The sequence below is a fragment of the Clostridium sp. DMHC 10 genome (assembly GCF_001270375.1).
Classification (GTDB): domain Bacteria; phylum Bacillota; class Clostridia; order Clostridiales; family Clostridiaceae; genus Clostridium_S; species Clostridium_S guangxiense.
In genome coordinates, this window is sequence record NZ_LGVB01000015.1 from 2,133,846 (window position 1) to 2,191,516 (window position 57,671).

Below are 57,671 nucleotides of genomic sequence, written 5' to 3' on the forward strand. Positions count from 1 at the left end.
CCTTCCTAATACTATTGTCATAGAGCCATGTTTTTCATAAAAGCTGTGTGCTTTCTTAAGGTATTCTTTATTTATATATTTCACATCTTCCTTGTCTAAAATCTTACTTCCGATTTTCTGACCTATATGATAATTAGCAGTATCACCAATTACAGCAGATAAATAAAATACAATAAATAATGGCAATATTTTAAGTGACCCAATGGAAGCAAGTGCTCCAGTTGCAAATAAAATAGAATCTCCTGGTAAAAATGGAGTTATAACTAATCCAGTTTCACAGAATATAATTAGAAATATAAGGACATATGTCCATATTCCATAATTTTGTATTATTACATTTAAATATTTATCAAGATGTAATATTACATTAATCAAAGTTCCTATAATGCTCATATTTTTCTCCCTTCGTTATTTAAATTTCTTATTAAATACATAATTAGACAAAACAAACTTAATTATCTTCAAAAAATGTGCTTTCATTATGTTATACATTATCTACACTTAAGATTAAAATTACATTAAAATAAACTTATATTTGTCTTAAGAAATGCTCTATATTGCAGAAGTAAAGAAATTAACCAAAAATAATAAGGTGAAAGATAATATTTCCTTCACCTTATATTTGTTCTAAACATTACAGTTCCATCTTCACAACATATACTTTCAAATTGTATTACGGTATGGTTTATATTAAAATTTTTTTCTAATATACTTTGAATATTATTACTAATATCTTTAGTCTTACTAACAAGCATATCTTCTAACTGTATATGACACTCCATAATGGTGTTTTTTTCATCCAACCTCCATACATGCATATGATGTACCTCCTTGACTTCCTTAACTTTTAGCATTATATCCCTTATGTGTTCTACATCCATGTTCAAAGGAGTTCCTTGCATAAGAATATTAATGCTTTCTTTTAGGACTTCATAACTTGATTTTAAAATTACTATATTTATAAATATAGTTAGTATTGGGTCTATCCAATATATTGATAAATACTTAATAATTATACCTGAAATAATTACAGCAATTGAAGACAAAGCATCGCTTAAAAGATGTAAGTACGATGACCTTATATTTATACTTTCTTTTGCACCTTTTTTTAATAACAGTACGCTAAATAGGTTTCCTAACAATCCAATTATAGCTACAATTATTACTATATTACCTTTAATTTCATTAGGATTATTAAACTTCCTTAGTGCTTCGACAACTAAAAATACTGCAATTCCTATTAACGTGGCAGAGTTTACAAATGCAGATAATATATTCGCTCTTTTATATCCATAAGTTTTTGTCTTACTTTTGGGTTTTTCTGATACCTTCAATGAAACAAAACTTAAAATTATTGATGCTGTATCACTTAAATTATGGATTGCATCAGATATTAAGGATAAACTTCCAGATATTATACCACCGATAACTTCAGCTAATGCTATAATAAAATTGAATATTATGACAAAAAATAGTCTACCTTTCCTAACTGATGAAATATCTTCATCGTGACTATGGTGATGACCTCTGTGTTCGTGGTGTTCATGTTCTGACATTATTTTTCCTCCTCACACAAAATTATTAATGCACTAATGCTTTTTATATTAATTGATAACCACTCATATTATTACCTTTTGTTATTATTATAATTATTGATAATTATTGCAAAAGAGTTCATTTATTATTTTACTGAGATTACTGGGCAATTATTGAATTATAAAGGTATGTGTGTGCATTTCTCACATACCCTTTTACAGTTATAAAATCTAATATAAGTTAATTAATATTTCTTAATGAAATGATACTTTTATTTTTTCATTTAAATTCTTATAACATTACTTTACTCTTTTATTTATCTAAATCTAACGTAACCGTTATCTTTGTATATTTACCTTCTTCACTTTCTACATCTATAGCTCCACGATGCATATCAGCAATCCACTTTGCTATAGATAAGCCAAGACCAGTTCCCCCTTTTTCTTTAGACCTGGATTTATCAACAGTGTAGAACCTATCAAATATCTTTTCAACTTCATCTTTAGGTATCCCAATCCCCCTATCGCTAACAGTTATTTTTACTTTATTTCCTTGAAGCTCTGAGCTTATATCTATTACGCTATTTTCTGGTGCAAATTTAATACTATTATCAACAAATACTCGGAGCATCTGCTTTAGCATTTTATAATCTGCAACAATACTAATAGTATCATTTTTATCACTTGATATTATATGATTTGGAGCTATTAATTTACTTTCTCTAATTACTTCAGTAATAAGTTCATTAAGCCAAAACTCTTTTTTTTCTATTCTTTGTGTTCCACTATCACCTCTGGCAATAAATAGTAATTTTTCAACTAAGTTAGCCATATTGTTAGTTTCTAATTTAATTGCATAAATTGACTTTTCCAAAGCTTTTCTATCATCTTTTCCCCATCTATCAAGTAAATTGGCATACCCTTGAATAACTGCAATCGGAGTTTTAAGTTCATGGGATGCATCTGATACAAACTGTACTTGCCTATCAAATGCTCCTTGAAGTCTATTTATCATATTATTAAAAGTATTACCAAGTCTTTTGAGTTCATCATCAGGGTCTTTTACTTCTATTCTTTCCTTCAAGTTATTAATGCTTATACTTTCAGCAGTTTTAGTTATATAATCAATAGGTTTCAACATTCTTTTACTTACTATATATCCTAATATGACCGAAGCAATAATCCCAATGAAGTCTGCTATAGCCATAATTACAAATAATATTTTCAAAAAATCATATTCGTTATCCATATCTTTAACTATTTGAAGATATGTAGCTCCATAATCTTTACTTTCAATTTTAACATTTTTAAATATTAAATGCTTTTCTCCTTCCTCCAGGTGTCCTATTCTATCATAAGGCTCATTTAATTTAATAATATAGTTAAATTCACTTGATTCATTTAATACTTTTCCATCTTCTTGAAGTATTCTTACTGATATATTTTGTTTAGTAGGAACATCAGAAACCAGCTCTTTATCAGATAAATCCACATGTTCCTTTTGTGATGTAACTTTATTTAATATTATTGTTTTAACATCCTCTATTTGCTTATTAGCCTGATTATACAAGTAATATTTTACACCATATAAAATTGAGGCATTTAAGATAAGTAATACTAAAGAGAACATAAATGCATACACTACAGTAAGTTTTATAGATATTTTTGCACTTTTAATAACCTTCCAGAAATAATTAATTGGCTTTAATAACATAACCTACACCTCTTATAGTAGTTATCAACTTATCTTCAAACCCGTCATCAATCTTACTGCGTAAATATCTTATAAACACATCTACTACATTGGTATCTCCTACATAATCATAGCCCCACACATTCTCAATTAATTGTTCCCTTGTAAGTACGATATTTTTATTGATTAGCAACATTTCAAGAATATCAAATTCTTTTTTGTAAGTTCTATTTCCTTACCAGCTCTCCATACCTGATGGGTTCTGTTATCCATAACTATATCCTTTACTTTAATTTCATCAAGCTTGTTTTTTAACACTTTCTCTCTTGTATATACCCGTATTCTTGCTAATAATTCTTCTATTGCAAAAGGCTTCGTTAAGTAATCATTAGCTCCAACATCAAGTCCTAAAACTTTATCTGGTATATCACTTTTAGCTGTCAACATTATAATAGGTACATATGAAAATTGTCTGATTCTTCTGCAGACCTCAATTCCATTTAGTCCTGGCAACATAACATCCAGGAGAATTAAATCATATTTTTTATTTTCTACATGTTTCAATCCTTCTCTTCCATCATACACTATATCAACTTTATAGCCTTCATGAGTAAGCTCCATTTCAATAAACATTGCCATTTGTCTTTCATCTTCTACCAAAAGTATTTCAAAACCATTCACATTACCACCTCCATAAGACAATAGTGAGCTATCAGCCCACTATATATGATATTAATATATACTATTTATTTAATCTTCTCCATTCCCACCTTTATCATTGCCATGACCTTCTTTATTTCCTTTTACAGAACTCTCATTGTTTATTCGTAATATCACTCCATTTTGAGAGTCTAACTTGACTATTTGAAGCATATTCTCTTTGTCTTTAATATTAAACTTATATTCAAACGTTGCTTCTTCAAAGTTCAATTCCTTTTCTACCTTTAATACCTGACCAGGTACTTTCCCTAAAGCAATTTGTTGAAGTTGTTCCTGACTGTATTTTATGTTCCCTTTTGCCTTTGAATATACTATTCCTCCTACTGCTCCTACCACAATTATTACGGTTAATAAACTAATTGATGAAACAGTTATTATTCTCTTTTTGTATGTTTTGCAGAATTCCTTTATATTGACAAAAATATTCTTCATTTTTTCTCCTCCACTTATTATGCAATTTTTTTTATACTTTTTTTCTAAACATTATAAATAAAGTACCTAAAACTAATAAAACAGGTTCTATATAAGATACCAGTAATACCATGTTCTTATCCACTTTTGTATTCCCCATAATCTCGATAGGAATTGAGTCACTTGATATAATTTGGTTATACTCCTTTGAAACTGCTGTAGTATACAGGTAATAATTACTTGTATATACAAATCGTATAGGTAACTCCACTATCTTTGTTTCATTTGGTTGAAGTGAGTTTACTGCAACAGGTTTATCGGCACTATAATCTTCTAAATTTACTGTCATGTTCTTTTTTATGTCTGCCATGGTAATGTAAACAAGTATATCCTTTATAGGTTTGTCTGTATTATTCTTAATTTGAGCCTTTACTGTTTCTTCTCTACCTGGATAGTCTTTAACTCCTGATGGTGAAAGTATAGATATACTCAGCTTATTAGTAGTAACATCTTTAGCATAGACACTTGTAAATGACGATATAGAAAGGACTATTAACATTATGAATATTACATATATCCTCTTCATTCTATTCCCCTCCTTTGAAAGCAATTTTCTTTGTTCCATAAACTAAAAACATATAGGATAATACTGAAAAAATTAATATTGGAATTATAAACTTTAACATTCCAGCAAACCCTTGTTTTTCTATTATTACTGCTTTCATAAGATTGAAAGTATTAGACAATGGACTAATTTTTTCTATTACAGCTCCAAACCCTGCCTTTTTAATTGAGGTAGACAAAAGGTTGGTAATCCTGTCAAGATAAAAATTATTATTGATGTTATTATTGCATTTTTAGATGAACCTAATAATATTGACAATGCAATAGAAATACTTGCATAAGAGAAAGCTACTATACTACCTATTAAAAGAATAAATATGACTGCCCTCATAACAAGTCCTGTTCCGTAACTTAATGTAATGATATATGGAAGAGATATAATAAATACCAATATACCCATTAAAAGAACACCAGTTAGCTTACCAATTGCTAACTGAATTTTAGGAATAGGAGTAAGTAGTAAACTTTCTAATGTACTCTCTTCTTTTTCATTTGAAAAACTTACAGAAGCAAGAACTATAGTAATGAGTAGACCTAATGCTACAATTAACTTACCCATAGTAACTATGACTTCCGTTTGTGCTAAAAGACTCAATTCCTTCACTGAAACAAAGCTATAAGACATTATGCTAAATATTATTGCTACAATGATTAGCCATACATTACCTTTCATTGCATAGAAGTTTTCTTTTATCTCCTTTTTAATTATTGATAGATTCACCTATATTACCCCCTTTTGCTTTGTTGTCAGTAAGTTTAAAGAATATATCTTCAATAGTTGTTTCTTCTTTACCAATTTCCAGTATATCAATAGAATTTATAAATAATTTCTCAACAACGTAATGCTTTGCCTCATTTATTAAGTTAGTGTCACTTGCTTTAGCCATATATAGATATAAATAATCATCTTTTATTTCCGTATTTAAAATCATTTTATTATCTTTGAAATACTCATTTGCTCTTTTGTTGTCTGATGTTTTAAGTTTTATTGTCTCATTTTCTGAATATTTTGTTTGAAGTTCCTTTATAGTTCCTTGTTCAATAAGCTTCCCATTTTGAACTATACACACCCTATTACAAAGAACTTCAATATCCTTTAATAAGTGAGATGTAATAAATACGGTTACATTCATAACCCTATTGATTTCAAATATAAGATTTTGAATATCCTTTTGTCCTATTGGGTCAAGTCCTAATGTCGGTTCATCTAAAAATATAATTTTAGGATTGTTAACTAAGGCTTTTGCAATACCAAGTCTTTGCTTCATTCCTCTGGAATAGTGTCCTATAAGTACCTTTTTCTTATCACTAAGTCCAACTTTCTCTAAGAGATACTCGATATGCTTTTTAGACTTGACCTTATCTTGATTGAAAAGCTCCGCAAAATAATTCAGGTATTCTTCTCCTGTCATCCAGTTATAATATCCATGTGATTCAGGTACTACCCCTATAATTTTTTTGATTTCATTTTCATTTGAAGCTACATCATAATTATTTATTAAAACAATTCCACTTGTTGGTTTTAATAAACCTGTGAGCATCCTAATAGTAGTTGTTTTACCTGCACCATTAGGTCCTAAAAATCCAAAAACATCTCCTTCTGATACATTTAAGTTTAGGTTCTTTTACTGCAGTAAATCCATTTTTATATGTCATTGTAAGCTTTTCTGTTTTAATCAAAATTTTATTCCTCCTCGTATAATATACTTAATAAATCTTTCATTTCTTAAATCTTATATAAAAGCTGAAATAGGATTTCTCCCTAGTTCAGAAGCTTTTTAAAAATATGTTATAATTATTGAGATTTAATTCTCGCATGATAGTGTGGTTATCTTATTCCTCCTTGAGAGCTAGTTCTCGTAATTAAGCCTGATACCACTGCTTTATGTGATTTTACTAATGAGCTGGATGTTGGGTAATATAGTTTATCTCTTCGCATGTCTAACGAGGTTGTAACACATAAAGACTAAGTTGAACCACTATCAAATCTTTGTATTGAGGTGTTGAAAAATGATTATTGTAGGTATTGATATAGCAAAAAACAACCATGAAGCAACTATTATAGATTCCTTAGGAAACATATTAACTAAATCTTTTAGATTCTCTAATAATCATAAAGGTTCTTCAACTCTAATAGCTAATATTAATAAAACCAATGAAGCTAATGAACCTGTTGTAATTGGCATGGAAGCTACAGGACATTATTGGTTGCCTTTATACTCAAGATTGCTTTCAGAAGGATTTGAGATAAAAGTTATTAATCCAATACAATCTGATATCTTTAGAAACCTATATATTCGTCAAACAAAGAATGATTCAAAGGATTCCTTCATAATAGCTGAAGTTATCCGTTTTGGTAGATTTTCTTCTACATGTCTTGCTGAAGAAGACATACTTTCTTTAAGAAATCTATCAAGATTTAGATTGTTCCAAGTTGACATGGTTTCTGATCTCAAAAGAAAAGTTATTTCTTTATTGGATCAAGTTTTTCCTGAGTATTCAAAGTTATTTGCTGATACCTTCGGTAAATCATCACTTGAAATACTAACTGAGTATTCAACACCAGAAGAATTTTTAAGCGTTGATACTAATGCTTTAGCAGAAACCCTTGCTATCGCAAGCAAAGGAAGACTTGGATTCTCTAAAGCTGAACAAATAAAAGATGCTGCGGCTAATTCCTTCGGAATAAAGCTCGCTACTGATACCTTCTCATTTCAAATAAAGCAGCTTATAGAGCAAATTAAATTTATTGAAGAACATATAGCAGAACTTGAACAAGAAATTTCAAATTTACTTAAAAAACTAAATACACCAATCGAAACTATCCCAGGGATAGGTCCGGTGTTAGGCGCCATAATTCTAAGTGAAATTGGTGATATAGCACGTTTTAAAGATGCTTCTAAACTAGTTGCTTTCGCTGGGATAGACCCTACTGTAAAGCAATCTGGCGAGTTTATGGGAACTAAAAACAAAATGTCTAAACGTGGTTCACCTTATCTTAGAAGAGCTATATGGTTAGCTGCTAATGTTGCTTCATTTAACGATCCTATACTTAGTGCTTATTACAATAAAAAACGTGAAGAAGGTAAACATCATTTTACAGCTTTGGGTGCTGTAGCAAGGAAAATGTTATATATAATACATGCGGTATTAAAAAACAACAAACCTTATGAACCCATTGCTTAAAAGTTATATGGTATAATCTGTTAAGTGGGTTATCACAAACTAACCCTTACTTTTCCATACCCTTTTTTAAGTAAAATTTAAAGTTTTATTATCTTATTGACTTTTTATAGCTGGTCTTATTTATCAATATCTGTATATTAGGTAAATTAAATTAAAAAGCACTAAAGATAAGATTAAAATTAGATTAAAATGTAGAAAACAAATAATATTTATCTTATGATATAAATGTTATGCTATAATAAAAGAAATTTAGATGACTAATATGCTTAGTGAAAGAGGTGCTATCTTGAATCCAGTAGCTTTTACAATTTTCGGTTTAGCAATAAGATGGTATGGAATTCTTATTGCTTCAGGAATGGTTCTTGGTATTCTACTTGCAAAATATACTTGTAAAATAAGAAACGTTGACTATGATTATTTAATGAATACCGTTCTAATTGCATTACCATTTGCAATAGTTGGGGCAAGACTCTACTATGTTCTATTTGAATTTGGATATTATAAAAATCATATATCTCAGATATTCAATACAAGACAAGGCGGTTTAGCAATCCATGGTGGAATTATATTTGCTCTAATATCATCTTATATTTATATAAGACATAAAAAGCTTAACTTTTTAGAAATGGCTGATGTTTCCGCACCATCAATAATATTAGCTCAATCAATAGGCAGATGGGGTAATTTCATGAATCAAGAAGCTCATGGTGGTCCAGTTTCCTATGATTTCATAAAACACTTTCCAATGTTCATACAAAAAGGTATGTATATAGACGGTACTTATTATCACCCTACGTTTTTATATGAATCTCTTTGGAATTTTTGTGTTTTTATAACTCTTATTATTCTTTTGAAGAAAACCCAAAAGACTGGATTGGTATTTTTTACTTATATAGGGCTTTACTCTATAGGAAGATTTTTCATAGAAGGGTTAAGAACCGACAGCTTGATGTTAGGTCCACTTAGAATTGCTCAAGTTGTTAGTCTAACTGGAGTTGTGCTTTGGATAATTGCCTTAGTATTTTATTTTTTCAAAACTAAAAAATTATCTAACTTATAATTATACTTAATATATCCTAAAATGATTTAAGGTTTAAAAGGAGAGCTACATGTAGATTAGCTCTCCTGCATTTTTGTAACGAATATTTATTATAATCCTTCTATTTAAGATAAAAATCGAAATAATATTTATGGCTGAATAACTCTTAGATACTTTAAATATCTTTAAGCAATACATAGCTTAATAGCAGTGTTACTATAAGTAATGAGCCATAAACAATAAATATTGTATTTATTCCATATAAAGTTATCATCTTTCCTCCTATTGCAGTTCCTAATCCTCCCCCTCCCATGAAACAAAATGCAACTAATGACATAGCAGAACCTCTTGCTTTTTCGGCAAATGCAGTTGCTCTTGTTAAAAGTGTGGAATGTGTAAAAATAAAACCGAATCCAAGTAATGCAACACCTATTATTAATAAGAATATATTAGTCCCAAAGAAATATATACTGAGATTCTACGTCAGTACTTTATAAACCACCCTCAAAGCATTGATAAATATACGTTCCTTCAAAATTCAGCTTTCACCCATTGGGTGAAAGAAAAATCAGTAAAAAGTTAATGATGATTTTCTTCCGTTCCTCTACGGAAAATCTTTAATTTAAATTAAAAATTTCCTGCAGCGGAGCGCAAGAAAAATCACCATTAAACTTTTTGGCTTTTAGCCGAAAAGTTCAACCTTTTGACGTTGCAATGCATCGTCAAACCCTTCACTTTTTTCACATAAGTGAAAAAGTTTAGTCTTTTAACGAGCAAAGCGAGTTAAAACCCTTAACTCCAATTAATTCGCAATATTTATTAATCATGACTTAACAATTTTTAGTGCGACAGCCACTATTTAATACTCCAAGATGATGTTACTTTGTATTTTTTAATTATGAAAGTTTAGTTAATTGCTTTAATTAGGTATATATATCTGATAAAATTAGGTGTATACTAAAATCAAATATTTGAGCGATTAGTTTATATACAGAAATAGAGGTGTAAAAATGTCTAGAAAAACTTCGGTTGGTGGTCAGGCAGTAATTGAAGGTGTAATGATGAGAGGAAGCAAAGGCATTGCTACTGCTGTTAGAACATCTGATGGAGATATAAATGTTAAATTTGAAGAAGCTGTTCCATATTCTAAGAAAAATAAATTTTTCTCTATACCTATAGTAAGAGGTTTTGTGTCACTTATAGAATCTCTAATTATTGGAATAAAAACTTTAAATTATTCTGCATCACTCTTTGAGGGAGAAGATGATGATGAAGAAAAAACATCAAAATTTCAAAAGTGGATAGAAAAAGTACTTGGAGATAAAGTTAATGATCTTATAATGGGATTTTCATTGGTTGTGTCATTATTTTTTCTATCACTGTATTTTTCATTATTCCAACTTTTGCAGCAAATTTATTTTCAAAGCTTAAATTAAATAGTATTGCACTAAACTTTATTGAAGGAATAATAAGAGTTATAATATTTATAGCTTATATATATTTAATAGGTAAAATGAGCGACATAAATAGAGTTTTTCAGTATCATGGTGCAGAACATAAAACTGTTTTTTGTTATGAAAATGAAGAGGAACTTACACCTGAAAATGCGTCCAAGTATTCAAGGTTTCATCCAAGATGTGGTACTAATTTTTTATTTTTAGTAATGATCGTAAGTATAATCATTTTTTCCTTCACAAAGTGGAATTCTCTCCCTGAAAGGATTGCATCAAGAGTGTTACTCCTTCCGCTGGTTTCTGGTCTTACATATGAAATAATAAGGTGGATGGGAAAATCAAAAAGCTCTATTTCACATATTTTTGCTTATCCAGGGCTTATGCTTCAAAAACTAACGACAAGAGAGCCGAATTATAGTCAATTAGAAGTAGCAATAAAAGCGCTTAAGAGGGCAGAAGGTATAGATGCTGAAAGTAATGAAGAAGGAGAGAATACAGGGGAATGACCATAAAAGATATTCTGTTTAAGGCTTATAATGAATTAAAAAAAGTCGATGGCGAATTTTATATATCAGATAGCCAAATTTTACTTCAACATGTTTTAAAAAAAGATAGATTGTTTATACTTACTAATATGGATTATGAAGTTGATGATACTAAGTGTAAAGAATATTTTAGCTATATTAGACTTAGAAAAAATAAAATGCCTGTAAAATATATAACTAAGCAATGTGAATTTATGGGCTTAGATTTCTTCGTTAAAGAAGGCGTATTAATACCAAGACCGGATACTGAAATTTTAGTTGAAGAGGTAATGAAAAATGTAGAGGATAAAAAATATACTACTGTATGTGATGTTTGTACAGGAAGTGGAGCTATAGGATTATCTATAGCTCATTATGAGAAAAATGTTAATGTTTTTTGCATTGATATTTCAGATGAGGCTATAGAGGTTTCAAATAAAAATTGTGAGAAATTTGGTTTGCATAATGTTAAAATAGAAAAAGGAAATCTTCTAAAAAACAAGTTGATGAAAATATAAAATTTGATGTTATTGTCTCTAACCCACCATATATTCCGTTAGATGAAATAAATAATCTTATGGAGGATGTAAGAAATTTTGAACCCCACATTGCACTTTCTGGAGGACAAGATGGACTTGAGTTTTATAGAAAAATAACTAAACAAAGTGTTGAAACTTTAAATAGTGGCGGACTTCTTGCATATGAAATAGGAAGTGATCAGTGGGAAGACGTTAAAAGAATAATGCAAGAAAATGGATTTGTAAATGTTCAATTAACAAAAGATCTTGCTGGAAATGACAGAGTAGTTACTGGCTTTAAAAAGTAAAGTAAATGTTTATGTAGAAAGCACACAGCAAGTGTGTTATAATATAATATTGTGAAAATACAAATACGGAGTGATAAAATAATGCTTGAAAGACTTAATTTTATAGAAAGTAAATATGACGAGCTATCCATTAAAATAAGTGACCCTTCTGTTATGGCAGACCAAAAAGAATGGCAGAAATTATGTAAGGAACATGCCGATTTAGAGATTATAGTGCTAAAATATAGAGAATATAAAAAGGTATGTGAAAGCTTAGAAGCTGACAAAGAAATGTTAAATGATAAAATAGACAGTGAATTAAAGGAAATGGTGGAGGAAGAGATAAAAGAGTTAGAGCCTCAGGTTGTTAATTATGAAAAAGAACTTAAGCTTTTACTTTTGCCTAAAGATCCAAATGACAGTAAAAATGTATTCTTTGAAATAAGAGGTGGAGCAGGTGGAGAAGAAGCGGCACTATTTGCTTCAGATTTATTTAGAATGTACACTAGATATGCTGAAAGAGTTGGCTGGAAAACAGAAATCATGAGTGCTAATGAAACAGATATAGGTGGATTTAAAGAAGTAGTATTTATGATAAAAGGTGAGGGTGCCTACAGTAAACTCAAATATGAAAGTGGAACGCACAGGGTTCAAAGAGTCCCAGACACAGAATCAAGTGGAAGAATACATACATCAACGGCTACAGTTGCAGTGCTTCCAGAGGTTGAAGATGTTGATGTTGAAATAAATCCAAATGATTTAAGGATAGATGTTTTTAGAGCTTCTGGTCATGGTGGACAGTGCGTAAATACTACAGACTCAGCAGTTAGAATTACCCATATACCTACAGGAATTGTTGTTTCCTGTCAGGATGAAAAAAGGCAGCTCAAAAATAAGGAAAAGGCTATGAAGGTACTAAGGGCAAGACTTTATGAAAAGGCTGAAGCTGAGAGAAATGCTGGAATTGCTGAAGATAGAAAAAATCAGGTTGGTACAGGAGATAGAAGTGAAAGAATAAGGACATATAATTTTCCACAGGGAAGGGTTACAGACCACAGAATAGGCTTAACACTTTATAAATTAGACCAATTTCTTGATGGTGATATAGAAGAAGTAATAGATGCACTTATTACTTCGGAACAAGCCGAAAAAATGAAATCTCTTGGTAACGAAGAATTTTAATAAAAAAGGATGAGTTATATGAATTTAAATAAGGTAATAAGAAAACAGAATGCAGCTAGTAATAGATTTACGTTTTCTATGTGCCTTATTTTTTTTCACTGCCAGTTGCATTAATTATTTCAAATCAAGCTAATATACTGTTTATACTCTATCTTGTTGTTATAGAGCTATTAATTACTTTAGCTATTTTAGCCAGAATGAACAATGATCTTTTTTCCTTTAAGTATGATGGCTATAGAATTAAAGTTAAGGATGGACTTTTTAAATCAACAAGTAATATAATATGTGATAAAGTTAACTTAGTTCATGCTGAGAAAGCAGATAAAGATATTAGAATAATTATAATAACTAAGTCTAGGTTTAGAAATAAATATCTAAAAAGTATAGATGCTAATTTTATGAAGAGATACCCTTATGCAGGATATCACTATGCAAGAATGAAAAAAATTTATCCTGAAAACAATTATTGCTATCTTGTGTTTAGAAATGGTGGTTACAAGAAGTATTTATTTCTAAACGAATTATTTAAACAATGCGTTCATGCGGATTTTACAGATGAAGCTATTGAGCAAATAAAAAAAAGTAGAGAAACCTGAGGTGTTTTTTATATGAATACTAAAATAATAAGAATGTACAATGATAATACAAATAGTAAGGTTATCATAGAGGCTGGAAATACAATTAAATCCGGTGGACTTGTTGTTTTTCCAACAGAAACTGTATATGGCTTAGGTGCAAATGCCTGTGATGGTGAGGCGGTTAAGAAAATATTTTTAGCTAAAGGAAGACCGCAGGATAACCCACTTATAGTGCATATTGCAGATTTTGAAAGTATAAATGAAATTGCACTAGAGGTGCCAGAGATTGCAAGAAAACTAGCAGAAAGATTTTGGCCAGGTCCAATGACTTTAATAATGAATAAAAAGCCTATTATATCAGATGTTACAAGCGCTGGACTTAAAAGTATAGGTATAAGAATGCCGTCAAATATTATAGCAAGAAAAATCATAGAGACTTCTGGCGTTCCAATAGCGGCACCTTCTGCGAATGTTTCAGGAAGGCCTAGTCCTACAGATATGGAAAGATGTGTGGAGGACTTGAAGGGTAAGGTTGACTACATAATTGGAGGAGAACAGTGTACTTTTGGACTAGAGTCTACAGTTATAGATTGTACAGTAGATCCCGTATGCATTTTAAGACCAGGCGCTATTACTTTGGAAATGGTAAGAGAAGTTGATAATAACGCTTATATTGATCCTGCAATTATGAAAAAACCAGATAAAGATTTTAAACCAAAAGCACCTGGTATGAAGTATAAACATTATGCTCCAAAAGCAGATGTTAAAATTATTGAAGGTGATTTGCAAAAAACTATTGAAAAAATCAATGAAATAGTGCAAAATTATATAGATGATGGTAAAAAGGTAGGGGTTATGGCTACAGATGAAACTATAAACTTCTATAACAATGTGGAAGTTATATCTCTTGGAAGCAGAAAAGACATGTACTCTATAGGAAAGAATTTGTTTGAAACTTTAAGAAGTTTTGACGATGATAATGTAGATGTTATTCTTTCAGAATCCTTTGAAGAAGAAGGGTTTGGAGTTGCAATAATGAATAGGCTTAATAAGTCAGCAGGATTTGATATAATAAAGGCTTAAAAAATAAATGTCAATTTAAGGAGGGGATAATTTATGAAAATATTATTTGTTTGCTCTGGAAATACATGTAGAAGTTGTATGGCGGAAGCTATATTTAATAGCATATGTGATATTGATGATGTTGAAGCTTTATCTGCTGGTCTATCTGTTTTTCCTGGAAGCAAAACTTCTTTAAATTGTTCTCTTATTGTTAATGAAAGCTTAAATTTAGATATATCGAATAGGAAAGCTGTTCAATTAAATCCATTTATAATAGAACAGGTTGATCTTGTTTTAACGATGACAGGGTATATAAGAGATGTATTAAGAGACACAAATTCAACTCATGCAAATAAAATATATTCATTGGGAGAGTATATAGGAAGTAATTTTGATATAAGTGATCCATACGGGGGGAGTATAGATATTTATAGAAAAACTTTTACAGAACTTAAAAGCGATTTAGAGGTTTTACTTGAAAAATTAAAGGAAGATAAAGGTATTAGGTGATACATTTATCTTCTTTTTTTGCGAGGAAAGATAAAACATCTGAATTTTTATATTTTAGCAATTTATTTATAATATTAGTGGAGGTGTTTGTATGAAAATAGCGATAGGAAGTGACCATGCTGGCTTTTCCTTGAAAAAGCAAGTGTTAGAGCATTTAAAAGAAAAAGGAGTAGAAGTAAAAGATTTTGGAACATACACAAATGAATCATGTGATTATCCTGATTTTGCACTAAAAGTTGCTGAGGAAGTTGCAGCAAAGAATTATGACTTTGGAATACTTGTGTGTGGAACAGGTATAGGAATAAGTATTGCAGCAAATAAGGTTCCAGGAATAAGGGCAGCAGCATGTTCAGATACATTTTCTGCACATGCATGTAGAGAACATAATAATGCCAATATAATTGCATTTGGAGAAAGAGTTGTAGGGCCTGGACTCGCATGTGACATTGTAGATACATTTTTAGCTTCAAAGTTTCAAGGTGAAAGACATCAGCGAAGAATTGATAAAATAACTGAAATTGAGAAAAAATATAGTAAATAGGAGGAAAAAATAATGAGTAAAGTAACACAAATATCACATCCATTAATATTACATAAATTAGCGTTTATAAGGAACAAAGAAACAGGTTCAAAGGATTTTAGGGAAATGGTTGAGGAAGTTGCAATGCTTATGGCATATGAAGTAACACGTGATATGCAGCTTGAGACTGTAGAAATAGAAACACCTATTTGCAAGACAAAATGCAAGATGCTTGCAGGTAAGAAGGTGGCTATAGTTCCAATACTTAGAGCAGGACTTGGAATGGTAGATGGAATGTTAAAACTTATACCAGCAGCTAAAGTTGGTCACGTTGGACTATACAGAGATGAAAAAACTTTAAAGCCAGTAGAGTATTTCTGTAAATTACCTCAAGACATAGAAGAAAGAGACATAATAGTTACGGATCCAATGCTTGCAACTGGAGGTTCAGCAATTGATGCAATATCTCTTTTAAAGAAAAGAGGAGCAAAATATATAAGACTTATGTGCCTTATAGGAGCACCAGAAGGAATAAAAGCAGTGCAGGAAGCACATCCAGATGTTGATATATATTTAGCATCAATAGATGAAAAGCTAAATGAAAATGGCTATATAGTTCCAGGCCTAGGCGATGCCGGCGACAGGCTTTTCGGGACTAAATAGTTAAAAAGGGACTGTCGCACTAAATATAAAAAATTACGAACTAATTAAAGTGAAGGGTTTTAACGATGAGGGCGAGTTAAAACCTTCACTATTATATTGCTTCGCAATTTTTTAGTGCGACAATCCCTTTTTATATAAAAGTTTTACATCAATTTGAAGCTTTTCTTAATATCAAGACTATGAGTAGTGTAAATACCGAAGCTAGAGCAATTGTCCCTCCAGGTGCACAATTTAAGTAATATGAAGAAAATAGTCCTAACATTATATCTATAAAGCTAAAAACTATAGACATCAATAAAGTGATTTTAAAACCTTTTTTTAACTGCATAGCAGTAGCCACAGGAACAGCAATTAAAGAAGACACCACTAATATACCTATTATTCTTATTGAAATAGCAATGGCAGAACCCACAAGTAAAGAAAATACATAATTTAAAAGTTTAGTATTTATACCAGAAAGTTTAGCACCGTTTTCATCAAATACTGTGTAAAGAATTTTATTGTAAAGAGAGAATATAATTGCAAAAGAAATGATGCTTATTGCTAATATTAAATATAAATCACTTTTTTTCTACGGTTAAAAGGCTTCCAAACAGAAAAGCATCGATATTCCCAGAAGCTTTTCCACTGCTTGTAAGTGTAATAGCTATTCCAACAGATAAAGTTAATACTATTGGAAGTATAAGATCAGAATATCCTTTAAAAAAGTCCTTCAATGCCTCAATTAAAATTGCACACAGTGAAGTAAATATAAATGCTGTGATTAAGGGATTTACATTTATAAGAAATCCGATTGCTACGCCAGCAAAGGACGCATGCGATAAAGTATCTCCTACCATTGATTGCCTCTTAAGTACTAAAAAGACACCTATAAGGGGACATAATATTGAAATCATAATTGCTGCTAGAAAAGCATTTTGTATAAAGCTAAGATGAAAAATTTGAATCATTTTGCATAACCTCCAAATTGCTGTGTAAAAAATCACTAGTTCTAAGTAAAATGCCATTCCCGTTATTTAATTTCAGTATATGCGTGGAGTAAGAATAAGCAGCTTTTAAGTTGTGCTCTACTGAAATTATTGTTACATTATTATTTCTATTTAAATGTTGCAGTGTAGAATATATATCATTTTGACTTTTTACATCAATACCAGTAGATGGTTCATCCATTATTATTGTATCAGGGTTTCCTATTAGAGCTCTAGCGATGAATACTTTTTGCCTTTGGCCACCAGATAAATCACCAATAAGACTATTTTTTAAATCTAGCATGCCGACAGAAAGCAAAGAATTATTTATTATATTTAAATTTTTTAAATGCAAAGTTTTCATATGGCAATTAAGTATTTCAAAAACCGTTATTGGAAAACCAAAGTTAAAGTTCTCCATAACCTGTGGTACGTAACCTATACTTTTAGAATTTATTTCTATAGTGCCTGAAGATGGAGATAAAAGTTTTAATATAAGTTTAACTAGTGTGCTTTTTCCGCAACCATTTTCTCCAATTATAGAAGTGTATGTTCCATCTTCTATTTTTATATTTATATTATTTAAAATATAATCGCTGGATTTTGTATAGGAAAAGCATAGATTTTTAATATCTATCATAATTAAATAGACCCTCCTAAATGTAAAGAACATTGTTTTGAAACATATATATATTATATCATTTTGCAAATGCTTTGCAACAATACTACTTATGGTTAAATATTAAAGTCTAAATAATTTACAACAACATAGAATATCATTGATTATTGTATATAAACTGTAAAAATTCAATGATAAAAACAAAAATTAGTGTGCATTTTTTGAGGTTTTACACTATAATTATAGTAGAAAAAAGCTTTAGGAGAGTTGAGTATGGAGAGAAGAGACAAAAATAATTACTATTTAGACATAGCTGAGACTGTGCTTGAAAGAGGTACATGTCTTAGAAGAAACTATGGAGCAATAATAGTAAAAAATGACGAAATAATATCAAGTGGATATAGTGGTTCGCCAAGAGGAAGAAAAAATTGTAGTGATATAGGAATATGTATAAGAAAGAAACTAAATGTACCAAGGGGAACTCATTATGAACTTTGCAGGTCTGTTCACTCAGAAGCTAATGCAATAATTAGTGCTTCAAGAAAAGACATGATTGGTTCAACACTATATCTTGTTGGAAAGGATGCTGATTCAAATACTTTAGTTGAAAATGCTGCACCGTGTTCTATGTGTAAGAGAATGATAATAAATTCTGGCATAGATAAAGTTGTCATAAGGGATTCTAAAGATAATTATAGAATAATAAATGTAAATGATTGGATTGAAAATGATGAATCTCTTTTGGGTGAAACTGAATATTAAAATATATTTATGGCGATTATTTAACTATGTATAAGTTATAAATTGCAGCTTAAGGAAGGAAAATAATGATTAGTACATATTACATATTTTTTATAGCAATATTTGTATCCTTTATAAGTACACCATTTGTAAGAAAATTTGCAAAGGCTATAAATGCAATAGATGTACCAAAAGATGCAAGAAGAGTGCATAAAAAGCCAATTCCAAAGCTTGGGGGGCTTGCTATATATTTAGGATTCCTAACGGCCTTGATTTTAAAGAATGGTCCTATTACAAGACATGAAATAGGAATTTTGATTGGTTCATTTATAATAGTTATTGGTGGAGTTACAGATGATTTAATTAATTTAAAACCGCTGCAAAAAATATTATTTCAAATTGCGGCAGCTTGTGCATTAATTGCCTTTGGAATAAAAATATCCATGATAACTAATCCGATAAGTAATTTAAATTCATACATAAAAATTGGATATGCACTAGGGATAATTTTAACTTTGATTTGGATTGTTGGAATAACAAATGCATTTAACCTTATAGATGGACTGGATGGATTAGCAGCAGGAACAGGAATTATTTCAGCAAGTACTATGGCATTAATTGCATTTTTGAATGGTCAAAGTAGGATAGAAGCACAGATATTATCGCTTATTTTAGCAGGAGCTATACTTGGATTTTTACCGTATAATTTTAATCCAGCATCAATATTTATGGGTGATGTTGGAGCACAATTAATAGGCTTTTTACTTGCGGCAATATCCATAGAAGGGGCTATAAAATCAGCTTCAGCAGTGGTTATTGCAGTTCCTATATTAGCATTTGGACTTCCAATATATGATACAATTTTTGCAATTATAAGAAGAAAAATAAATGGAAGACCAATAATGCAGGCAGATAAAGGTCATTTGCATCATAGGCTTCTTGCAATGGGACTTAGTCAAAAGCAAGCAGTTATAATCATGTATCTTATAAGTGCAGTACTTGGTCTTATGTCTGTAATAGTAATGCAGCTTACAAATACTAAAGCATACACAGTTCTTGCTGTAGTAATTGTAATTATAGTTATAGTTGCATTTAAATTTGGTCTTTTTAAGCATAAGGAATGAAATGTATTATTATGAAAAAATAGATATATAAGAATATAATAGAAATATGACAGATATGAATAAATGGAGGTATAATTCTATGAACAGGATTAAAGTAATAAGTATTTTCGGAACAAGACCAGAGGCTATTAAGATGGCTCCACTTGTTAAAATGTTAAAGAGCATGGATGAGTTTCAGGCTAAGGTTTGTGTTACTGCACAACATAGGGAAATGCTTGATCAGGTTTTAGATATATTTAAAATTTCACCTGATTTTGATCTTAATATAATGAAAGATAAACAAACATTGACTGGAATAACCTCAAGAGTACTTGAAGGCTTAGAATACATATTTTCTAAGGAAAAACCCGATATAGTACTTGTTCATGGTGACACAACAACTACATTTGCAGCTTCACTTGCAGCTTTTTATCAAAAAATAAGTGTTGGTCACGTTGAAGCTGGATTAAGAACATATGATAAGTACTTTCCTTTTCCTGAGGAAATGAATAGAAAATTAACAGGAGCTATAGCAGATTTACATTTTGCACCTACTAAAAAGTCTAAAAATAATCTGTTAAAGGAAGGAATAGACGAAAAAAACATTTTTATAACAGGAAATACTGCTATTGATGCCATGAAGCACACAGTAGAGGATAGTTATAAATTTAGCAATGAAGTACTTAATGATTTAGATTATAAAAACAAAAAAATTATAATGATAACAGCTCACAGACGTGAAAATTGGGGCGCTGGAATAGAAAATATTTGTGAATCATTAAAAAGAATAGTAAAAGAAAACAAGGATGTTGAAATTGTCTACTTAGTTCATCTAAATCCAGTTGTAAGAGATGTTGTATATAAGCATTTAGATAAAACTGAAAGAGTTCACCTTTTATCGCCACTTGATACAAAGGAAACTCATAATCTTATGAATAAATGCTTTATGGTTATGACTGACTCTGGTGGAATTCAAGAAGAAGCACCTCATTTAGGAAAACCAGTTCTTGTATTAAGAGACGTTACTGAAAGACCTGAAGCAGTTGAGGCTGGAAAGGTAAAGCTTGTAGGCACAGATGTTGAAAAAATTGTAGAGGAAGCTAATAAAATAATAAGAGTTAAAGAAGAATATGATAAGATGAGCAAGGCTATAAATCCATATGGAGATGGAAACGCATCCAAGAGAATAGCAGAAGCAATATTGTATCATTTTGGATTAACTGAAACGAAACCCAGCGAATTTATGATATAGAAAGTTTGTGTTTTTTTTAACAAAATCTATTGATAAAAAAATGAATAGTAGGTATAATTAACTTGTAAGATTGAAAAACGATTGATATACCTTAGATTAAAAATTTAGGAGGTTATTTTGAATGAAAGAAGTTGTAATAGCTAGTGCTGTAAGAACAGCAATAGGTTCATATGGAAAAGGCCTTAAAGATGTACCAGCAGTGGATTTAGGTGCAGTAGTTATAAAAGAAGCAGTTAAAAGAGCTGGAATAAAAGCAGAACAAATAGGAGAAGTTATTTTTGGAAACGTACTTACAGCAGGATTAGGACAGAATCCAGCAAGACAAGCAGCTGTAAAAGCTGGGTTACCTGTAGAAATTCCAGCACTTACAATTAATAAGGTTTGTGGTTCTGGTCTTAGAACAGTTAGCCTTGCAGCGCAGATAATTAAAGCAGGAGATGCTGATATAGTAATAGCAGGTGGAATGGAGAATATGTCAAGAGCACCATATCTTGTAGATAACGCAAGATGGGGAGTAAGAATGGGAAATACTCAGTTTGTAGATGAAATGATAACTGATGGATTATGGGATGCTTTTAATCAGTATCATATGGGAATCACAGCTGAAAACATAGCTGAAAAATGGGGTATTACTAGACAACAACAAGATGAATTTGCACTTGCATCGCAGCAAAAAGCTGAAAAAGCTATAAAAAATGGAGAATTTAAGGATGAAATAGTTCCTGTAACTATAAAAACTAGAAAGGGTGAGGTCGTATTTGATACAGATGAGCACCCAAGATTTGGAAGTACAATAGAAGGAATGGCTAAATTAAAGCCAGCATTTAAGAAAGATGGAACAGTAACAGCTGGAAATGCTTCAGGATTAAATGATGCTGCAGCAGCTTTAGTTATAATGAGTGCTGATAAAGCAAAAGAGTTGGGAATAAAGCCACTTGCTAAAATTGTTTCATATGGTTCAGCAGGATTAGATCCAGCAATAATGGGATACGGACCATTCTATGCAACAAAAGCAGCTTTAGCTAAGACTGATATAAAAGTTGAAGATTTAGATTTAATAGAGGCAAATGAAGCTTTTGCGGCTCAAAGTTTAGCAGTAGCAAAAGATTTAAAATTTGATATGAGCAAAGTGAATGTTAATGGCGGAGCTATTGCATTAGGGCATCCAATAGGAGCATCTGGTGCAAGAATATTAGTTACATTATTATATGGAATGCAAAAAAGAGATGCAAAACTTGGACTTGCCACTTTATGCATTGGTGGTGGACAAGGAACAGCAATAGTTGTTGAAAAAATGTAGTAATTAGTTATTTATATAAAAATCCAGAAGAAATTTAATCTTCTGGATTTTTATTTTTTACTTTGTTTTAAATAACTGTTCACTTTTATGATTATTTAAAGCAAAGATTTCTTAGTTTTTATCAATATTTTTTTTTAAAAAATAGCTTTGTTTGTAAAATTTTCTATAAAATTGTTTTGCGATATTAGATAAATAGTGATTTTTAGGCCATATAATAGCAAAGTTTGTTTCAATATATAAATCTTTGATTTCAAATAATCTTAATTTATCAGTTGATAAAGAGTCTACATTGGATTTTGGTAAGATAGCAATTCCGATATCATCATATGCCAAGGCAAGCATTAATCTTATGTCATCTGCCTTACAAAGAATTGAAGGCTTAAAACCATGTTGTTCGCAATAATTTATTAATTTATTTTCATATCTTCGGTGCATTATTAAAGGTTTATTCACTAAAACATCAATGTTTATTGATAATATATTTTCAGACAATAATGAATTTGTTATTGCGAGCATTGGAGTAGTAGAAACTTTATTTGAAATTAATATAAAATTATAGTTTTCGTAGTCGAATGGAGTTTTTACAATGCCAATTTCAATTGTATTATTTTTTAGAAGTTCAGTAATTCTAAGAGTATCACCATCCCATATTTGAAAATTCACTTTCCTATATTGAGCATGAAAAAATTTTATTTGTTCTGGCATTATAGTGGATATAGATGAGGTTACAGCACCTATATTTAATGTACCGTTTAATCCTTGATTTAGATCGTTAAGTTCTTTTTTTGTACTTTCAACTAAATTAATAATTTCTGTAGCCCTAGTAAAAAGTATATTTCCAGCATCGGTAAGGGTTATATTACGACTGCCCCTTTCTAAAAGACTTGTTCCTAATTCTTCTTCTAAAAGTTTTAATTGTTTGCTTAATGGTGGTTGAGCAATATGAAGTTTTCTTGCAGCAGCTGTGATTTGTTTTTCTTTTGCAACTGCAAGAAAGTATTTTAACTGTTTAATATCCAAGGATTACATCTCCTGTAAAATATATTTTTTTTGTATGAATGTATATTTATTTAATATTTTATAAAATTGTCTATATTTGCTATAATGATAAATAGTTTTTGAACTTAAAAATTAAGTTTATTTGCAGTCATTTATATACATCAATTATATCAGTACTAAAATAAATTAAAATATGTTTTGAAAACTTTCAAAACTTATGGAGGTTTTAAATTATAAAAATTCATTTTATAAAAAACTAACTGGGGGAAATATAAATGAAAAAGGGATATTTGTATATTATGTTATCGACAGTTTTATTTAGTACTATGGAGATATCGTTAAAATTGGTTTCTGGAAGGTTCAATCCTGTGCAATTGACATTTATAAGATTTTTTATAGGTGGAATTGTGCTTTTACCTCTTGCTATGAGAAATATAAAAAAAAGAGAAATCTTATTTGGACTAAAAAATCTAAAATTTTTTATTATGTCAGGATTTATATGTGTAGTCGTAAGTATGCTATTTTATCAACTAGCGGTATTAGATTGTAAAGCTTCCATAGTTGCAATATTGTTTAGCTGCAATCCAATATTTGTTATACCACTTGCATATATAATGCTAAATGAGTTAGTGTATAAGGATACAATAATTTCTATGATTTTAAACGTAATAGGTATAATATTTATAATGAATCCATTTAATATGACTAGTAGTGTTAAGGGGATAGTGTTTACCTTACTGTCTGCAGTTACATTTGCTTTATATGGTGTTATAGGTAAATACAAGAGTAAAAAATATGGTGGAATTGTATTAAGTTGTTTTAGCTTTATAATGGGAAGTCTTGAAATGTTTATACTTATTATGATTTCCAAAATAAGCTTTGTTTCATTATTTTTTGATAAGATAGGTCTAAAAATATTTTCTGATATTCCAATTATACAAGGAATAAACTCATCAACTATTCTTGCTTTAATATATATAGGTATTTTTGTAACAGGTCTTGGATATACTTTTTATTTTTTAGCAATGGATGAAACATCAGCTTCTATAGCATCATTAGTATTTTATATAAAGCCAGTGCTAGCATCCATTTTTGCATTAATAATTTTAAAGGAAGTCATTACCTTCAATATGATTGTAGGAATTGCATTGATAGCTGTTGGATCTTGTATAACTTTTGTATTTAATAGTAAAAGGAATAGTACTGTAGAAGAAGAGGATGATCAAGCAAACTTTACAGCGTAAAGGCAAATATGCATATATAATTTTGTATATACAATAGTATAGTTTTTATGAGTTTATACGATATAAGTATAGTGATAAAATATTTGATAGCGCAATGACAGGAATATGTAAATATTATAATTTTCAGTAATTTGAAATTTAATTTGAAATTTGAATTTATCAAAGCATTTGCAACTTATAGAGATTAAAAAGAAAAGAAACCGTTAATAAACTATTATAATAATAAAATATTGTTAAAATAGGCGAAAACAAAAGTTTATTTATAAAAATTAAAGATATATAATTAAGTCATTAATTTAAGTCATTGGAGGAAATAAATTGGAAACTAATATAAAAAGCATGCTGAAAAATGTTATTATATGCGATGTAATACTAGCAATATTAATTTGCGCCTTAACTTTGGTTGTAAAATCCTCCTATGTTTTTGTTGCCTTATTAGGACTCTTAATAGCAGCATTAAGTTTTACTGCTAATTCTATTATATCTGATATTGTTTATATAAAACAAAAAGGTAATAAGATTTTTTATTGATTGGGGGTATACTAAGAGTTGTTATAGTATGTATAATAGCTTTTATACTCTGCAAGATAAATAAATTTTATATAGTAGCCTATATGTTTGGGTTTACTGCACAGTACATATCTATAATAATATATGGATTAAAAGTTAAAAATGAATAGGAAGGAAGTGATTGGATGGAAGAAATTAAACCGCTGTTTGGCAGTTTTAAGGGAATATCAACTGGTATAGGAGTTCAATGGGCTATAATTATATTGGTTACACTTATAGCATGGCTTCTTACTAGAAATCTTAATAAAATGCCTGATAAAAAACAAAGTGCAGTTGAAATTGTTGTAGAATCCATAAATAACCTAGTTAAAGAAAATATGGGCGAAAGTTACAAAAGCTTCATACCGTATGTTGGAACATTAGCTATATTTATATTATTGATGAATTTGGCAGGACTTGTAGGAGCTCCTGTTCCAACAGAGGATGTAAGTGTAACGGCAGGACTTGCTGCTATAACTTTTTTTATGATCCAGGCTACATCTATTAAACGAAATGGTTTAGTTAATTACTTTACAGCTTTTGGAAAGCCAAAATTGTTTTTGCTTCCAATAAACATATTAGAGAGATTTACCACACCATTATCACTTTGCCTGCGACTTTTTGGTAATATGACAGCGGGTGGAGTATTGCTTAGTTTAATTTATAAAGGTATGGGTCATTTTGCATTTGTATTGCCAGTGCCATTTCATTTTTATTTTGACGTATTTGATGGCGGGCTTCAAATGCTAATATTTGTGATGTTAACTATGATTAACATAAAAATTACTGCTGAGGAATAATAAAGGAGGAAACAAATTATGAGTATTGATGCACACACAATGGCAATGTTAGGTGCAGGTATAGCTGCATTAGGTTGTATAGGTGGAGGTATTGGAACAGGTAATGCTGCTTCTAAAGCAGCTGAAGCTGTTGGAAGACAACCAGAAGCAAGTGGTAAAATAATGAGTACTATGATTATAGGTGCTGCACTTTCAGAAGCAACTGCTATATATGCATTCCTTATTGCTATATTACTATTATTTGCTAGTAAATAATAACTATTTATTCTTAAAATAAGCCTGAAGGGAGGCTTTTACGCGTAATGGATATAGATTTAATTAGAGTTGGTATAACTATAGTTAACTTTATAATTTTGTATTTTCTTTTAAGACATTTTTTATTTAATCCTGTTAACAATAAAATAGATTCTAGAGTTAATGCAATTAAAAGTGATATTGATAAAGCAGAATCTGATAGAGTTGAAGCAGAAAAGTTAAAAAATGAAAATGCACAAAAATTAGCAAAGGCAAAAGAAGAAGGAAAAGCTATAGTTGAAAACTATAAAGTAAAAGCTGAGAAGGTTTCAGAGGAAATAACAGGTGAAGCTTCAAATGAAGCTCAGGTTATTTTAGAGAGAGCAAAAAAGAAGCTGAAAGAGAAAAAGAAAAAGCAGAGGATGAAATTAAATCTCAAGTTGTAGAACTTGCCATGCTTGTATCTTCAAAAGCTCTTAACAAATCTTTAGATGAAACTGAACACAGAAGACTTATAGAAGACTTTGTTGCTAAGGTAGGTATTTAATTATGTATGAATATCTAGATAGGAGATATGCGCTTGCTCTATATGAAGTGGGTGAAGAAAAAAACAAAGTTGATCAATATATTTCTGATTTTGAGGATATTGTTGCATTAATAAAAACAAACAATGATATTCAACAAATCATAAAACACCCCAAAATGAGTACTTCTGTGAAAGAACAAATGTTTACCGATATTTTTAAAGGTAAAATAGATAAAGAACTGCTCTCTTTTCTGTTGCTTCTTGTAGAAAAAAAGAGAATTCATGAAGTGGATGGAATTCTTAACCAATTAAGAGAAATTTCTTTAGAAAAAAATAACAAGGTTATTGCAGAGATTAAAACTGTAATACCGCTTACAGATGATGAAAGAAAAACTCTTACAGAAAAGCTTTCAAAGAAATATAACAAAACTATTGTATTAAGAGAAATTATTGATTCAGATATAATAGGTGGAGTTTATGTAAGAGTTGGCGATGATGTTATCGATGGAACTATTAAACATAAATTAGAGAGCATGAAAAAAGTAATGCTTGAAGAGAAATAGAGGTGAGCCTATGAACATAAAACCTGAAGAAATAACTTCAATAATTAAAAAGCAAATTGAAGGATATGAAGATAAAGTAGAAACTGTAGATTCAGGTACTATAATAGAAATAGGTGATGGTATTGCCAGAGTATACGGTCTAGATAACTGTATGGCTGGTGAACTTCTTGAGTTTCCAAACAACGTGTATGGTATGGCTCTAAACCTTGAACAAGACAATGTCGGCTGCGTTCTACTTGGTTCACAAGATGGAATTAAGGAAGGCGACGTTGTTAAGAGTACAGGAAAGGTTGTTGAAGTGCCTGTTGGTGAAGCAATGCTTGGAAGAGTTGTAAATGCATTGGGGCAGCCAATAGATGGCAAAGGTCCTATAAAGGCTGAGGAATCAAAGCCAGTAGATATAAAAGCTACTGGAGTTATTGATAGACAATCAGTTAATGAACCACTTCAAACAGGATTATTAGCCATAGACTCAATGATACCTATTGGAAAAGGACAAAGAGAACTTATTATAGGAGATAGACAGACAGGTAAAACTGCTATTGCTATTGATACTATAATAAATCAAAAAGGAAAAGATGTAATATGTATTTATGTTGCTATAGGACAGAAACAATCTACTGTAGTAAACATTGTTAATACATTAGAAGAAATGGGAGCTATGGACTATAGCATAGTAGTATCATCAACTGCTGCAGATCCAGCACCACTACAATATTTAGCACCATATTCAGGTGTAACTATTGCAGAAAGCTTTATGTTTAAAGGAAAAGATGTACTTATTATATATGATGATTTGTCTAAGCACGCAGTTGCTTATAGAACAATGTCATTACTTCTTCGTAGACCACCAGGCAGAGAAGCTTATCCTGGAGATGTTTTCTATTTACATTCAAGACTTCTTGAAAGAGCTGCAAAGCTTTCTGAGAAACTTGGAGGAGGTTCTATAACAGCACTTCCTATAATAGAAACTCAAGCAGGAGACGTTTCGGGATATATACCTACAAATGTTATATCTATAACAGATGGCCAGATATTCCTTGAAGCAGAACTTTTCTATGCAGGTCAGAGACCAGCCGTTAACTCAGGTATATCAGTATCAAGAGTTGGTGGTAGTGCTCAGATTAAAGCTATGAAAAAGCTTTCAGGAACACTCAGACTTGAACTTGCGCAGTATGAAGAACTTGCTGCTTTTGCACAGTTTGGTTCAGACCTTGATAAAGAATCTATGAAGAGACTTGAAAAAGGTAAAAGACTTACTGAAATAATGAAGCAGCCTCAATACAAGCCAATGCCTGTTGAAAAGCAAATCATAATTTTATATGCAGTTGTTAATGAATATGTAATGGATATTGATGTTTCAAAACTTAAGGCTTTCCAAGAAGGACTTCTTGAATACATAGATACTCATTATAGAGATTTAGGAAAAGAAATAATCGAAAAGAAAGCATTAACTGATGAAATAAATAGTGAACTTGATAAGGCAATAAAAGAATATAAAAAGATATTTATAGCAGAGGAATAGTTTAAGTTCCTATGCGGGAGGTGAAGTATGGCAGGAGCAGGACTTATAAAGATAAAAAGAAGAATTAAGTCTATTACTAATACTAGAAAAATAACAAACGCCATGTCACTTATAGCCACCTCTAATTTAAGAAAATCAAGACAGAATCTTGAAGGAAACAAAGCGTATTATGAAGCTTTTAATGATGTTATGAGTAAAATTGTAAATTCATCTGATAAGGGAAATGCATATATTGCTGGTAATAAAAGTGATAAAAAGCTTTATGTAGCTTTGACTTCAGATTCTGGTCTTTGCGGAGGTTTTAACGGAGCTGTTGTTGCCGCTGCAGATGAGACTATGTGTAAGGAAAAAGATAAATCTTTACTTATAACAGTTGGTCAAAAGGGAAGAGCATATTTTAAGAGACTTAAATATGATACTGTTGCTGAATATGTTGATATTCCTAATGAACCAGGATTAGAGGAAGCTAAGAAGATAACTGAGCATGCTTTGAAGCTTTATGAAAACGGTGATGCAGGCGAAGTTTATGTGGTTTATACAAAATTTATTTCTACTATAAAACAAAGTGTTGAAATAAAAAAAATACTTCCGCTTGAAGCTAAAGAATCGGATAATAGCATGAGTGTAGCTGAATTTGAACCTACTTCTGATATTTTACTTGGTAGGGCAATTAAATTGCATTTAGAACAGCAGATGTTTAACTTGCTTTTAAATTCTAAAGCTAGTGAGCAGGCATCTAGAATGTCCTCAATGGATAACGCAACTAAAAATGCAAATGAATTGCTTGATAATTTAAATCTTCAGTATAACAGAATTAGACAAAGTGCTATTACTCAGGAAATTACAGAAATAGTTGGAGGAGCGGAGGCTCTTAAATAAGGAGGGAAACTGATGCCAGAACATGTAGGTAAAATTGTTCAGGTAATAGGACCTGTCGTTGATATTAGATTTGATGCAGAAAACCTTCCTGATATTTATAATGCGATTGAAATAAATATGGGAGATAAAAAACTTATTGCTGAAGTTGAACAGCACATAGGTGATGATATTGTTAGAACAATATCTATGGAAGGCACCGATGGATTAAAAAGAGGAATGGAAGCAATAAATACTGGTAAGCCAATATCAGTACCAGTTGGTAAATCTGTTTTAGGTCGTCTTTTTAATGTATTAGGTCAGCCTATAGATGAGGTTGGAAGCGTTGAAGCTAATGAATATTATCCAATACACAGACCAGCTCCAACATTTGAAGAACAATCAGTTCATCCAGAGATGTTTGAAACAGGTATTAAGGTTATAGATTTACTTGCTCCATATCAAAGAGGTGGAAAGATAGGTTTATTCGGTGGTGCCGGTGTTGGTAAGACAGTTCTTATTCAGGAACTTATAAATAATATAGCTAAAGAACACGGTGGATTATCAGTATTCACAGGTGTTGGAGAAAGAACAAGAGAAGGTAATGACCTTTATTATGAAATGAAAGAATCTGGAGTTATTGATAAAACAGCTCTTGTATTTGGTCAAATGAATGAGCCACCTGGTTCAAGAATGAGAGTTGCTTTAACAGGACTTACAATGGCTGAATATTTTAGAGATCAAGGCCAGGATGTGCTTTTATTCATAGATAATATATTCAGATTTACACAAGCTGGTTCAGAAGTTTCAGCTTTACTTGGAAGAATACCTAGTGCCGTTGGTTATCAGCCAACACTTTCAAATGAAATGGGTGCTCTTCAAGAAAGAATAACTTCAACAAAGCAGGGCTCAATTACATCAGTTCAGGCTGTATATGTACCTGCTGATGACCTTACAGATCCTGCACCAGCAACAACATTCTCGCATCTTGATGCAACAACTGTTCTTTCAAGATCAATATCTGCACTTGGAATATATCCAGCAGTTGATCCTCTTGAATCATCATCAAGAATACTTGATCCAAGAATTGTTGGAGAAGAACACTATGAAGTTGCAAACAAAGTTAAGCATATACTTGAAAGATATGCAGAACTTCAGGATATAATTGCAATACTTGGTGTTGATGAACTTTCCGAAGATGATAGATTACTTGTTGGAAGAGCAAGAAGAATTCAAAGATTTCTTTCACAAGCATTTAGTGTTGCTGAACAGTTTACAGGAATACCAGGTCAATATGTAACTGTAAAAGATACTATAAGAAGTTTTAAAGAAATTCTTGATGGTAAATGTGATGATCTTCCAGAAGCTGCATTTTTACTTGCAGGTACTATTGAAGATGTAAGAGAAAAAGCTAAAAAAATGATGGAAAGCTAAAAGGAGTGATTTAGTATGGCAACAAACATGAAATTGAGCATACTAACACCTAAAAAGACGTTTTATGTTGGAGAAGTAAGTGAAATTTCAACAAAAACTGTTGAAGGCGGATTGGGTATACTTGGAAATCACTCGGATATGGTTGCTTTTTTACAACCAACAGAAACCAAATTTATTCAAGCAGATGGTACGGAGAAAAGAGCTTTTACATCTACAGGAGTTTTAAATGTAGGAGCATCAGAAGTCACATTTATGTGTGATGCTAGTGAGTGGCCAGAAGATATTGACGTTAATAGAGCTGAGGAAGCTAAAGAAAGAGCCGAAAAAAGAATTAGGGATGCTAAAAATGATAATGTTGATCTTAAAAGGGCAGAACTCGCTTTATCAAGAGCTCTTGCAAGGATAAAGGTTAAAGAAAAGTAAATATAATAAAAACCAGAAATTTATTTTCTGGTTTTTATTATTTTTTGAAAGTAAACATATGCGGGGCTTGGGCGGCAGCCCATTATCCTTCTAGAACCTAATGTAAATACTTTCTTAGCAAACAAGATAAACTAAAAAAAAGACAAATTGAGATTGCGGGGCTTGGGCGGCAGCCATTATCCTTCTAGAACCTAATGTAAATACTTTCTTAGCAAACAAGATAAACTAAAAAAAAGACAAATTGAGATTGCGGGAATTTAGTGGAAGCTTTAAAACGTATTTTATCTAGTTATAGAAGGTAATGGAACTTCATCCCAAACCACGTAAATGTTTATTCACATTTCATGTGGAATTTTTATATATTGATAATATAGAGAAATCAAATTCGAAACTATTAAATTTAATTTTCTCCCTTCTTTTAGAATAAAAAAATTTTAAATTTAGTGAATAATCTTAAGGAAAAGAGGGGGAAATAAATGAATAGTAAAAAATTTTTGTTGCAATTTTATTAATACTATCAGTAATTATAAACATTTATGTAGTAAAAATTAATGCAGTAACTAATGATGATTATTTAAGCAATGCATTAAAGGAAACTAATAGTACTATAGAAGAAATAGGTCTAACCACAAATTATAAAACAAATAATAATGGAGAAAAAGAGTGCAAAAACTGGATTAAAAATATGAACTTAAATAATAAAAAAGTAACAATTTATAATGGTAAAAGTTACTGTATCAATTTTGATAATAAGGATGTATCCGGATATATCGAAAGTGTAAAAAAAGCTGATTATTATGATATATCAATATATATAAAATTGCTTACAAATAAAAATAACATTGATGAATTAAAAAGAAAAGTAACAAAATCAATTGGAGGCAAAAGTACTCCTTATATGTATATAAAAGCTAAAAGTAAGCTAAAAAATATTAGTAAAGTAGCATGTAGTATTAAGGGTTATTTTGATAAGAATGGGGTTAAAAACTTAAAGACCACAAGGATGAACAATATTTTAAGTACAACTATGTATACTGGAAGGTATGATTATATATTTGATAATAATAAAAAGGTAGATTTAAACTATGCTGTATGCAAGTATAATGATGGAATTTATATTATGATAGGCACTCCAATTTTAAACATAAATTATTAAAAATGGTGCTAAAATAAAATTCATACTGAAATAAATGACTATAATCTAATTATTTATTGCAAATAGTAAATTATAAACAAGTTATGAGTGGAGGATTAAAATGAGTAAATTTATTATAAAGGGTGGGGAAACTCTAAATGGTGAAGTGAATATAAGTTCAGCTAAAAATGCTGTTTTACCTATAATAGCTGCAACCATTTTGAGCAGTGATAAATGTGTAATAGAAAATTGTCCTATGCTACTGGATGTTTTTGTAATTATCGACTTATTAAAAACACTTGGAGCAAAAGTTAATATAGATTTACTTAAAAATAGACTTGAAATAGATACTTCTGATGTAAAATGTGTAGATATTGATAGTGAATTAGTTAGAAAAATGAGAGGATCATTTTTTATTATGGGCCCCATGATTTCAAGATTTGGTAAAGTAAAGATGGCACTTCCAGGAGGATGTAACATAGGAACCAGGCCTGTAGATTTGCACCTTAAAGGCTTTAAAGCATTGGGCGTGGATATAAATATAGATCATGGATATGTTGAGGCTAGTAGTGGAAAACTTTTGGGAAATAAAATTTATCTTGATTTTCCGTCGGTAGGTGCTACAGAAAATATAATAATGGCTTCCATTTTTGCAGAAGGTGAAACCATAATAGAAAATGCAGCAGAAGAACCAGAGGTTGCAGATTTATCAAATTTTTTGAATAAAATGGGTGCTAATATAAGTGGCATTGGTACAGACATGATTACTATTAAAGGCGTAAAAAAATTGAAGGGTACTACCTATAGACCTATTTACGATAGAATTGAGATTGGAACTTTTATGATTGCTGCTGCGATAACAAAAAGTTTAATAAAAATAAATGGTATTAATGAAGAACATATAAAACCTATAATAGCTAAACTTGCAGAAATGGGAGTTTCCATGGAAAAAGATGATAATACCTTGATTGTTGATGGTAGAAGAAGATTAAAACCTGTTGATATAAAAACAATGCCATATCCTGGATTTCCTACTGATATGCAGCCACAAATAATGGCACTTTTATGCTCTGTGGATGGCACTAGTGTTGTAACAGAAACTATTTTTGAAAATAGATTTATGCATGTTCCAGAAATGACACGAATGGGCGCTAATATCAAGATTGATGGCAGAAGTGCAATTATACATGGTGGAAACGGATTTACTGGGGCTAGTGTAAAAGCTACAGATTTAAGAGCAGGAGCTGCACTTATTCTATTAGGTTTAGTTACAGAAGGAGAAACTGAGATAGCTGATATTTACCATGTAGATAGAGGTTATGTAAATATAGAAAAAAACTTCAAAAGCTAGGAGCAAATATAAAAAGAGTGGCTAGCAGTTCATGTGATTCATGAACTTAAAATACAAAAATAGTATTTAAAAAGTAATAAGTTCCTATATATAATAGAACATTCAAAGGTTTTTGTGAATAGATCTTTGAATGTTCTATTATATTTTCTATAACTTCAATTCCATTAGTGTATATACAATTCCATGAAAATTTGGTTTACAATTCGAAGTTTTAAATCCTATTGAGTAATAAAAGGTACAGCATATGAAGAAACGTTAAGTGTAATTTTTTCTATGTGATTTCTTTTTAGTTCTCAATAATATATATTAAGTTACTATAGATAAACAAGCTGAAATATTTAAATTGCCAATACCAAATTTATCCTTACAAACTGGAATTTAACTCAGAGTACAAAGTACAGAGGACAGAGTACAGTGAAGGATGATTTTTCTCCGCTGTCGCTACTTTAACAATTTGCCACTAAGATTTATAAAATTTTATTTAAACTATTCCTTCAATACTGTTACTTCGCTAAACCGGAAATGCAAGGTAAATTTTTCTCCGGTTCCCTATGAAAAATACTCTATAATCACTGTTAATCAATAAATGAGTGGACAAGTTCACACCCAAAATTCCGTAGGTACGGAGGAATTTTTTCCTTGAACTACCGTAAAAGCGAAGTAGCAGTGATGATGGAACAATTTAAAAAGAATCCAATAAATCTTGGTGAAAAAATCATAAAATACTTAGATATTTCAATCTGCCTGAGCGCCTAGCGAGTTATTGAAATATCTTAGGATTTTACGATTTTTCCACCTTAGATTTATGGATTCTTTTTAATGTTACAAGTCACTGTTACTTCGTAATATTTATGTTTAGCGCGACAGTCCAATAAAAACGTATGTATAATTTGTTTTATTTATTTGCCAAACTATTTAATTCATCGGCTAGACTCATGATTTCTTCTACGCTTGCATTGGTTTCTTGTACGGCAGCAGATTGTTGTTGAGTTGTATTCAAAGTTGCATCAGAGGTATCCAATGTTACATGAACTGAATTTTGTATTTTCTCAGTTAAGGCGCTTATTTTTGCAGCAGTTTCTTTAGAGGTTTCCGATAATTTACGTATTTCATTAGCAACAACTCCAAAGCCCTTTCCAGCATCGCCAGCACGTGCTGCTTCAATTGATGCATTTAATCCAAGCATTTTTGTTTGATTGGCAATGTCTTTTATGTACGTCAAAATAGAATTGATCTCATTTGATAATTTATCAACATTTAATATTTCATTATTCAAACTTTCTTGATTTTCTGCGACTTGTACAGATGAAGCTGCTAGTTCTTCCATGGCAGCGGATATTTGGCTAAAATTCTCTGAAAGGATATTAGTCATTTCTTTTATTTTAAGTTGCTGGTGTCCAATCTGTGATAAGGCGTTTACAACAGTAAATAAAATATTTGCAGCAGCTTTAACTTTATTTTCAGCTAATGAAGTTATTTTATTGGCTTCCTCTTTGTATTTTTCACTATCTAGCCCAAGTTCACTGGCTGTTTTTAAAATTTTCTCTTCATCGACTTTTGAAAAAACAATTTGACCTCCAAGAATTGTGCCGAATTGTTTTCCATCAATTATAATTGGAACTGCAAAATCGATTAATCCCGCATGGCAGGTATATATATAAGGCTTGCCAGTTCTAGCGGCTTCTTCGCTCCAATTCTATGTGATTCTGCACATTTTTTAATTCCTTTTTCATTTGATTGAGTATATTTAGAACAGAAATTTGTATATCTTGTCGGTTTTGTAATAGGAACACCATCCATATTAACAGTGATACTAGCTATTTCCATACTTTCTCCAAAATCATCTTGGAATTTTTGTAAAAAATCTAAGTCAATTATATCTTTAAGTTTTATATTCTCTAAGTTAAAAGAATCATTTGGCAAATTAAGCTTCCCCCTTTAAATTAAGTTTTATTTTTAATGTAAAATGCAAAATTAACTTATGCATATGATAAGGGATAATTGGAAGTTGGGTTATACGAATGCATAAGTTAATTTTGCGACCATAGTTGAAGATTGGTTATTGTAACTATCAAAATACTTATAAAACAATTTGCGTATTTTGTTTCATAACGTACCTATGATAATGATAATAACTATAGGCTTTAACGCTTAATGTGATATAATTTATTAGTATAATATCAAAAAATGTTATGAAACGTTTTTTTTTGATACACTGTATAAAAATAGTTTGGAGGAATACTATGGTAGTTGAACCAATAAAAGATAAAATAAAAATAAAACAATTGTATTATTATTTAAATGGAAAAAATCCTAAGTATGGTTTGCTCTTTAAATTTGGACTAAATACAGGACTTAGAATCAGTGATATTTTGCCTATAAAGGTAAAAGATATTTTTAATGAACGTGGAGAATATAGATATTACCTTATATTAAAAGAAAAGAAAACTGGAAAAATAAAAAAAATAAAATTGAACAATGCCATTAAAAAAGCTATAAATTCATTTGTAAAACAACAAGAATTAACGCAAGATTCATATTTATTTTATAGTCGTAAAGGCGGTCATTTAAAGCGTATACAAGCTTATAAAGTTTTAAAAGAAGCTGCTAATATTTGCTATGTGGAAAAATTTTGGCACACATAGTTTACGTAAAACATGGGGATATTGGACATACAAAGCATCAAAATATAATATAGGATTAATTATGGATACATTTAATCATAGTTCTCAGGGTATTACTCTTAGATATATAGGAATTAATCAAGAGCAGAAAGATGAATTGTATTCCCTTGTGCAATTTTGAATAAACTGTAGCTTTTTATAAATAATTGCCTTATTGTCATAAATTTAATAATTGTGTAGAAATTTTAAAAAATATATGTTATTATATATACATATTTATGAAACAAAATACGCATATTGTTTCATGAGCTTACAATTACAAGATTAAGTTTATAAATTATCCAAAATTTAAAATATAATGTACTATGAAAAGCTTTTAATTGGCATTAAACGGATTATATTTGAATTTTATGGCAAAAAGGACGAATGAAAATAAGTTTGTTAGTTATAAATTATGACATAATAAAAAATTCTACTGTTTTGAGAAATAACATTAGAATTTTTTTTGCATAAATATTTGCTTTTTACATTTATTTACAACGAAGTTTTTTGATATTATTTGCCCTGTTTAAGAGGTTTTAACAATTTTTGAGAAGTATCTTTGGGGAATGTAACCTTTTTTAATTCCTTCAGTGACTAGTAAATAAGTAGCTGTAGTATCAAATCTAGCGTCATGGAAATTGCCGTCTCCTTGAAAAAGCTTTTTACTTAAATCTTTAATATGAGATGAGTTTATATTTAAAAATCTTACAGCTTCTTCAAGTCTAGGATTTTTATAATTTCCATTATTATTTATTATTTTGCATATGTTTTTGTAATAGTTCATGGTACAAAAGATATGGTTAGGGTTAAAAATCTCTCCGCAGCAAGCCAATTCGTGAGTTAAAAATTTTATATCAAAATTAACATTATGACCTATAAGTATATCTGCTGTTTTAAAATCGTCTAAGAAAAATTCCAGATTATCTTTAAAAAACTTGCCGCCGCTCAATTCGTTTAAAATTTCTACACTGAAGCCGTGTACATCTTCTGCACTTGGCTCTACGTAATCTACGGAAAAAAATATGTTTTTTCCAATGGTTTTGTTTGGTTTTATATTTGTATCTACTAGGATGTAGCTTAACTGGCATATGTTGCCTGGTCTTAAACCAGTTGTTTCGGTATCAAAAAATATCATCTTCATATTTTATCAGAACTCCTATTATAAATTTATTGTATAGTTTAGTATTATAAAACAAAAAAGAACTGACATCAAATATTAAGTAAAGCGCAAGTAACAAAAATAAAATACTATGTGATGAATTCCATATTAATTGTCTCTTAACTGTACGTTATTCTGTTGATAATTATGGTGTTTTATATAAAAAATATATATTACGAATTAGTATAAAATAATGTATAGTTGACAATAATAAGTTTATGTACTAATATATAATCTATAAATGCATTGATGGGAAGAGTAATAAATGGACGCATGCAAAGAGAGCTGATGTATGGTGAAATTCAGTGGTGTAAAAGTTTATGAACATGGACCCGGAGCAGAATATCTGAAATTTAGTAGGGTATTACGTAAGCATACGTTAAAATGCAGGGTGATAAAATAAATTATGAATTTATGAGTCACTTAGTGAGATTTTTGTCGTGAGATAAAAATAAAATAGAGTGGTAACGCGTGAATTCGCCTCTAAATAAAAACGTAAAAGTTTTTATTTAGAGGTTTTTATATTTTAGAGGAGGCTTTTACAATGTCAGAAAAAAAACCATTTTATATTACAACACCGATTTATTATCCATCTGCAAAATTACACATAGGAAACACGTATACAACGGTTGCAGCAGATGCTATTGCAAGATTTAAAAGACTTCAGGGCTATGATGTATTTTTTCTAACAGGTTCAGATGAACACGGACAGAAAATACAGAGGATAGCAGAAAAAGAAGGAGTTACTCCAAAACAATATGTTGATAAAATAGTTGCAGGTATAAAAGACTTATGGAAAATGATGAATATAAGCTATGATAAATTCATAAGGACAACAGATGATTATCATGTAGAGACTGTACAAAAAATATTTAAGAAACTTTATGATCAAGGAGATATATATAAAGGTTCATATGAAGGCTGGTACTGCACACCTTGTGAATCTTTCTGGACTGAAACTCAGCTTCAAGATGGTAAGTGTCCAGACTGCGGAAGACCTGTAGAAAAAACTAAGGAAGAAGCATATTTCTTTAAAATGTCAAAATATGCTGATAAACTTATAAAATATATAGAAGATCATCCACATTTTATTCAACCTGAATCAAGAAAAAATGAGATGTTAAATAATTTTTTAAGGCCAGGACTTCAAGATTTGTGTATTTCAAGAACATCATTTAATTGGGGAATACCAGTTACTTTTGATGAAAAACATGTCATTTATGTTTGGATAGATGCGCTTTCAAATTATATAACAGCTCTTGGTTATGGAAGTGAAAATGATGAAAACTTTAAAAAGTATTGGCCTTGTGATGTTCATCTTGTAGGAAAAGATATAATAAGATTCCATACAATTTATTGGCCAATTATGCTTATGGCTCTCGGCCTTGAACTTCCAAAACAGGTTTTTGGCCATGGCTGGCTTTTAGTTGATGGGGGGAAAATGTCAAAATCAAAGGGAAATGTTGTAGACCCTGTATTATTAGTTAATCATTTTGGCACAGATCCTGTAAGATATTATCTTTTACATGAGATACCATTTGGAGCAGATGGACTTTTTAATAACGAAATTTTTATAAAGAAGATAAACTCTGATCTTGCAAATGACCTTGGAAATTTAGTTTCAAGAACTGTGGCTATGCTTGAAAAGTATTTTGATGGAATTATTCAACCACCTTTAGAAAAGGAAGAACTAGACAATGAACTTATAGATTTGGCACTTGGACTTCCAGAAAAGCTTGATGCAGACATAAAAGATTTAAAGATACCTGAGGCACTTGATCATATATGGGATGTTATAAAAAGAGCAAATAAATATATAGATGAAACAGCACCATGGGTTTTAGCTAAGGATCTTTCTAAAAAGGAGAGGCTTGGAACAGTTTTATATAATTTAGTAGAAACACTTAGAATAGTATCAACTGTACTTTCTGCTTTCTTACCTGAAACAAGTGAAAAAATAAACGCTCAACTTAACATTGAAACTGCAACTTGGAATAGTCTTTCTGCCTTTGATGGAACAAGAGCAGGAACAAAAGTTAAAAAAGGAAATGTAATATTTCCTAGAATAGACCTTGATAAAGCGCTTGAAGAACTTAACAAATTAAAGGAAGAGCAGATGAAAAAGGCAGCACAAGGACAGGAAGCAAAGGCTGAACCAATAAAACCTGAAGTAACAATAGAAGACTTTGAAAAACTTGATTTTAGAATTGTTAAGGTGTTGGAGTGTGAACCAGTGAAGAAATCAGATAAACTCCTCAAACTCAAAGTTGATTTGGGTGGAGAAGAACGACAGGTGGTATCAGGAATAGCAAAATTTTATAAGCCAGAAGAATTAGTTGGAAAATCTGTAATACTTGTCGCTAACTTAAAATCTGTAAAACTTAGAGGAGAATTATCACAAGGCATGATACTTGCTGCTTCTAATGAAGATGACAGCAAATTATTTGCAGCAACTATAGATGGTGAGCTTCCAACTGGAAGTGTGGTAAGATAAGTATAATAAATTCCAGAGAATACATAACTCTCTGGAATTTTATTATATTTATAAGAAAGGAAAATGTCTCATATATTCCTGATAAAATTGATTGATAAAATCCTCTATAATTAAATTTAATTGTAGAGGATTTTATTTAGAAGATTATATATTTAAAGGCTTAATGTCTTTTTACATTAATCGCCTGTTCACCCTTTTGACCTTCAGTTACATCAAATTCAACTTCCTGACCTTCTTCAAGAGTTTTAAATCCATCTTCTTTAATACCTGAATAATGTACGAATACGTCATTTCCTTCCTGGGTTGTAATAAATCCAAACCCTTTTTGAGAATTAAACCATTTAACTGTTCCTACCATATAAAGACCTCCAAAATAAAATATAAAATGAAAATTCATTCATCTAATTAATAGTATATACTATAAATTTAGATTATATACATATATTTATAAATAATACTAAAATACTGTTATAATAAAAGTAGAAAGCAATATTTTTACGAGGTGATTTTATGAAGCATAAATTTAATATATTTAAAGGAGAACATAAGCCAGGTTTTGGAGCTAGAGATTTTTTAAAATATGTAGGTCCTGGACTTCTTGTCACCGTAGGTTTTGTAGATCCTGGAAACTGGGCTTCCAATGTATCAGCTGGTGCTGATTATGGATATAAGTTATTGTGGATGGTAACACTTTCTACTATTATGCTTATAATATTGCAGCACAATGCAGCTCATCTTGGAATAGTTACAGGAGATTGTTTATCAGAAGCAACTACAAAAAACGTGAAACCTGGGTTAAATAGATTTATATTATTTAGTGGAGTGGGGGCAGCAATATCTACAGCTATGGCAGAACTTTTGGGAGGAGCAATAGCTTTAAATATGCTTTTTAAAATTCCAATAAAAATAGGAACTTTGATAATGTTATTTGTTGTAATGTGGATGCTTTTTTCAAATTCTTATAAAAAACTTGAGAGATGGATAATTGGTTTTGTTTCAATTATAGGAATTTCATTTATATTAGAAATTACACTGGTAAATATAGATTGGAAGATTGCTGCTATTAGTTTTATAAAGCCAGAAATACCTGTAGGGTCAATGCCAATCATAATGAGTGTTTTAGGAGCTGTTGTTATGCCGCATAATTTATTTTTACATTCTGAAATTATACAGAGTAGGCAGTGGAATATACAAAAAGAAGAAGTTATAAAAAAACAGCTTAGGTACGAATTCTTTGATACAATTTTTTCCATGCTTGTAGGTTGGGCAATAAATAGTTCAATGATATTACTTGCAGCAGGTACATTTTTTTCAAGTGGTATTAAAGTTAATGAATTAACTCAAGCACAAAGTATGCTTAGGCCTATTCTTGGAAGTCGTGCTTCAATAATATTTGCAGTGGCATTATTATTTTCGGGTATATCATCGACGGTTACAGCTGGAATGGCAGGAGGAAGTATATTTGCAGGTATATACAAGGAGCCATATGATATAAAGGATAGTCATACAAAAGTTGGTGTTTTAATAACACTTGTATTGTCAGCTGTTGTAATATTTTTTATAACAGATCCATTTAAGGGGTTAATATATTCTCAAATGCTTTTAAGTATACAGCTTCCAATAACTATATTTACCCAAATATATCTTACTTCATCTAAAAAGGTCATGGGCAAATTTGTAAATAGTTTGTTGGATAAATCACTTCTCATAATAATAGGAATAATTGTTACAGGATTAGATATAGGATTGCTAATTACTTCTTTTAGATGAAAACTATATATTTACACCATTAATATAATGATTTATACTAAGTATGCATAAAAACTTTTAGATATGGGAGGAATAAGTCAGAGCATATTCTGACAATAAAAAATGGCTGAATCTATAGTTAAACCAGTTTATCAGAAAATAGCAATTGATATTGCAAATAGAATAGTGGATGGAGATCTTAAAGTTGACGATAAATTATATGGAAGGTCTGTTCTTGCAAGTAAATATAATGTGTCACCTGAAACTATAAGAAGAGCTATAGCTATATTAAGTGATATGGGTATAGTTGAAGTTGTTAAAGGTAGTGGAATTACAATAAAATCAGTAGATAATTGTTTGAAGTTTATCGATAAATATAAAGAAATAGATTCTATGCAGTCTTTAAAAAAGGAGGTCGAAAATTTAATACATAAAAAAGATGAGTATGAAAGAAAAATAAACAGCGTAATAAATGAATTGGTAGATTACTCAAGTAGATTTAGCAAGAGTGATCCATTTACTCCTTTTGAATTTGAAATATATAGTAATATGGAAATCGTAGGCAAGAGTATATCTGAAACAAAGTTTTGGCAGAATACAGGTGCTACAATTATAGCAATAAGACGTGGTGAAAAACTGATACTTTCACCGGGACCTTATGCTACTTTTGAACATAAGGATACAATTATAGCAATAGGAGATGAAACGAGTTACTATCGTTTAAGAAAGTTTTTATATAAAGAGAATTAATGAAAATAAAGTGCCGTAATACCATGAACAATGGTTTTATGGCATTTTATTTTAAGATTTATTTTTATTAGAAAAAAACATGTAAAATATTGCTATTTACATAACTAATATATTATAATATAATTAAAGAAACAACTCTTACTTTGCAACAAGTTGCTTGTTTTAATATTATGTGGGTATAGTATTTAGAAGTTTTTATAATCAAAGAAACAACTTTAAAATAAAAAAAAAAAAAAAAAAAGTTGTTTATCTGTAGAAAAGGAGGAGTTAGATGATAGAATTTAAAAACGTATGTAAAAGTATAGGAGGAAAACCAATAATAAAGAATGTAAATATTACTATAAATGATGGAGAATTTATAACTTTTATTGGACCTAGCGGCTGTGGAAAGACAACGACATTGAAAATGATAAACAGGCTTATTAAGCAAAGTTCAGGTGAAATATTGATTAATGGAAATAGGATAGAAGATGAAAATATAATTAAGCTTAGAAGAAACATTGGATATGTAATACAGCAAACAGGTCTTTTTCCACATATGACGGTTAGGGAGAATATTATGCTTATACCTTCACTGGAAAAAATTGATAGGAATGAAATAGATGATAGGATAGAAAAACTTTTGAAGTTGGTTGGCATGGAAGCTTCAGTTTATATGGATAAATATCCGAGTGAACTTAGTGGAGGCCAGCAGCAGAGAATAGGCATAGCTAGAGCATTTGCAATGAATCCAGAAATAATACTTATGGACGAGCCATTTAGTGCATTAGATCCTATAACAAGAAATCAGCTTCAAGATGAGGTATTTAATATACAACAAACTTTCAAGAAGACAATAGTATTTGTTACTCATGATATGGATGAAGCATTAAAATTAGCAGATAGAATTTGTATAATGAAAGATGGTTCAGTAATGCAATATGATACACCAGATAAAATACTTAAAAATCCTATAAATGATTTTGTTAAGAATTTTGTTGGTGAGAATAGAATATGGAATCAACCTGAGTTAATTAAGGTTAAAGATATAATGATAAAGGATCCAGTAAAGTCAGGAAGTGAAAGAACTGTGCTTCAAGCCTTGGAGATAATGAAGTCTAGTCATGTTGATAGCTTGCTAATATTAGATAAGGAAGGTAAGCTAGATGGACTTGTTACCTTAAAGGATATAAGAAGAAACATTGACAGAAATATAAGGGTTAGCGAAATTATGAACAGAAATATTATAACAATTAATGCTGAGGAATCAATAGTAAATATTATGAAGAAAATGCGTTATGAAAAGATAGGATACGTCCCAGTTACAGATGATGAATCTAAATTAGTTGGACTTGTTACTAAAAGTAGTCTTTTGTCAGTTTTAACTACTCAGTTTATTGAAGGTGAGGTGGAAGCTTTTGAGTAATTTTGTTAATTTTATATTAGAGAGAAAAGACCAAATATTCACTCTATTTTTGCAGCATATAGAACTCACAATATTTGCAGTTTTAGTCTCAATAATTGTAGGGGTTCCACTAGGTATTTTAATAACAAGAGTAAGGAAGCTTTCTACTCCTGTAATAGCAGTTGCTAATATAGCTCAATCAATACCAAGTTTAGCACTTTTAGGATTTTTAATTCCTGTGTTTGGAATAGGTAGTAAACCATCAATAATAATGGTAGTTATATATTCTCTGCTCCCAATTATAAAAAATACTTATACAGGACTTATAAATATAGATGCGCCTATAATAGAAGCGGCTACAGGGGTTGGGCTTACAAAAAGCCAGATCCTTTTAAAAATAAGTATTCCTCTTGCTATGCCAATTATAATGTCAGGTATAAGAATATCTGCTGTAACAGCAGTGGGACTTATGACAATAGCAGCATTTGTTGGCGCAGGTGGTCTTGGATATTTAGTATTTTCAGGGGTGCAGACAGTAAATAACTATATGATACTTGCAGGTGCAATTCCAGCTTGTTTTCTTGCTTTATTTTTAGATTTTATAATAGGAAAAGTTGAAGAACATGTTGTTCCAGAAGGAATTAGAATTTCTAAGGGTGAAAAAATCAAGAGGAGAAAGATTAAAAATAGAAAGTTTAATAAAATTTTAGCTGCAGTACTTGCGGTGATAATAGTTGTGGTGAGTTGTGTTGCATTTTATAATTCTAGAAATAAAAAAGTTATAGTAATAGGTTCTAAGAATTTTAATGAGCAGCTTATACTTGGAAATATGGTTGCATCACTTATAGAACATGATACAGATTATAAAGTAGAAAAAAAGTTGAACTTAGGGGGAACCAATGTTGTCTTTAGCGCTATGAAAAGTGGTGATGTGGATTTATATGTTGAATACACAGGAACAGGACTTGTGGATATAATGAAACGAAATAGTATTTCAGATAAAGATAAGGTTTATAACATGGTAAAAGATTATTTTGATAAAGAATATAATATGGAGTGGCTTAAACCAATTGGTTTTAATAACACTTATGTTTTATCTATGAAAAAAGAACTTGCCAATAAATATAATATAAATACAATATCAGATTTATCGAAGATGAGTAATAACTTTACATTAGGAAGTACCATGGAGTTCTTAAATAGAGCTGATGGATATTTAGGACTTCAAAAAACGTATAATATTAATTTCAAAAATACGAAGGGACTTGATGGAGGACTTAGATATTCTGCACTTAATAAAAACGAAACTCAAGTTACTGATGCCTTTTCAACGGATGGGCTTCTTAAAAAGTTTGATTTAAAAACTCTTAAAGATGACAAAAACTTTTTTCCACCTTATTATGCAGTTCCTTTAGTAAAGAAAGAAACATTAGAGAAATATCCTAAACTCAAAGGTGTGTTAGAAAAGCTTCAGGATAAGATAACTGATAGTGAAATGAGAGAATTAAATTATAGAGTGGATAGTGGCGAAAAACCAGAAAAAGTTGCAGATGATTTCTTAAGAAGCAAAGGGCTTATTAAATAATTTCTTCAATGATTTCAGTTTAGTCGAAGTAACAGTATTTAATATTTCAAGATACTGCTACTTCGTCATATTTTTTTAGGATGCTTGGCTCAACATAAACTTATGAATTACATGAGCTACTCCGTCTTCTTCATTTGATTTTGTAACATAGTCGCATATTTTTTTTACTTCTGGAAAAGCATTGCCCATAGCGACTCCAAGTCCTGCATACTTTACCATAGCAATATCGTTACCAGCATCGCCTACACATATAATTTCATCAGGGCTCAAACCTAGATTTTTGGCTAAAAGGCTTACCCCAAATCCCTTGTCTACTTTTTTTATTTAAAAATTCTAGAAAAATATCTTCACTTCTCACAACAGTATATTTGTTATGAAATTTTTTGAGGTACCAATTTTTTCTGCTCTATCCAAGTTTTCTTTTGAATCTACAAGCATTATTTTTATTATGCTTTCATTTCTGTCAATAGCATCAAATGGCTTTTCAATGAGAGAAAGGTTATTCATGTAAGCTTCACGCTCGCTGTAAGGGTTTATTTTTGGAGTAATACATTCATTGGTAGTAAGTGTATGAACATTTAAGTTTAGTTTTAAGCTTAAATCGTATATTTCCTGTAAATCTTCATATTTCATTAAATTCTCAGCTATTATATGGCCAGTTTTTGTTTTTTGAACTACAGCACCATTAAAGGCTACTGCATAATCGTCATCTCCCATTAAATCTAGTTGCTTTAAATATTTTTCAATTCCTTTTGCTGGTCTTCCAGTAGCAAGAACTACTTTATATCCATTTTCTTTCGCTGTTTTTATTGCGTCAAAATTCGCTTTAGATATTGTTTTATCGTCTTTCAGGAGAGTTCCATCCATATCAAGTGCAATTAGTTTGTACATAGCAAATCCTCCAATTAATTTAATATAAGATTTTCGTATATTGAAAGTGAACATACATGAGGTTTGGGCTAATATATATATGCGCAATACAAGTTAAAGAAGGATAATGGGCTTACATCCCAAACCCCGTGCATGATCATTATCCTTCTATACATTAAGCAAATAATCGCTTAAAATTACCATTTAGATTTGTAGAATTTTTTTAATGTGACGAAGCATTGTTACTTAGCAATATTTTTAAACTGCTAAAGTTAAATTGCATGTTTCTACATAATAATATTATATCATCATATATAAGGCTAAGATAACCCCAAAGTTTTAATGTGCACGTTTACTAATCTTTTTTATTGAAAAAAAATAATAAACTGATATAATTACTTTGTTTAGCTAGAAAATTTAGTTGATGCTGAATCGTAATTAATTAGGAGATGAATATTAAATTGAGATTGCATTGATTTAGAATTATTATATAGATATATAGTGAAACTAGTTCAACTACAATCTATATATGTACCATGATCCATTAAATATTGGTATTTTGGAGCACATACAGATTAAGTTTCACAGTGTTTTCACTTTATTAAAGTCTGTATTGATTCAGGCTTTTTTGTTGTAATGAAATAAAGATAAACCATTTGAAACTTCGAAATTAATTTGTACTAAAATGCTGTCTTCTGAGTATTATGCTGTAAATTGATTTTGACAGTTGAAATGGTTTATCTATATGTAAAGGAGAGAAAAAATGGCTGATCTTATAAATGAAATAGAAAAAAGACGTACTTTTGCTATAATATCTCACCCAGATGCAGGAAAAACAACTCTTACAGAAAAGTTATTGTTATATGGTGGAGCTATAAGGCTAGCAGGTTCTGTTAAAGCAAGAAAAGCTTCAAAGCACGCAGTTTCAGATTGGATGGAAATAGAAAAACAAAGAGGAATATCTGTAACTTCATCCGTTATGCAATTTAATTATGAAGGGTATTGTATCAATATTCTCGATACTCCAGGACATCAGGATTTTAGTGAAGATACGTATAGAACATTAATGGCCGCCGACTGTGCGGTAATGGTAATCGATGCTGCTAAAGGTATAGAGGCTCAAACTAAAAAGCTATTTAATGTATGTAGTCTTAGAGGAATACCTATATTTACTTTTATAAATAAAATGGATAGAGAGAGCAGAGACCCATTTGAACTTTTACAGGATATTGAAAATGAACTTGGAATAAAGTCTTATCCTATTAATTGGCCAATTGGTTCAGGTAAAGATTTTAAAGGAGTATATGACAGAGAAAATAAGCTTGTACAAGTGTTTGATGGTGGAAATCATGGTCAAACTGAAGTTGAAGCATTAGAAGGAAATGTAGATGATAATATTTTCAGAGATCTACTAGGTGATTCACTTCATGATAAGCTTATAGAAGATATAGAATTATTAAATGTTGCTGGTGATAAGTTTGATATAGAGAAAGTAAGAAAAGGTGAACTTACTCCTGTATTTTTTGGAAGTGCTCTTACTAACTTTGGTGTTAAGCCTTTTCTTGAGGAATTTTTAAAATTAACTTCGCCACCTCTTCCAAGAACATCTGATAAAGGTGAAATAGATGTATTTGATGAAAAGTTTTCAGCTTTTATATTTAAAATACAGGCAAATATGAATAAAGCACATAGAGATAGAATTGCCTTTATGAGAATTTGTTCTGGTAAGTTTAAAAAGGGCATGGAAGTATTTCATGTACAGAAAAATACTAAAATTAGACTTACACAGCCTCAGCAGTTTTTAGCACAGGATAGAGAAATAATAGAGGAGGCTTATGCTGGTGATATAATAGGTGTGTTTGATCCAGGAATTTTTAGTATAGGAGATACACTTTGTGAAAGCAGCGATAAATTTAAGTTTGAGGGAATTCCAGTGTTTGCGCCAGAGCATTTTGCAAGGGTTAGAACAATAGATACAATGAAGAGAAAGCAATTTATTAAAGGTGTAACACAGATAGCACAGGAAGGCGCAATACAAGTATTTAAGGAAACAAATATAGGAATAGAAGAATTAATTGTTGGTGTAGTTGGTGTACTTCAATTTGAAGTTCTTCAATATAGACTCAAGAGTGAATACAATGTTGAAATTAAAATGGATATGCTTCCATATAAAAGCATAAGATGGATAGAAAATGAAGATGTAAACATGGACGATTTAACGTTAACTTCAGATACCAAACGTGTAAAAGATATGAAAGATAGAAATCTTTTGCTATTCCAAAGTGAATGGTCAATAGGATGGGCACTTGAGCATAACAAAGGTTTAACATTATCCGGTGTCGCGAAAAGTGATGAGTAAACATATAGAGGTTTGGGCGAAGCCATGTGATTTGAGAACAATAAATTAGTCCTCACTATAATAGAGGAAAAACTAATAAATTAGTCATATTAAGCTGGGAGGTTTGGGCGAAGCCATGTGATTCACTCTATTGAAAGATATTAAATGAAAGCCATAAATCTAAGAGGCTAATTATTAAAAGCTTCCAAGATTTATGACCTTTATTTAAACTGTTCTGCTATATTATTACTTTATATAACTGGAGGTTAGGTAAAAGCTTTCTCAGTTTTTTTACGAAAAATACGCTGAGAATAAGTTTTAACAATAAAAGCATAAATAATACATTATAAAGATTCACGTCTAAATTCTGTAGGCACGGAGGAATTTTTTCCTTGTACCACCGTAGGAGCGAAGTAACAATGCTGAAGGAACGATTTAAAAAAATCCTAATAAATCTTAGATTTATAGGATTTTTTTAACGCGACGAAGCGTTGTTACTTCGTAATTTCTTAAGATGAAATAGAATTGTTGTCTATTTCAAAAGCTGAAGTATTGTTTCTGTAGTAGTATTTATCGAGTAGAGGCTGTACCTTTTTCTGCATCTTTCCAATAACAAAATCTGTTAATTTAACAGAACAGTATGCTAAAATCAAACCGCCGAATACATCAAGTACCCAATGTATTTCAAGATATAGTGTTGAGTAAATAACACTTAAGCAGAAAAATCCCCATACACATTTAAATAATTTATCCTTTTCACGCAAAACAAGTAAAAATGCTGCAAAAGCTATAGAAGTATGCATTGATGGAAAACAATTAAGTGCAGTACCAGACTTTTCGGCGAATGAATGAAAATGTCTTGCAAGACCATCAGGTTCACCTAATACGAACCATACTTCTTGAAGATGAAAAGTTATATAAAATGGGCTTATAAGGAAAATTTGAAATACATGAGCAGAACAAATATATTTAATCATTTTCTTATAATCTCGTATTATTGCAGATCTTAATATGCATATCATTGGTGGAAGTATAAAACCATTATTATAAACTAGCCTAAAAAACCAAGTTAAGTTATCGCTTTTATACATTCTAAAAATGGCACCATTATTAAAAGGTATTTTTTTAAATATAGGGTTAAAATCTACGACTATTTTAAGTTTTCTTTCTAGGTTTAGCATTTGTCCCCAAATTGCATAGCCATTTTTATTTATATACCATAAAAAAATTGCAAGTGGTATACAAAGAAGAATAAATGGAAGCCACTTAACATCTTTTCTCATGTCTTTATATGCAGTAAGAAAGATAAACCAATAAATTGATGCAATAACTTTATAACCAGGAGTTGCATTAACCAAATAAACATGTAGTGTATTTATAAAAAGTATTGTTCCGATAATTATAGGATAATATTCTTCTACAAAGTTAAAAATCTTCTTAAAATTATTTAATGTAGCTTGTCTGTTTAAACTTAACATTAATTCACCTCCATGACAGAGTAAATTATAACATATTAAATATGTAAAGTTAACTAAAATAGCAATAAAATTTGACTATTGAATTGTGGAAATTAGTATAAATAAAACAAATATGCTTAAAAATTTGGGATAAATACGGGATTTAGTAGGGGAATTAACAGATGAGTAACAAATATTTACACTTTGATTACATTAACCATTTTTATAATTGAATTTACATTAAGTTCCATAAAGACTATATGTAATATAATGGAATTAATTAAAATTAAGGCTGTTGTAAAATAAGAAAAGAAATTAATACTATAAAAAATTTTTACAACAGCCGTTGAAATGAAAAAATTTAATTATGAACTTTTTCTTTCATGCAGCATAGCATCTACAATGAAAACAAATGCTGATATAGATAATAATACATTTATAGCATTAATTCCTGTTCCTATTATTAAGACTGAAATCCATATTAAAAAACTGAAACTGCAAATCCATCTGAATATATTCATGAAATCATCTCCTGTTCTAGAAATTATGTCATTTTCAAAGTAAATCAACTATAGTATTTGTATTATAAAAATTAATATTCATAAAATTGTATGGATACATTTGCAATAACATTTATAAAATTATAATATAATTATTAAATGAATTCATTTGTAAATAATAAGGTAAGGTGAGGATAAATAAATGGAACAGAGAGTTACTAACACAAAGTATAGTATAAGAGATATTGCTGAAATATCGGTTATGGCCGCAATAGTTTTTGTAGCAACTAAGCTTACTGGTATACCAGTTGGACTTGGATATAAAGGAGTTGTACATGTTGGAGATAGCATGATATTTATAGCCGCTATAATTTTTAAAAGAAGAAATGCAGTTTTAGCTTCGGCTATTGGAATGGGATTATTTGATTTATTATCAACAGCTCCTATGTGGACGCCATTTACGCTTGTTATAAAAGGGGGAATGGCTTATATTGCAGCTAGTATTGCATATAGAAATGATTATAAAGGTGAAAGTATGATTAACAATATATTTGGTTTTATTCTTGGTGGAATATGGATGATAGGAGCTTATTATTTATCTGGAGTGGTATTAGATCATTATTTAATGAACTTTCCTTGGAGCCAAGCTTGGTTTATACAAGCAACTCATATAGCGCCAGACGTAGCTCAAGTAGTAGTGGGAATAATAATAGCTGTACCAGTAAGTAAAATAATTAAAAAAGCTAATATAATAAAACAAAGCTAGGTTAAAAAAGCTAAAATAAAAAGAGAGGATAACCTCTCTTTTACTATCTAGAAAAATCTTTGTGGAAACTATTTCTCTTATTTTTTCTAGCTTTTCTGCATTCAGGACATCTTACAGGATCATTTTCAAATCCTTTTTCTTTATAAAATTCCTGCTCACCCTCTGTAAAAGTAAATTCCTTTCCACAATCTTTACAAACAATTACTTTATCTGCCATGATAAATCCTCCTTAAACCATAGGAATAATTAATCTTGGACAAAGTTTCTATCTCCTATAAATTTAAGGAGTCAATAAAACAATACCTTGATAATTAACCTAATAATATAAATATAATGTTATTATATCACAAAATAGATAAAATTCAATATAATAAGAGTACAATTAATGGTAAAATATTAGTAAGGCAATAAAGGATTTTGTGATAAATTGCAGAATTTAATATAATAATATATATGTGATAGGGCTGTAATAAGATATGGTGATGTAGTTATTTTGATTAAGAAAAGGGAGATTAATGTGGAAAATCATGAAGAACTCTATGAAAAGTATTTAAAGCTAAAACAAGAATTTAGCACTTATCAAAACTTTGCTGAAAAACAAATACAAACAATGAGCGAAAAAAATACAGAGTTAGAAAAAAAGCTGGATGTACTTACTAATGTAGTAGAAGTAAGCAAGTATATAAACTCCAATATAAGTGATGATAATTTAATACCAATGATTAATGATATGATTATAGGAATTTTGGGAGTTACATATTCAACCATATATCTAAAAGAAGCTAAGGGAGATTTTATTGTTAAGGCTTGTAATATCAAGGTAGCAAATTATAATATAATAGCAAATACAATCTTTTCACTGCTTGGATCAGAAGATCCCATAGTCATAAATTCGAGAGAACCAATATTTAATGGCTTTAAAGGTAAACTTAACATACATTCTGTTATAGGAGTGCCTATAACTTTAAGGGATAGATTTATGGGCTATATAGTTGTTGAGCATACTTTATTTGATTTTTTTGGACATGGTCACATAAAATTTATATCAGCAATTGCTAATCAGATAGGTATTGCTATAGAAAATAATATTCTTTATAAAAGAATTAAGGAAGCTTCAATTAGGGATGCCTTGCTTGGAATAAGTAATAGAAAACACTTCTTTGATGTAATAGAGGAAAAAGTGTTAAAGTATCCTAAGAAAAGTTTCGCAATTGTAATGGTGGATATAGATTTCTTCAAAAGCTTTAACGATTCCTATGGACATCAATTTGGAGACAAGGTTTTAATAGAAACTGCGAGAATATTATCTAAGAATATTGACCAGAAAAAAGATGAAATAGCCAGATATGGTGGAGAAGAGATAGTAATATATATAGATGATGCAAGTTCTCATGAAACTGTTTTTAGAATTGTTGATGATATGAGAAGAAAACTTAATGATAATATAGTAAAGTATGGCGAAATAGAGAAATCCGTAACGGCAAGTTTTGGAATAAGCTATTATCCTGAAAATGGTAGTACTGTTGAAAAAGTTTTAAATGTATCAGATTCTATGCTTTACAAAGCTAAAAAGTCTGGAAGGAATAAGATTGTTTCAGCCTAACACTTAAAATTTGAAATTTTTATGCTATTATGATTTAATATATAGGTGAATGCATTAAAAGGAGTGGTATTTATTATGGCAAATGTTCTCGATGAATTAATAGAGCGTGGATATATAAAACAATATACTCATGAAACTGAAATAAGAGAGTTACTTGAAAAAAAGAAGATAACTTTTTATATAGGATTTGATCCAACAGCAGATAGCCTTCATGTAGGTCATTTCATAGCACTTATGCTTATGTCGCATATGCAGAAGGCAGGACATAGACCTATTGTACTTATGGGTGGTGGAACTGCGATGGTAGGAGATCCAAGTGGAAAAACAGATATGAGAAAAATGCTTACCAGAGAAGAAATTGAAAGTAATGTTAAAAGTATAAAAAAACAAATGGAAAGATTTATAGATTTTAGCGAAGGTAAGGCCATTCTTGCAAATAATGCTGAATGGCTTATGGGATTAAATTATATAGAATTTTTAAGAGATATAGGAGTGCATTTTTCAGTTAATAGAATGCTTACAGCAGAATGTTTTAAGCAGAGACTAGAAAAAGGACTTTCTTTCCTTGAGTTTAACTATATGCTTATGCAAGGATATGATTTTTATAAATTAAATAAGGATTATGATTGCATAATGGAGCTTGGTGGAGATGATCAGTGGTCTAATATGATAGCAGGAGTAGAATTAGTAAGAAGAAAAGAAAATAAATCTGCTTATGCAATGACTTCATCACTTCTTACAAACAGCGAAGGCAAGAAAATGGGCAAGACTGAAAATGGAGCTCTATGGCTTGATCCAAAGAAAACATCTCCATATGATTTTTATCAGTACTGGAGAAATATAGATGATTCTGATGTTGGAAAATGTCTTGCAATGCTTACATTTTTACCCATGGATGAGGTTAGAAGGCTTTCAGCTCTCCAAGATAAAGAAATAAATGAGGCAAAGAAAGTTTTAGCGTATGAAGTAACAAAACTTGTTCATGGAGAAGAAGAAGCTAAAAAGGCGGCAAGTGCATCTGAAGCTTTATTTGGCAGCGGAAGCAACATGGAGAATGTTCCTATGGTGTTTATACCTAAAGATATGGAGAATACAGGTATACTTGATGTTATGGTTTATACCAAAATTTTACCATCAAAAGGTGAAGGTAGAAGGTTAATTCAGCAGGGTGGACTTACTTTAAATAATGAAAAGGTTGAAGACTTTAATAGAGTTCTTTCAGAAGAAGATTTTAAAGAGAACGGATATGCTATTATAAAAAAAGGAAAGAAAAAATTCTTTAAATTAAGTATTAAATAAAGTATATTAATGAAAACATCTTTAGAATCTATAAGTTTTTCTATAAGAAATTATAAAAATTTTCATTGATTTCCGTTTAGATGAAGGAATGGTATTTGACATTTTGAAATACTATTCCTTCATATTTTTATATAATGGGTATTGATTTGTATTAATGTATTTACGATAATATGATTAGATGTTTTAAAGATAAATCACACTGAAACTTGAAAATTATTTGTACCAAAATGCCATCTTCTGGGATTATAATACAAATGAATTTTAATAGTTGAAGTGGTTTATGTATATCTATAGGTTTAGAGGTGGTATTATGGCAAATATTACAAATGTAAATAATTATTCTAAGAGCGATAATTTAATAACAAAGAAAAAGATTTCTTTTGATATAGGAGAAGTTTTTACAGCTCAAATTTTAGATGGAGATAATGATTCAGGTGAAGTTGTTTTAAGGACTTCAGATGGATGGAAGTTTAATGCAAAGGTTGAAAATTTCAACCAAATGGAAAGCTTTAGTGGAAACGGCAAGTTTGTAGTAGACGGTGTAAAAGATGGCAAGATAATGATAAAACTTCTTGATATGCAAGAAAAGAAGTCGGATGGACAGCAAATAATAGACAATGAATTGCTTAAGGAATTAGGGCTTACGGATTCAAAAGAAAATATTGATTTGTTAAAAGCTTTAATTGAACATAATATGCCACTAACTCAAGAAAATATTTCTAAGATGAAAAGTATAGTAGATTTTAAGAAAGAGCTAAATGATAACCCTAATAAGGCGGATGAGTTTATAGTCAAGTTTCTTGAAAATAGAAATATAGATATAAAAAGTGATGAAGGTCAAGCTATTTACAGTAAGTTAAAGGATTTTTTTGAAGATTTTAAAAAACTCAGTTCAGAAGATATAATTACATTTTTTGAAAATAAGATTGAGTTAAATGAAGAAAATATAAAAAGTTTTAATAAACTTTTTAAAGGAGAAGTATCACTATATAAAGAATTAGAAGATATAAATAAATCAATAGATGAGTATAATTTAAAATCACATGTGGATAATAAAAATTTAAATGGTAAGAATACTGTTGAAAATGTGGCTAAGGATATTTTTGAAGGCATTAAGAATCACAATAAAAACATAGAATCAAATATCTTAGATAAAGAAAATAATATAAAGCCTAATCTAACTATAGATAAAGGCAATAATTCAAAAGCAGTGAGTTCAGAAGAAATTATAAATTTGATTAATCAGTCAAGTGAAAATATAAATGAAGATAAAAAATTAAATTTGATTAATAATATAAAAGTATTAGACAATTTAAGCAAGGTAGTTGAGAATTCTAATAATATTTTTAGTAATAATAATGAAGAAGTTATTGGAAGGATAAAAAGCTATATACTTCAAAATGCCAGTGAACTTCAAAATATTGACAGTAAAGATGTAATAAAACAATTGATGGAAAGCGTTGAGTCTAATTTAGAACTTAGTGATAACAGTGCAAATGATATTTTAAAATCACTTCAAAATTTAGATATGCAAGAAACAAACAAAAATGTACTTAAAGAAGGTGAGGTTAAAAACACTACAAGCAATATTAAACTTGAAGAAACTGCAAATTTAATAAAAAACTTAGTTAAGCCAGTAAGTGGAAGCAAAGTAGAAGTTAATTCTGCTCAAAATGTTAAAGAACAGATAAATCTTAAAATAGAAAATATGAAAAGTTTCATAAGTAATTTAGTTGAAGCTAATAAAGGCGATAATGTAAATTTGAGTCAAAGAGTATATGATATTATAAAAAATAATATAAATGATTTTAAGGTGTTTAACAACATAAGCAATGAATATTATTATATGGATATACCTGTAACTAATAATCAAAAAGATTATCAATGTAAGCTTATAATCAAAGATGATAGAAAATCAGGAAAAAGAATAGATAGCAGAAATGTTAAATTGATTACTTCCGTGAAAACCGTGAATATGGGTGTTGTAGATGCATATATAAAGTTATTTGATAATAATATGAATGTTAATTTAAAATGCGAAAAAGAGTGGGTAAAAATTTTAAATAAATCTAAAGACACTATAATTGGTAAAATATCAAATATGGGATATAATATTAGTATGCGAGTTGATAAAAAAGAAGAAAAAGAGGAAGTAAATATAGTCAGTTGCAGAAGCTTTTTTAATGACAATAGTTCTTATAGTAAAATTGATGTAAGGGTATAACACAGTGCATGTAATGAGGTGATTTTATGGAGAAAGAAAGAAAAAAAGCAGCAGCATTAAAATATGAAATTGGATATAAAGCTCCTATTGTCACCGCTGTGGGAATGGGCTTTGTTGCTGATAAAATAATTGAAAAAGCCGCTGAAAATGAAGTGCCAGTTGTGTACAACAAGGAACTTGCAAATTTGCTCTCAAATGTTGAAGTTGGTACTGATATAACTTATGAATTATACGATGTAGTAGCTGAAATAATTGGTTATATTATGGATATAGATAGCAATGTAAGAAGGTGAATTAATGGCGTTATATGCAATCTCAGATTTACATTTAGATTTTAACGGCAATAAGCCTATGAATGTATTTGGCGAGTTTTGGAATAATCATGATGAGAAAATAAAAACAAATTGGATCAATTGTATAAATGATGAAGATACTATCCTTATTGCAGGGGATATATCATGGTCTATCAATATTGACGAAGGAAAAAAAGATTTTGATTGGATAAATATGCTTCCTGGAAAAAAAATAATTTCAAAGGGAAATCATGATTACTGGTGGACAAGTATAAGTAAACTAAATAATATGTATGAAAATATATCATTTATACAGAACAATTTTTTTTGTTATAAAGATTATGCTATTTGTGGAACAAGAGGCTGGGTAAGTAGAGATTCGGATGGTTTCGATGAGCACGATGATA

At 30.1% G+C, this 57,671-nt stretch carries 49 protein-coding genes, 10 pseudogenes and 1 other annotated feature (2 of these 60 cut by a window edge); of the genes and pseudogenes, 39 read left to right on the plus strand and 20 right to left on the minus strand.

Going from position 1 to position 57,671, the window contains the following annotated elements:
• From AGR56_RS12330 to AGR56_RS12370, 9 genes and pseudogenes are all read right to left on the minus strand, one after another.
• On the minus strand, positions 1-393 hold the 5' portion of the coding sequence (locus tag AGR56_RS12330; RefSeq protein WP_053242479.1) for a DedA family protein. The gene continues 282 nt to the left of window position 1, outside the view; the window shows 393 of its 675 coding nt (coding positions 1-393); it begins with the start codon at positions 391-393; its stop codon lies off the left edge, out of view.
• Positions 394-611: 218 nt separating this feature from the next.
• Positions 612-1,556, minus strand: a complete 945-nt coding sequence (locus tag AGR56_RS12335) for a cation diffusion facilitator family transporter (protein ID WP_053242480.1) — start codon at positions 1,554-1,556, stop codon at positions 612-614.
• Positions 1,557-1,848: 292 nt separating this feature from the next.
• The gene (locus AGR56_RS12340; protein ID WP_053242481.1) at positions 1,849-3,249 is read right to left on the minus strand and encodes an ATP-binding protein; all 1,401 of its coding nucleotides are present in this window, start codon (positions 3,247-3,249) and stop codon (positions 1,849-1,851) included.
• Positions 3,230-3,909 (minus strand): annotated as a pseudogene (locus tag AGR56_RS12345) (response regulator transcription factor). Before AGR56_RS12345 ends, AGR56_RS12340 begins: the two are co-directional and overlap by 20 nt.
• A 69-nt stretch (positions 3,910-3,978) precedes the next feature.
• Complete coding sequence (locus AGR56_RS12350) at positions 3,979-4,380, minus strand: PepSY domain-containing protein (protein ID WP_053242482.1); 402 nt, start codon at positions 4,378-4,380, stop codon at positions 3,979-3,981.
• A 31-nt stretch (positions 4,381-4,411) separates the two neighbouring features.
• Positions 4,412-4,945 carry a hypothetical protein gene (locus AGR56_RS12355; RefSeq protein WP_053242483.1) on the minus strand — a complete coding sequence of 178 codons (534 nt, stop codon included), beginning with the start codon at positions 4,943-4,945 and terminating at the stop codon, positions 4,412-4,414.
• 1 nt (position 4,946) lies between these two features.
• On the minus strand, positions 4,947-5,084 hold the full coding sequence (locus tag AGR56_RS20955; protein WP_207642177.1) for a hypothetical protein: 138 nt from the start codon (positions 5,082-5,084) through the stop codon (positions 4,947-4,949).
• A 38-nt stretch (positions 5,085-5,122) separates the two neighbouring features.
• Positions 5,123-5,704, minus strand: a complete 582-nt coding sequence (locus AGR56_RS12365; RefSeq protein ID WP_053242485.1) for an ABC transporter permease subunit — start codon at positions 5,702-5,704, stop codon at positions 5,123-5,125.
• A pseudogene (locus AGR56_RS12370) lies at positions 5,685-6,548 on the minus strand (ABC transporter ATP-binding protein); the annotation flags it as partial. The gene AGR56_RS12365 and the pseudogene AGR56_RS12370, both read right to left, overlap by 20 nt.
• A gap of 445 nt (positions 6,549-6,993) precedes the next feature.
• Between AGR56_RS12370 and AGR56_RS12375 the strand changes: the two are divergent.
• On the plus strand, positions 6,994-8,169 hold the full coding sequence (locus AGR56_RS12375; RefSeq protein ID WP_053242487.1) for an IS110 family transposase: 1,176 nt from the start codon (positions 6,994-6,996) through the stop codon (positions 8,167-8,169).
• A 286-nt stretch (positions 8,170-8,455) separates the two neighbouring features.
• Positions 8,456-9,229, plus strand: coding sequence for a prolipoprotein diacylglyceryl transferase (gene lgt / locus AGR56_RS12380; RefSeq protein WP_053243332.1), 774 nt, complete (start codon positions 8,456-8,458; stop codon positions 9,227-9,229).
• A 154-nt stretch (positions 9,230-9,383) separates the two neighbouring features.
• Here lgt and AGR56_RS23475 read toward each other — a convergent pair whose 3' ends face one another.
• On the minus strand, positions 9,384-9,677 hold the full coding sequence (locus AGR56_RS23475) for an MFS transporter (protein WP_347460536.1): 294 nt from the start codon (positions 9,675-9,677) through the stop codon (positions 9,384-9,386).
• 541 nt (positions 9,678-10,218) lie between these two features.
• Between AGR56_RS23475 and AGR56_RS12390 the strand changes: the two are divergent.
• From AGR56_RS12390 to upp, 8 genes and pseudogenes are all read left to right on the plus strand, one after another.
• Positions 10,219-11,168 (plus strand): annotated as a pseudogene (locus tag AGR56_RS12390) (DUF1385 domain-containing protein).
• Positions 11,165-12,012 (plus strand): annotated as a pseudogene (prmC, locus tag AGR56_RS12395) (peptide chain release factor N(5)-glutamine methyltransferase). The pseudogenes AGR56_RS12390 and prmC overlap by 4 nt, the downstream one beginning before the upstream one ends.
• A gap of 81 nt (positions 12,013-12,093) precedes the next feature.
• Positions 12,094-13,173: a peptide chain release factor 1 gene (prfA, locus tag AGR56_RS12400; protein ID WP_053242489.1), complete on the plus strand. Its 1,080-nt coding sequence runs from the start codon at positions 12,094-12,096 to the stop codon at positions 13,171-13,173.
• An 80-nt stretch (positions 13,174-13,253) separates the two neighbouring features.
• On the plus strand, positions 13,254-13,769 hold the full coding sequence (locus AGR56_RS12405; protein WP_242851435.1) for a hypothetical protein: 516 nt from the start codon (positions 13,254-13,256) through the stop codon (positions 13,767-13,769).
• Between the two features lie 12 nt (positions 13,770-13,781).
• On the plus strand, positions 13,782-14,834 hold the full coding sequence (locus tag AGR56_RS12410; protein WP_053242490.1) for an L-threonylcarbamoyladenylate synthase: 1,053 nt from the start codon (positions 13,782-13,784) through the stop codon (positions 14,832-14,834).
• A gap of 33 nt (positions 14,835-14,867) precedes the next feature.
• A complete protein-coding gene (locus tag AGR56_RS12415) occupies positions 14,868-15,323 on the plus strand; it encodes a low molecular weight protein arginine phosphatase (protein ID WP_053242491.1) in 456 nt (151 codons plus the stop codon).
• A gap of 91 nt (positions 15,324-15,414) precedes the next feature.
• On the plus strand, positions 15,415-15,864 hold the full coding sequence (rpiB, locus tag AGR56_RS12420) for a ribose 5-phosphate isomerase B (RefSeq protein ID WP_053242492.1): 450 nt from the start codon (positions 15,415-15,417) through the stop codon (positions 15,862-15,864).
• 12 nt (positions 15,865-15,876) lie between these two features.
• A complete protein-coding gene (gene upp / locus AGR56_RS12425) occupies positions 15,877-16,506 on the plus strand; it encodes a uracil phosphoribosyltransferase (RefSeq protein ID WP_053242493.1) in 630 nt (209 codons plus the stop codon).
• Positions 16,507-16,654: 148 nt separating this feature from the next.
• Here the strand turns inward: upp and AGR56_RS12430 are convergent.
• Both AGR56_RS12430 and AGR56_RS12435 read right to left on the minus strand, forming a co-directional pair.
• Positions 16,655-17,456, minus strand: a pseudogene (locus tag AGR56_RS12430) (metal ABC transporter permease).
• Positions 17,434-18,114, minus strand: a complete 681-nt coding sequence (locus AGR56_RS12435; RefSeq protein ID WP_053242494.1) for a metal ABC transporter ATP-binding protein — start codon at positions 18,112-18,114, stop codon at positions 17,434-17,436. Before AGR56_RS12435 ends, AGR56_RS12430 begins: the two are co-directional and overlap by 23 nt.
• A 252-nt stretch (positions 18,115-18,366) precedes the next feature.
• On the opposite strand from AGR56_RS12435, the gene AGR56_RS12440 reads away from it, so the two are divergent.
• The 4 genes from AGR56_RS12440 (at position 18,367) to AGR56_RS12455 (ending at position 22,489) form a co-directional block, all read left to right on the plus strand.
• The gene (locus AGR56_RS12440; RefSeq protein ID WP_053242495.1) at positions 18,367-18,855 is read left to right on the plus strand and encodes a cytidine/deoxycytidylate deaminase family protein; all 489 of its coding nucleotides are present in this window, start codon (positions 18,367-18,369) and stop codon (positions 18,853-18,855) included.
• A 65-nt stretch (positions 18,856-18,920) separates the two neighbouring features.
• Positions 18,921-19,958, plus strand: a complete 1,038-nt coding sequence (locus AGR56_RS12445) for an MraY family glycosyltransferase (RefSeq protein ID WP_053242496.1) — start codon at positions 18,921-18,923, stop codon at positions 19,956-19,958.
• Between the two features lie 79 nt (positions 19,959-20,037).
• Positions 20,038-21,189, plus strand: a complete 1,152-nt coding sequence (gene wecB, locus AGR56_RS12450; protein WP_053242497.1) for a UDP-N-acetylglucosamine 2-epimerase (non-hydrolyzing) — start codon at positions 20,038-20,040, stop codon at positions 21,187-21,189.
• Positions 21,190-21,310: 121 nt separating this feature from the next.
• Positions 21,311-22,489, plus strand: coding sequence for an acetyl-CoA C-acetyltransferase (locus AGR56_RS12455; protein WP_053242498.1), 1,179 nt, complete (start codon positions 21,311-21,313; stop codon positions 22,487-22,489).
• Between the two features lie 111 nt (positions 22,490-22,600).
• On the opposite strand, the gene AGR56_RS12460 is transcribed toward AGR56_RS12455, so the two are convergent.
• Positions 22,601-23,509: a LysR family transcriptional regulator gene (locus tag AGR56_RS12460; RefSeq protein WP_053242499.1), complete on the minus strand. Its 909-nt coding sequence runs from the start codon at positions 23,507-23,509 to the stop codon at positions 22,601-22,603.
• Between the two features lie 254 nt (positions 23,510-23,763).
• Between AGR56_RS12460 and AGR56_RS12465 the strand changes: the two genes are divergently transcribed.
• The 12 genes and pseudogenes from AGR56_RS12465 (at position 23,764) to murA (ending at position 34,171) form a co-directional block, all read left to right on the plus strand.
• Positions 23,764-24,732 (plus strand): EamA family transporter, encoded by a 969-nt coding sequence (locus AGR56_RS12465; protein ID WP_053242500.1) that lies wholly within the window; start codon positions 23,764-23,766, stop codon positions 24,730-24,732.
• Between the two features lie 318 nt (positions 24,733-25,050).
• A complete protein-coding gene (locus AGR56_RS12470; protein ID WP_053242501.1) occupies positions 25,051-25,263 on the plus strand; it encodes a hypothetical protein in 213 nt (70 codons plus the stop codon).
• A gap of 164 nt (positions 25,264-25,427) precedes the next feature.
• On the plus strand, positions 25,428-26,081 hold the full coding sequence (locus tag AGR56_RS12475; protein WP_053242502.1) for a F0F1 ATP synthase subunit A: 654 nt from the start codon (positions 25,428-25,430) through the stop codon (positions 26,079-26,081).
• A gap of 18 nt (positions 26,082-26,099) precedes the next feature.
• Positions 26,100-26,336, plus strand: coding sequence for an ATP synthase F0 subunit C (gene atpE / locus AGR56_RS12480; RefSeq protein WP_053242503.1), 237 nt, complete (start codon positions 26,100-26,102; stop codon positions 26,334-26,336).
• A gap of 47 nt (positions 26,337-26,383) precedes the next feature.
• Positions 26,384-26,862: pseudogene (locus tag AGR56_RS12485) on the plus strand (F0F1 ATP synthase subunit B).
• A 2-nt stretch (positions 26,863-26,864) separates the two neighbouring features.
• Complete coding sequence (locus AGR56_RS12490) at positions 26,865-27,404, plus strand: F0F1 ATP synthase subunit delta (protein ID WP_053242504.1); 540 nt, start codon at positions 26,865-26,867, stop codon at positions 27,402-27,404.
• 10 nt (positions 27,405-27,414) lie between these two features.
• Entirely contained in the window at positions 27,415-28,929 is a 1,515-nt protein-coding gene (gene atpA, locus AGR56_RS12495) for a F0F1 ATP synthase subunit alpha (RefSeq protein WP_053242505.1), read from the plus strand.
• A 27-nt stretch (positions 28,930-28,956) separates the two neighbouring features.
• Positions 28,957-29,808: an ATP synthase F1 subunit gamma gene (atpG, locus tag AGR56_RS12500; RefSeq protein ID WP_053242506.1), complete on the plus strand. Its 852-nt coding sequence runs from the start codon at positions 28,957-28,959 to the stop codon at positions 29,806-29,808.
• A 12-nt stretch (positions 29,809-29,820) separates the two neighbouring features.
• Positions 29,821-31,218 carry a F0F1 ATP synthase subunit beta gene (gene atpD / locus AGR56_RS12505; protein WP_053242507.1) on the plus strand — a complete coding sequence of 466 codons (1,398 nt, stop codon included), beginning with the start codon at positions 29,821-29,823 and terminating at the stop codon, positions 31,216-31,218.
• Between the two features lie 15 nt (positions 31,219-31,233).
• Positions 31,234-31,641, plus strand: a complete 408-nt coding sequence (locus AGR56_RS12510; protein ID WP_053242508.1) for a F0F1 ATP synthase subunit epsilon — start codon at positions 31,234-31,236, stop codon at positions 31,639-31,641.
• Between the two features lie 685 nt (positions 31,642-32,326).
• Positions 32,327-32,797, plus strand: a complete 471-nt coding sequence (locus AGR56_RS12515; RefSeq protein WP_053242509.1) for a YwmB family TATA-box binding protein — start codon at positions 32,327-32,329, stop codon at positions 32,795-32,797.
• Positions 32,798-32,897: 100 nt separating this feature from the next.
• Positions 32,898-34,171: pseudogene (gene murA, locus AGR56_RS12520) on the plus strand (UDP-N-acetylglucosamine 1-carboxyvinyltransferase).
• Positions 34,172-35,022: 851 nt separating this feature from the next.
• Here the strand turns inward: murA and AGR56_RS12525 are convergent.
• Positions 35,023-36,050, minus strand: a pseudogene (locus AGR56_RS12525) (PocR ligand-binding domain-containing protein).
• A 320-nt stretch (positions 36,051-36,370) separates the two neighbouring features.
• On the opposite strand from AGR56_RS12525, the pseudogene AGR56_RS12530 reads away from it, so the two are divergent.
• A pseudogene (locus tag AGR56_RS12530) lies at positions 36,371-36,932 on the plus strand (tyrosine-type recombinase/integrase).
• A 387-nt stretch (positions 36,933-37,319) separates the two neighbouring features.
• Here AGR56_RS12530 and AGR56_RS12535 read toward each other — a convergent pair.
• Positions 37,320-37,934: a 3'-5' exonuclease gene (locus AGR56_RS12535; protein WP_053242510.1), complete on the minus strand. Its 615-nt coding sequence runs from the start codon at positions 37,932-37,934 to the stop codon at positions 37,320-37,322.
• 255 nt (positions 37,935-38,189) lie between these two features.
• Positions 38,190-38,440 (plus strand) — a binding site (T-box leader).
• Positions 38,441-38,496: 56 nt separating this feature from the next.
• Between AGR56_RS12535 and metG the strand changes: the two genes are divergently transcribed.
• On the plus strand, positions 38,497-40,446 hold the full coding sequence (gene metG, locus AGR56_RS12540) for a methionine--tRNA ligase (RefSeq protein WP_053242511.1): 1,950 nt from the start codon (positions 38,497-38,499) through the stop codon (positions 40,444-40,446).
• 160 nt (positions 40,447-40,606) lie between these two features.
• Here metG and AGR56_RS12545 read toward each other — a convergent pair whose 3' ends face one another.
• The gene (locus AGR56_RS12545; protein WP_053242512.1) at positions 40,607-40,804 is read right to left on the minus strand and encodes a cold-shock protein; all 198 of its coding nucleotides are present in this window, start codon (positions 40,802-40,804) and stop codon (positions 40,607-40,609) included.
• Between the two features lie 152 nt (positions 40,805-40,956).
• On the opposite strand from AGR56_RS12545, the gene AGR56_RS12550 reads away from it, so the two are divergent.
• The 4 genes from AGR56_RS12550 to AGR56_RS12565 all read left to right on the plus strand — a co-directional run bounded on the left by AGR56_RS12550 (position 40,957) and on the right by AGR56_RS12565 (position 45,914).
• Positions 40,957-42,216, plus strand: a complete 1,260-nt coding sequence (locus tag AGR56_RS12550; protein ID WP_053242513.1) for an Nramp family divalent metal transporter — start codon at positions 40,957-40,959, stop codon at positions 42,214-42,216.
• Between the two features lie 102 nt (positions 42,217-42,318).
• The gene (locus AGR56_RS12555; protein WP_053242514.1) at positions 42,319-42,945 is read left to right on the plus strand and encodes a TrkA C-terminal domain-containing protein; all 627 of its coding nucleotides are present in this window, start codon (positions 42,319-42,321) and stop codon (positions 42,943-42,945) included.
• 271 nt (positions 42,946-43,216) lie between these two features.
• The gene (locus tag AGR56_RS12560) at positions 43,217-44,350 is read left to right on the plus strand and encodes a betaine/proline/choline family ABC transporter ATP-binding protein (protein ID WP_053242515.1); all 1,134 of its coding nucleotides are present in this window, start codon (positions 43,217-43,219) and stop codon (positions 44,348-44,350) included.
• Positions 44,343-45,914 (plus strand): glycine betaine ABC transporter substrate-binding protein, encoded by a 1,572-nt coding sequence (locus AGR56_RS12565; RefSeq protein WP_053242516.1) that lies wholly within the window; start codon positions 44,343-44,345, stop codon positions 45,912-45,914. Before AGR56_RS12560 ends, AGR56_RS12565 begins: the two co-directional genes overlap by 8 nt.
• A gap of 75 nt (positions 45,915-45,989) precedes the next feature.
• Here AGR56_RS12565 and AGR56_RS12570 read toward each other — a convergent pair.
• Positions 45,990-46,859: pseudogene (locus tag AGR56_RS12570) on the minus strand (Cof-type HAD-IIB family hydrolase).
• A 688-nt stretch (positions 46,860-47,547) separates the two neighbouring features.
• Here AGR56_RS12570 and AGR56_RS12575 point away from each other — a divergent pair.
• On the plus strand, positions 47,548-49,143 hold the full coding sequence (locus AGR56_RS12575) for a peptide chain release factor 3 (protein ID WP_053242517.1): 1,596 nt from the start codon (positions 47,548-47,550) through the stop codon (positions 49,141-49,143).
• A gap of 488 nt (positions 49,144-49,631) precedes the next feature.
• On the opposite strand, the gene AGR56_RS12580 is transcribed toward AGR56_RS12575, so the two are convergent.
• Together AGR56_RS12580 and AGR56_RS20360 are read right to left on the minus strand one after the other, a co-directional pair.
• Entirely contained in the window at positions 49,632-50,600 is a 969-nt protein-coding gene (locus tag AGR56_RS12580; protein ID WP_053242518.1) for a phosphatase PAP2 family protein, read from the minus strand.
• Positions 50,601-50,944: 344 nt separating this feature from the next.
• A complete protein-coding gene (locus tag AGR56_RS20360) occupies positions 50,945-51,100 on the minus strand; it encodes a hypothetical protein (protein ID WP_157055766.1) in 156 nt (51 codons plus the stop codon).
• A 181-nt stretch (positions 51,101-51,281) separates the two neighbouring features.
• Here AGR56_RS20360 and AGR56_RS12585 point away from each other — a divergent pair, with 181 nt between their 5' ends.
• Positions 51,282-51,845 carry an ECF transporter S component gene (locus AGR56_RS12585; protein ID WP_053242519.1) on the plus strand — a complete coding sequence of 188 codons (564 nt, stop codon included), beginning with the start codon at positions 51,282-51,284 and terminating at the stop codon, positions 51,843-51,845.
• Between the two features lie 43 nt (positions 51,846-51,888).
• Here AGR56_RS12585 and AGR56_RS12590 read toward each other — a convergent pair whose 3' ends face one another.
• Positions 51,889-52,062 carry a zinc-ribbon domain-containing protein gene (locus AGR56_RS12590; protein ID WP_053242520.1) on the minus strand — a complete coding sequence of 58 codons (174 nt, stop codon included), beginning with the start codon at positions 52,060-52,062 and terminating at the stop codon, positions 51,889-51,891.
• 276 nt (positions 52,063-52,338) lie between these two features.
• On the opposite strand from AGR56_RS12590, the gene AGR56_RS12595 reads away from it, so the two are divergent.
• From AGR56_RS12595 to AGR56_RS12615, 5 genes are all read left to right on the plus strand, one after another.
• On the plus strand, positions 52,339-53,448 hold the full coding sequence (locus AGR56_RS12595; protein ID WP_231016153.1) for a sensor domain-containing diguanylate cyclase: 1,110 nt from the start codon (positions 52,339-52,341) through the stop codon (positions 53,446-53,448).
• A 75-nt stretch (positions 53,449-53,523) separates the two neighbouring features.
• Complete coding sequence (tyrS, locus tag AGR56_RS12600) at positions 53,524-54,747, plus strand: tyrosine--tRNA ligase (RefSeq protein WP_053242522.1); 1,224 nt, start codon at positions 53,524-53,526, stop codon at positions 54,745-54,747.
• Between the two features lie 310 nt (positions 54,748-55,057).
• Positions 55,058-56,971 carry a DUF6240 domain-containing protein gene (locus tag AGR56_RS12605; RefSeq protein ID WP_053242523.1) on the plus strand — a complete coding sequence of 638 codons (1,914 nt, stop codon included), beginning with the start codon at positions 55,058-55,060 and terminating at the stop codon, positions 56,969-56,971.
• Positions 56,972-56,997: 26 nt separating this feature from the next.
• Positions 56,998-57,264, plus strand: coding sequence for an EscU/YscU/HrcU family type III secretion system export apparatus switch protein (locus AGR56_RS12610; RefSeq protein ID WP_053242524.1), 267 nt, complete (start codon positions 56,998-57,000; stop codon positions 57,262-57,264).
• Positions 57,265-57,268: 4 nt separating this feature from the next.
• Positions 57,269-57,671, plus strand: the 5' portion of a protein-coding gene (locus AGR56_RS12615; RefSeq protein WP_053242525.1) for a metallophosphoesterase. It continues 293 nt past the right edge of the window; 403 of the gene's 696 nt are visible here — the first part of the coding sequence; its start codon is at positions 57,269-57,271; its stop codon lies off the right edge, out of view.

Bases quoted from the DNA above. Each gene is read 5' to 3' on its own strand.
- AGR56_RS12355 (WP_053242483.1), bottom strand. From the start codon at position 4,945: ATGAAGAGGATATATGTAATATTCATAATGTTAATAGTCCTTTCTATA.
- wecB (WP_053242497.1), top strand. From the start codon at position 20,038: ATGAACAGGATTAAAGTAATAAGTATTTTCGGAACAAGACCAGAGGCT.
- AGR56_RS20955 (WP_207642177.1), bottom strand. From the start codon at position 5,084: ATGAAAGCAGTAATAATAGAAAAACAAGGGTTTGCTGGAATGTTAAAG.
- AGR56_RS12585 (WP_053242519.1), top strand. From the start codon at position 51,282: ATGGAACAGAGAGTTACTAACACAAAGTATAGTATAAGAGATATTGCT.
- AGR56_RS12475 (WP_053242502.1), top strand. From the start codon at position 25,428: ATGGAAGAAATTAAACCGCTGTTTGGCAGTTTTAAGGGAATATCAACT.
- AGR56_RS12350 (WP_053242482.1), bottom strand. From the start codon at position 4,380: ATGAAGAATATTTTTGTCAATATAAAGGAATTCTGCAAAACATACAAA.
- AGR56_RS12575 (WP_053242517.1), top strand. From the start codon at position 47,548: ATGGCTGATCTTATAAATGAAATAGAAAAAAGACGTACTTTTGCTATA.
- AGR56_RS12580 (WP_053242518.1), bottom strand. From the start codon at position 50,600: ATGTTAAGTTTAAACAGACAAGCTACATTAAATAATTTTAAGAAGATT.
- AGR56_RS12555 (WP_053242514.1), top strand. From the start codon at position 42,319: ATGGCTGAATCTATAGTTAAACCAGTTTATCAGAAAATAGCAATTGAT.
- AGR56_RS12340 (WP_053242481.1), bottom strand. From the start codon at position 3,249: ATGTTATTAAAGCCAATTAATTATTTCTGGAAGGTTATTAAAAGTGCA.
- AGR56_RS12605 (WP_053242523.1), top strand. From the start codon at position 55,058: ATGGCAAATATTACAAATGTAAATAATTATTCTAAGAGCGATAATTTA.
- AGR56_RS12435 (WP_053242494.1), bottom strand. From the start codon at position 18,114: ATGATAGATATTAAAAATCTATGCTTTTCCTATACAAAATCCAGCGAT.
- atpG (WP_053242506.1), top strand. From the start codon at position 28,957: ATGGCAGGAGCAGGACTTATAAAGATAAAAAGAAGAATTAAGTCTATT.
- AGR56_RS12445 (WP_053242496.1), top strand. From the start codon at position 18,921: ATGATTAGTACATATTACATATTTTTTATAGCAATATTTGTATCCTTT.
- AGR56_RS12465 (WP_053242500.1), top strand. From the start codon at position 23,764: ATGAAAAAGGGATATTTGTATATTATGTTATCGACAGTTTTATTTAGT.
- rpiB (WP_053242492.1), top strand. From the start codon at position 15,415: ATGAAAATAGCGATAGGAAGTGACCATGCTGGCTTTTCCTTGAAAAAG.
- AGR56_RS12335 (WP_053242480.1), bottom strand. From the start codon at position 1,556: ATGTCAGAACATGAACACCACGAACACAGAGGTCATCACCATAGTCAC.
- AGR56_RS20360 (WP_157055766.1), bottom strand. From the start codon at position 51,100: ATGAATATATTCAGATGGATTTGCAGTTTCAGTTTTTTAATATGGATT.
- atpA (WP_053242505.1), top strand. From the start codon at position 27,415: ATGAACATAAAACCTGAAGAAATAACTTCAATAATTAAAAAGCAAATT.
- tyrS (WP_053242522.1), top strand. From the start codon at position 53,524: ATGGCAAATGTTCTCGATGAATTAATAGAGCGTGGATATATAAAACAA.
- atpE (WP_053242503.1), top strand. From the start codon at position 26,100: ATGAGTATTGATGCACACACAATGGCAATGTTAGGTGCAGGTATAGCT.
- metG (WP_053242511.1), top strand. From the start codon at position 38,497: ATGTCAGAAAAAAAACCATTTTATATTACAACACCGATTTATTATCCA.
- AGR56_RS12375 (WP_053242487.1), top strand. From the start codon at position 6,994: ATGATTATTGTAGGTATTGATATAGCAAAAAACAACCATGAAGCAACT.
- AGR56_RS12535 (WP_053242510.1), bottom strand. From the start codon at position 37,934: ATGAAGATGATATTTTTTGATACCGAAACAACTGGTTTAAGACCAGGC.
- prfA (WP_053242489.1), top strand. From the start codon at position 12,094: ATGCTTGAAAGACTTAATTTTATAGAAAGTAAATATGACGAGCTATCC.
- atpD (WP_053242507.1), top strand. From the start codon at position 29,821: ATGCCAGAACATGTAGGTAAAATTGTTCAGGTAATAGGACCTGTCGTT.
- AGR56_RS12590 (WP_053242520.1), bottom strand. From the start codon at position 52,062: ATGGCAGATAAAGTAATTGTTTGTAAAGATTGTGGAAAGGAATTTACT.
- AGR56_RS12440 (WP_053242495.1), top strand. From the start codon at position 18,367: ATGGAGAGAAGAGACAAAAATAATTACTATTTAGACATAGCTGAGACT.
- AGR56_RS12410 (WP_053242490.1), top strand. From the start codon at position 13,782: ATGAATACTAAAATAATAAGAATGTACAATGATAATACAAATAGTAAG.
- AGR56_RS12545 (WP_053242512.1), bottom strand. From the start codon at position 40,804: ATGGTAGGAACAGTTAAATGGTTTAATTCTCAAAAAGGGTTTGGATTT.
- AGR56_RS12515 (WP_053242509.1), top strand. From the start codon at position 32,327: ATGAACTTAAATAATAAAAAAGTAACAATTTATAATGGTAAAAGTTAC.
- upp (WP_053242493.1), top strand. From the start codon at position 15,877: ATGAGTAAAGTAACACAAATATCACATCCATTAATATTACATAAATTA.
- AGR56_RS12490 (WP_053242504.1), top strand. From the start codon at position 26,865: ATGTATGAATATCTAGATAGGAGATATGCGCTTGCTCTATATGAAGTG.
- AGR56_RS12415 (WP_053242491.1), top strand. From the start codon at position 14,868: ATGAAAATATTATTTGTTTGCTCTGGAAATACATGTAGAAGTTGTATG.
- AGR56_RS12560 (WP_053242515.1), top strand. From the start codon at position 43,217: ATGATAGAATTTAAAAACGTATGTAAAAGTATAGGAGGAAAACCAATA.
- AGR56_RS12455 (WP_053242498.1), top strand. From the start codon at position 21,311: ATGAAAGAAGTTGTAATAGCTAGTGCTGTAAGAACAGCAATAGGTTCA.
- AGR56_RS12610 (WP_053242524.1), top strand. From the start codon at position 56,998: ATGGAGAAAGAAAGAAAAAAAGCAGCAGCATTAAAATATGAAATTGGA.
- AGR56_RS12510 (WP_053242508.1), top strand. From the start codon at position 31,234: ATGGCAACAAACATGAAATTGAGCATACTAACACCTAAAAAGACGTTT.
- AGR56_RS12550 (WP_053242513.1), top strand. From the start codon at position 40,957: ATGAAGCATAAATTTAATATATTTAAAGGAGAACATAAGCCAGGTTTT.